This window comes from Streptomyces sp. NPDC058457 (assembly GCF_042720695.1).
GTDB lineage: Bacteria > Actinomycetota > Actinomycetes > Streptomycetales > Streptomycetaceae > Streptomyces.
In genome coordinates this window covers 44,965-101,277 of record NZ_JBHXLU010000031.1, presented here as the reverse complement: position 1 = coordinate 101,277, position 56,313 = coordinate 44,965, and the positions used below count along the sequence as shown (strand labels likewise).

Genomic DNA, 56,313 nt, shown 5'->3' with positions numbered 1-56,313 from the left:
TCTCCCGGGCCGCCGACGCCGTCGAGTCCGTGCAGTTGGAGATGGCCGCCGGGCTCCTCGACCACTCGGCCGCCCTGCTCGAAGAGCGGCAGGCCACGAAGGCCGAACTCCGGTTCCTGGTGGCCCGGATGCGGGAGGCGCTGACCGACGTGCTGCGGATCGCCGAGAGCCGACGGCTGTAGCCCGGCGGCGGTGTGTGTCAGGGTGGCGCCCATGGACTGGCAGTTCGAGAGCCCGGAGCTCTGGGCGTTCCTGGAGTCGCTGCACCCCGGTGAGCTCCTGTCCGGAACCGTCGCGGCGATCGAGCGGTTCGGGGTCTTCGTGGCCCTGGACGACGGGCCCGCCCATCCCGTGTTTCCCGGCGTCGGGTTCATCACGATCCCCGAACTGTCCTGGCGGCACATCGAGGCCGCCACCGATGTCGTCGAGGTCGGACAACGCGTCTCGTGCGAGTTCCTTCAGTTCGACACCCACAACGCCGAGGCCCGACTGTCCTTGTGCGCACTGCAGCCCGATCCCTTCCAGGTCTTCGCCGACCGCACGGAAGTCGGCCGGATCCTGCACGGAACCGTCGAAAAGGTGCTCCCTTTCGGCGCCTTCGTCACCGTCGGGGACGGGATCGTCGGGCTGGTGCCCTTCAGAGAGGTCCACGGCAGACCCGCGGCCGGTTCGCCGGAGGCGTTCCGGACCGGTGAGGAGGTGTCCGTCGTCGTTGCGGAGATCGATCGGTCGCGGCGCAGGGTGCTCCTCTCCGCGCCGGAGGTGCGGTGCGGGCGTGCGGGCGGGGAGATCTGAGCGTCGGCCGATCATTCGAGACCGAAGGTCAGGACGTCCTGGGGCAGGGCCGGAGTCGGCCGGCCAGGCTCGGTGTGCCAGTCCCGCCAGGTCGCGTCGGCTGCGAACGGTCCGTGACGTTCCTCGATCATGGCCACCGCCTGCTCGCGAGCTCCCTCGACTGCCCGCCAGGACTTCCGCACCGGGCCGGCATCCCACGACGAGCGCCTCGGGCCCGTCCTCGACGACGTGGAACGCCTGAGCACTCCACACCTTGTGGCGGAACACGTCCCGCCGAACAGCGGTCTCACCCGGTCGGAACCGTCGCATCGAGTACCTCCCGGCATCACGATGCGCGATCGGCTCGGACCCCGCACGCCCGGCTGCACAATGCGGCCCTCACTGAATGGACCCCATCAACTGCGCGACGCGTCCTGGCGTCCGACCGTGATCGCCCACCGGACGCCCGCCGACGCGGTCACCCGTACCGTGCCCGGTGTGTGGGGGCGCTTCAAGTCGAACCCGTTCGCGATGCCGTCGACCTGACCGGCGGTGCAGGCGAACGGGAAGCTCACGCCGAGCGGTTCGACGGCGACTGTCAGCTCGCCCTTGCCCTCGCAGTTCACCAGGACGTCAAGGGGGCTGTTCCCGACGCCACCCTTGATGTCCATCTCCCGGCTCCCGGTGGCGTTCGCCGCCTGGGCGACGACCTCCCCGTCGGGGTACGCCGGAGCCTTGGTGACGGAGGCCGACGTCCCGGCGACGGAGGCCGGCCGCGTCGTCGCGGAAGCGGGCGGCGACGAGGCCCCGCGGGCGGGTGCGGCATGGCCGGGGCCTCCGCTGCTGCACCCGACGGCGAGCAGCACAACCGTGCCCGCGGACACCGCCGCTGTCAGCACTCTCAGCTTTCCCATGAGCGCCATCATCACCCGGCGTCGATGGTCGGCGCAGGTGACGTTTCCTTAAAGCCCTGACCGTTCGTACAACCATTCGCGCGAATCCGTGTGTCAACGGGGGTATGACTCACAGACGAAGGAGCGGGCTGGTCGCGACCGCGCTCGGCACCGGGTTTCTCATAGCCGGCGTGACCGTCGCCGCGCCCGCCTCGGCCGCCACGCCCACCGTCAGCTGCACGTCGGCCAAGGCGGCCCTCGCCACGAAGCTGAAGACGGATATCACGGCGGCCATCGCGAACCGCAAGGGGACGATCGCCGTCGGGCTGTACGACCGTTCGACGAAGACGACCTGCACCCTTCGCTCCACCACCCACTACGACTCGGCCAGCACGGTCAAGGTGACCGTCCTCGCCACGCTGCTGTGGGACGCGAAGAAGCACAACCGGTATCTGACGGCCACCGAGCAGTCGCTCGCCAAGGCCATGATCACGCAGTCGGACAACGACGCGACCACCAAGCTGTGGAAGCAGCTCGGCCTGACGAAGATCAAGGGCTTCCTGAGCGCCGCCGGGATGACGCAGACCACCCCGGGCGCCAACGGCTACTGGGGCCTGACCCAGATCGACGTGCACGACGAGCAGCGGCTGCTCGCGCTGGTCACCGCGAAGAACACCGTGCTGAGTGACAGTTCGCGGGCCTACATCCTGAAGCTGATGGGGCAGGTCATCTCGTCCCAGCGGTGGGGCACTCCGTACGGCGCCCCGTCCGGCGTCTCCGTGCACGTCAAGAACGGCTGGCTGCAGCGCGCCACGCACGGCTGGCGGGTGCACAGCCTCGGCACGTTCACCGGCGGCGGCCACGACTACCAGATGACCGTGCTGACGCAGGACAACAGCACCATGAGCTACGGCATCAACACCATCCAGGCCGTCGCGAAGGTCGTCCACAAGGACCTCGCGGCCTCCTGAGGCGGAGGGCGGAGGGGACGGCGGCTCTCGTTCTCCGGACCTGTCGCAGCGCCCGCGGCGGCCGGAAACCGATCCTTTCCTTCACGGGGCGGTCTCCACCCCGTCACCGATCCCCCCTACGGTGACCGCCATGCGCCTGAGAACCGTACTCGCCACCGTCACCGCCGGCCTGGCGGCGGCCACCTGTCTGTCCGCCGCCGGGTCCGCCAACGCCGTCGCACCCGACACCGGCGCGGCCGACACCGCCGCCGCCCACGCGTGTTCGTCCTCGGTCTCCCTCGACGGCTTCTCCGACGCCCTCGACAAGACGACCTTCGGCGGATACTTCGTCGGCAACCTCTCCGCGCTCGCCGTGGACAAGGACGGATCCCTGGCCGCCCTCGCCGACCGGTCCTACCTCTTCGACCTGGACGCGAAGACACTCGCGCCGAAGTCGGTCGTCGGGCTCGCCGACGAGAACGGCGCCGCGCTCGACTCCGAGGGCCTGGTCGTGGACCGGGACGGCACCCGCCTGATCACCTCCGAGACCGAGCCGTCCATCCGCCGCTACTCGGTGGACGGCAAGATCCTGGACCGCCTCCCCGTGCCGTCGTCGCTGCTCGTGTCCCCGGCCGGGCGGGCCACCTCCAACCAGACCTTCGAGGGCCTGACCCTCCTGAACGACGGCCGCACCCTGCTGGCGTCGATGGAGTACGCCATCTCCGGGGACACCGCCGGGATCGTGCGCTTCCAGACCTGGACGCGGACGAAGGACAACCACTTCGAGCTGTCGGCCCAGTACGCCTACCGCACCGACGGCCCGACCCTCGGCGTCCCCGAGGTGCAGGCGCTGCCCGACGGCCGTCTCCTCGTCCTGGAGCGCGGCTTCACCTCCGGCGTCGGCAACACCGTCCGCCTCTACCTGGCCGACCCGCACCACGCCACGGACACCAGCGGCATCGAGAACCTCACCGGGCAGGCCGGCGTACGGCTGGTCAGGAAGACCCTGCTCACGGACATAGCGAGCTGCCCGTCGCTCGGTGCCACGGCCAAGCAGCCGCAGCCCAACCCGCTCCTCGACAACATCGAGGGCATGGTCGTCACCGGCCACGCGAAGGGCGCGTACAAGGTCCTCCTGGTCAGCGACGACAACCAGAACGCCGTACAGACGACGCGGTTCTACCGGCTGTCGGTCCGGGTGCACTGACCCCTCGTGGAGGGCGGCCGCACCGGCCGCCCTCTTACCGACATCTCATCCACCCACAGCCTGCACCCAGGATCGGCACAGTCCGCGCCCATCAGCCGTCTGCATGGTGGGATGGTGACATCTGCCACCGATCCCGTCCCCCACACGCCCGTGTCCCCCGACTGGGGCCCGCCCACGGCGTCCCCCACGCCCGCCCCCGCGGCTCCCCTGCCGGACAAGGCACCGCGCTGGTCGCTCCCCGCGCTGATCGCGATCCTGGTCCTGGCGGCGGTGCTCTACTCCTGGAACCTCTCCGGTTCCGACATGAACACCTTCTACAGCGGCGCGATCTGGGCCGGCACGAAGAGCTGGAAGGCCTGGTTCTTCGGTTCGCTGGACCCCGGCAACTTCCTGACCGTGGACAAACCGCCGTTCGCGCTCATGATCATGGGCCTGTCCTGCCGCGTCTTCGGCTTCGGCACCTGGCAGATGATGGCGCCCGAGGTCGTGGTCGCGCTCGCCACGATCTGGATCCTGCACTCCACCGTGAAGCGGGTGTGGGGGCACGGGGCGGCGACCGTCGCCGCGCTGGTGCTGGCGCTGACCCCGATCACCGTCGCCATCAACCGCGACAACAACCCCGACACGATCCTGGTGTTCCTGATGGTGTCGGGCGCGGCGCTGGCGTTCCGCGCCACCCGTGACGAGAAGCTGCTGCCGCTGCTCGGCTCGGCGGCCTGCTTCGGTCTCGCCTTCAACACCAAGCTGCTCGCGGGCTGGATCGCGCTCCCCGCCGTCTTCGCGCTCTACCTCTACGCGTCGAAGGCCACCTGGGCGAAGCGCGCCGTCAACCTGGCCCTTGCAGCGGTCGTCCTGGCCGTCTCCAGCTTCTGGTGGGCGATCGCCGTCTCCCTGGTCCCGGCCTCCGACCGGCCGTACATCGGCGGTTCCACGGACGGCTCCGCCTGGGACCTGATCATGGGCTACGACGGTCTCGGCCGCGTCTTCGGCGGCGAGGGCAACGGTGGGGGCGGCGGAGGCGGCGGCGGCTTCTCCGGCTCCGCGGGTCTCGGCCGGATGTTCAACGACATCCTCGGCGGCCAGATCTCCTGGCTGCTCCCCTTCTCCGCGATCGCCCTGGTCGGCGGCCTGGTGCTGTGCGGCCGCGCCCCGCGCACCGACCTCAAGCGGATGGCCCTGGTCCTCTGGGGCGGCTGGACCCTGCTGCACTACGTGATCTTCGCGACCGCGCAGGGCACGATGCACCCGTACTACACGACCGCGCTCGCCCCGGGCATCGCGGTGCTGTGCGGCGGCGGTGGCGCGATGCTGCTGGAGGCGTTCCGCACCGACAAGCGGTGGATCTGGGTCCTCCCGGCCGCCTTCGGCATCACCGGCATCTGGGCGATCGTGCTGCTGCGCCGTGCCTCCGGCTGGAACACCTGGCTGTGGCCGGCGATCGGCGTGCTGACCGTGGCCGGCATCGTGGGCATGATCCTCTTCCGTTCGGGCAACAAGGCCCGGCTGCTGGCGGCTTCCCTGGCGGCGGCCGTGGTCGCGGCGCTCGCCGGTCCGACGGCGTACGCGGCGACCCTGCCGTTCGGCAGCAGCAGCGGAGGCGGCATGCGCGGCGGCACCAACCCGACCGCCGGCCCCTCCACCGGCAGCGGCTTCGGCGGCGGACCCGGCGGTGGCGGCGCCAGCCGGGGCGGCTTCCCGGGCGGCGGCGAACTGCCGGGCGCCGGCCAGCAGGGCGGCGGCCAGCAGGGCGGCGGCCAGAACAGCCAGGCCGGCGGCGAGACGGGCGGCGGCTTCCCGGGCGGCATGAACGGCGAGGCCCCGACCGGCGGCGCGAACGGCCAGGCTCCCGGCGGCGGCAACGGTCAGGTGACGCCCGGCGGCGGCACCGGTGAACTGCCGAGCGGCGGCGCGGCTCCCGGCGGAACTGGCAGCGGAACCGGAACCGGCAGCGGTACCGGCCGTGCGGGCGGCGGCGGCGGCTTCGGCGGTGGCGGCATGGGCGGCAGCGTGAGCAGCGACCTGATCACCTACCTCAAGAAGCACATGGACGGCGCCACCTGGCTGCTGGCCGTCTCCAACTCGCAGTCCGCGTCGCAGATCGAGCTGAGCTCGAACGAGCCCGTCATCTCCATGTGGGGCTTCACCGGGTCCGACAACGCGATGACCGTCGCCAAGCTGAAGGAACTGGTGAAGGCGGGCAAGCTGCACTACATCCAGGTCGGCAGCGGCGGCATGGGCATGGGCGGCAACAACACCCTCAGCTCCCAGGTGACCGCCTGGGTGGAGAAGAACGGCACGGCGGTGAAGGAGAGCGCGTACAGCAAGAGCACGACGAGCAGCTCCAGCTCCTCGTCCTCTTCCTCGTCGTCCTCCTCCTCGCAGAGCACCACCTCCACGCTCTACCGGCTGGACCCGTCGGACGTCAGCTGACGCACCGGCAGCACCGAGGCCCCCGACCACACGGTCGGGGGCCTCTTTTTACGCCCCGTTTACCTGCGCGTCCTCATGTTCATGTCACCCTCCTTCTTGCCGCCTCGTCAACCCGCGTAGATGGGAAACTCTTTATGCTGGCGACTCACATCCGGCGCTGGAAGTCGGTGGCCCTGACGACCGCCGCCGTCCTGGTGGGCCTCACCGCCCCCGCGCTGACGGCGACTCCGGCCGCCGCCACCACGACCGCGTACGACTCGACGTACTACAAGAACGCGATCGGCAAGACAGGCACGAGCCTCAAGTCGTCCCTGCACACGATCATCAGCGCGAACGTCACCAAGCTGTCGTACTCGGCCCTCTGGGACGCCCTGAAGAAGACCGACCAGGACCCGAACAACAGCAGCAACGTGATCCTGCTGTACTCGGGCATCTCCCGCAGCAAGACCCTCAACGGCGGTGACAGCGGCGACTGGAACCGTGAGCACGTGTGGGCGATCTCGCACGGCGACCTCACCACGTCCACAGGGCCGGGCACGGACCTGCACCACATCCGTCCCGAGGACGTGGCGGTCAACGGCAAGCGCGGCAACCTCGACTTCGACGAGGGCGGCTCCACCTTCACCAACAGCGGCGGCAGCAAGGTCGACTCGGACTCCTTCGAGCCCCGCGACGCGGTCAAGGGCGACGTGGCCCGCATGATCCTCTACATGGCCGTCCGCTACGAGGGCGACGACGGGTTCGCGAACCTGGAGCCCGACGACAAGGTCGGCAACGGCTCCAACCCGTACATCGGCAAGCTGTCCGTCCTCAAGCAGTGGAACGACGAGGACCCGCCGGACTCCTTCGAGGAGAACCGCAACCAGGTCATCTACGACACCTACCAGCACAACCGGAACCCGTTCATCGACCACCCGGAGTGGGTGGACGCGATCTGGTAGGGAAGCCGGTCGTACTACTTACCTCACACAGGTGAAGTCGATCTTGGGCTCGGGCGTGTCCGCGTGACCGCCCAGCAGCATGGGGGCGCCCCGGCAGTTCCGCCGGGGCGTCCCCAACTCCCTTTTCCGGAGAGTTCCGTGAAGCTTCGTTCCTGGTCCCTCGCCGCCGCCCTCGCCCTGACCGCCCTGGTGGCACCCGCGCAGAACGCCTCCGCACACGCGGCCGCGCCCGCCTGTCCCGACGGCTCGGTGTGCTTCTGGAGCGGGGAGGGCTTCGGCGGCGACTACTGGGAGTGGACGTCCCGCAGCGGCTACCGCGACATGCCGCCGAACCTCCACGACAACGTCGGTTCCTTCGTCGCCTCCACCCGCGCCTGCTTCGTCAACTGGTCGCCGACCGAGAAGCGCGACGTCTTCAACGGTGACTGGCGCTCCCAGTACCGCGGTGACTTCGGCGGCCGCATCGACGGGGTGGGGGCGGGGGCCTGCTGACCTCGGCCGGGCCGGGGCGCCTCCCGGGGACGTCCGCCCCACGAAGCGCCCGCGCCGGGCCGGTCCCGGGACGGCGCCCTGCCCGTCACCCGAGGACGTCTCGCGCGACTCCGTCCTGGCGTTGCATCAGGGACCGCCAGGTCGCGAGGGTCCCGGGGTGCGCGTCGAGCCAGGCGCGCTGGACGACGGCCAGTCTGGTGTAGGCCGTACGCAGGTAGTCGGTGTCGGACTTGCAGCGGACGTCGGCCTTGGCGACCGGGTTGGTCGCGAAGTCGGTGTCGCGGGGGAGGCTGTTGAGCAGGCGGACCGGGTCGTCCGTCTCGACTCCGGCGGCCAGCATGCAGCGCGCCCAGCGGGCGTCGGCCGCGCGGAAGGCCGGGTCCTTGTCCAGGTTCTTGCGGGCCTGCTGTTCGCCCTCCCCGAGGTCGATGGTCACCTGGAGCCACCGCCGGCGCTGGGAGCCCAGCAGTCGCTTCTTGGCCTCGGCCTGGCAGCCCGTGGCCGGCACGGACACCTTGATGAGCTTGCCCCGGGCGGAGATACGCCGGTCGGCGGGACCGTAGAGCGCGACGAGGAACGCCTTGCTCTCCGGCTGTTCCGACGCACCCGGTTCGGGGGCGGCGGTGGCGGTGGCGAGCGACTCCAGGCCGAACGGCAGCGGGTGGTCGACGGTGGCCGCGGTCGGCCGGGGGACGGCGGCCGGCGTGTACCGGTAGCCGCGGGCAGCCATGCAGGTGATGGTCAGTCTCCGGACCGCCTGGTCGATCCGCCATCGCCGATCGCTGGGCGCGTGCCGGAGCGGGTAGAAGGGCAGGCGGGCACTCAGGCGGCCGATGTCCGGCCCCGGCTGCGGGGTGCCGGTCGCGGACGGACCCGGCCGGTCGACGTACACCCAGGCGGCACAGGCGACGACGACCACGGCGGTCGCGAGTGCGGCGAACTTGCGCGTTACCAAGGTCTTCCTCCTCCCAGCAGGGTGGATCCGGCGGCACCCCGCCGGATCCACCACAGGGCGCGGGTCAGTCGTCCCAGCAGCCGCCCGGGTTCGAGGTCGTCAGCGAGAGAGAGCTGGCCGACCCCCCGACGATGGCATCCGCGTCGCCGCCGGGCGCGACGCAGAAGACCATGCCGCCGCCGTAGTTGATGTCCAGGTAGTACCTGGAGTAGTAGCTGCCGGTGGAGGAGTTGCTGGCGTACCCGACGTTGTCGTTGACGGTCGAACCGGAGCCGGCGGTGCCGTACGTCGTGCTGTTGAAGGTGTCGTTCGTGAAGTTGCTGTCGCTGTTGAAGTACGAGTGCCTGGCGCTGCTGAAGGAGGACCAGAACACGCAGTGGTACCCGGAGGAACAGTGGGTGCCGGCCGATGCCGGGGAGGCCGTGACGACTCCGCCGACGGTGAGCGCGGCGGCCAGGCCGGCGGTCGCCGCCAACACCCTGCGCGACCGGGCCGTCCTGGACCATATTGTCATAGACATGACATTCCTTCCTGTCGGTCTAGGGCTGACCCGCACCACCCTGGCAGCGGCCCGCCCGGTTTCCCATGCTTTGCGGCCACAGCCGAAAAGCCCAGGTCAACAGCGAAAATGCGGCATATCCGGTGATCCGCAGACGCATCAGTTCATGTCTGAATAACACCTGTGACAGGTGTTGTCAGCCGTGTCCGGCGGCGGCCATGATGACTCGTCCGGCCACAACTGGCCGGAAAACGGGGGGCGGCCGCCGTGCTGCGGCCGGACGGGGGGACCGTCATGCTGCGCATCCATTTCACCGAGGCCGATCTGGCCCGCACCCGGCTGGCGTCCGAGCCGGATCCGCTCTGGGAGATCGCCCTGAGCCTGCACCGGTTGCAGACCCAGCAGGGGCGCAGCGCACACGCGGAGTGGTACCGGACCACCCGCGGCCGGCTGGCGGACGAGGGTCTGGAGGCGGTCTTACGCCACCTCCTGCTGCCGCTCTTCCCCAGATCCGCGTACTTCCCGGACTTCCTGACCCCGCCGGAAGGCACCCAGGGCCTCACGGCCGGACTCGCGGCGATGGTGGACACCCCCGCCGACCGGGTGCGCCGGGAGGTGGCGCGCTTCATGTCGGTGGGGGCACCGCAGTGGGCACCGCGCCTCACGGAGCGCGGGACGCGCCAGGACCTGGCGGGCGCCCTGCGGCGGTACCACGAGGTCGCCGTGGCGCCCTACCGGGAGCGGGCGCTGGCCCGGGTGGAGGCGGACCGCTCGGTCCGGGGGCGGTCGCTGCTGGCCGACGGCGTGGACGGGCTGCTGGGCGGGCTGGGGCCGCAGATGCGCTGGGAGGCCCCGGTGCTCCATGTGCACTATCCGGCGGAGGAGCGGGACCTCAGGCTCGCCGGACGCGGGCTCCTGCTCGTGCCGTCGTACTTCTGCTGGGGCCCGCCGATCGCGCTGGCCGACTCGGCGCTGCCGCCCGTGCTGGTCTACTCCCTGTTGCGCGAGACCCGGCCGGCCGTCGTGGGCCGGCCGCTCGGCGCGCTGCTGGGCCGGACCCGGGCCCGGGTGCTGCGCGGCATCGTGCCGGGCGCGACCACCGGCGAACTGGCCCGGCTGGCCGGGGTGTCGGCGCCCACGGTGAGCGAGCACATCACGGCCCTGCGGGACGCGGGGCTCATCAGCAGCCTCCGGTACGGCACGAGCGTCCTGCACACGCTCACCCCGCTCGGGGCGGCCCTGCTGCAGGGCGCGGAGCGGTCGGCGGCCCCGGTTCCCTGAGCCGCGGTCAGCCCAGGTGCGTCGGCGCGAACATCCGCAGCAGGGCCGGGAGTACGACCACCGAGGGACCCGGCGCGGCGAGGGCCTTCGCCAGGTCGGTCTCCAGGGTCTCGGGGGACGTACGAACGCCCGGCACGCCGAAGGACTCGGCCAGGGCCACGTAGTCGGGGCGGGACAGTTCCGTCGCCGTGGCCTCGCCGAAGGCACCGGTCATGTACTCGCGCAGGATGCCGTAGCCGCCGTCGTCGACGATCAGCCAGGTGACGGGGAGGTCGTGCTGACGTGCCGTCGCCAGTTCGGCGACGGAGTACAGCGCGCCGCCGTCGCCCGACACCGCGAGCACCGGGCGGGTGGGGTCGGCGGCGGCCGCGCCCAGCGCCGCCGGGAAGCCGTAGCCGAGGCCGCCCGCGCCCTGGGCGGAGTGCATGAGGTTCGGCGCCTGGGCGTCGAACGCCGACCAGGCCCAGTACGCCAGGATCGTCATGTCCCAGAAGGACGGGGAGCCGGCCGGGAGGGCGCGCCGGACCGACGCCAGCACCTCCTGTTCCAGGGTGAGTTCCTGGGCGGCGATGCGGGCGGCGACCTGGTCGAGCACGGTCCGTACCCGCTCCGGGGCCGACGGGTCCTCGCGCGGGGCCACCGTCTCAAGGAGCGCCTGGAGCGCGAGGCGGGCGTCCGCGTGGATGCCGAGGGCCGGGTGGTTGGACTCCAGTTTGCCGAGGTCCGCCTCGATCTGGACGACCCGGCCGCGCGGCTTGAACGTGTGGTAGTTCGAGGAGAGTTCGCCGAGGCCCGAGCCGACCACCAGCAGGACGTCCGCGTCCTCCAGGAAGTCCGTGGTGTGGCGGTCCTCCAGCCAGGACTGGAGGGAGAGGGGGTGGTGCCAGGGGAACGCGCCCTTGCCGCCGAAGGTGGTCACCACGGGCGCGTTCAGCGTCTCGGCCAGCTGTCGCAGCTTGCCGGAGGCGTCCGCCCGTACCACCCCGCCGCCCGCGATGACCGCCGGGCGGACGGCGCGCGACAGCAGGTCGGCCGCGACCGCGGTCAGTTCGGGGCGCGGCGGGAGTTCGTCGGGGGTCGCGTCCACCGCCGTCACCACGGGCAGCGCGGTCTCGGCGAGGAGCACGTCCTGCGGGATCTCCACCCACACCGGGCCGTGCGGGGCGGTCAGCGCCGACTTCCAGGCCGCCGCGAGCGCGGACGGGATCTGCGACTGGGTGCGGACGGTGTGCACCGACTTCACCACGCCCCGGAACGAGGCCGCCTGGTCCGGAAGTTCGTGCAGGTAGCCGTGGCGGCCGCCGCCCAGGCCCGCCGTGGGGATCTGGCTGCTGATCGCCAGGACGGGCGCGGAGGCGGCGGCCGCCTCGTGCAGCGCGGCCAGCGAGGTCAGCGCACCGGGGCCGGTCGAAAGCAGCAGCGGGGCCGCCTCGCCGGTGATCCTGCCGTAGGCGTCCGCCGCGAAGCCCGCGTTGTTCTCCACCCGCAGGCCGACATAGCGCAGCGAGGAGCGGCGCAGGGCGTCGAACATGCCGAGGGCGTGCTGGCCGGGCAGCCCGAAGACGGTGGTCGCGCCGAGCCCGGCCAGGGTCTCCACGACCAGGTCCCCGCCGTTGCGGCCGGCGGGCGGGTTCAGGGCTGCGGCCGTCTGCGCCTCCGTCGGGCGGAGCACCAGGTCGTGGTCGTGGGTCACTTCGAGCGCGCCTCGGCAATCTGTCGGGTCATGATCGTGGTCAGTTCGTACGCCGTGTGCGAGGCCGCCACCGAGGTGATCTCGGCGTGGTCGTACGCGGGGGCCACCTCGACGACGTCCGCCGAGACGAGGTGGCATGCGGAGAGACCGCGCAGGATCTCCAGCAGTTCCCTGGACGTCATACCACCGGCCTCGGGCGTGCCGGTGCCCGGGGCGTGCGCGGGGTCCAGGCAGTCGATGTCGATCGAGATGTAGAGGGGCCGGTCGCCGATGCGCTGACGCAGCTGGTCGGCCACCTCGTCGGCGCCCCGGCGGTAGATGTCCGCCGAGGTCACGATGCCGAAGCCCATCTTCTCGTCGTCGGTGAGGTCCTGCTTGCCGTACAGCGGCCCGCGGGTGCCGACGTGCGAGAGGGCGGAGGTGTCCAGGATCCCCTCCTCCACCGCCCGCCGGAACGGGGTGCCGTGCGTGTACTCGGCGCCGAAGTAGGTGTCCCAGGTGTCGAGGTGGGCGTCGAAGTGGAGGAGCGCGACCGGGCCGTGCTTCTTGGCCACGCTCCGCAGCAGCGGCAGGGCGATGGTGTGGTCGCCGCCGAGGGTCATCAGCCGGGCACCGGTGCCGAGGAGCTCGTCCGCGGCCGCCTCGATCGTCTCGACGGCCTCGTTGATGTCGAAGGGGTTGACGGCGATGTCACCGCCGTCCGCCACCTGCGCCAGCGCGAAGGGGGACGCGTCCTGCGCCGGGTTGTAGGGGCGCAGCAGCCGGGACGCCTCGCGGATGGCGTTGCCGCCGAAGCGGGCGCCCGGCCGGTACGAGACGCCCGAGTCGAACGGCACGCCCACCACCGCGACGTCGGCGCGGCCGACCTCGTCGAGGCGGGGCAGCCGGGCGAAGGTCGCGGGACCGGCGTACCGCGGGACGCGGGAGGAGTCGACGGGGCCGCGGGGCGTCTCGTTGCCGCTCATGAGGTGCTGCCTTCTTTCCTACGCTTCATCGCGTACGTACCGCTATGCACTGCTTGTGCTATGACTCTACTGGTGGGCCGGGACCGGTTCGGACGCGAGTTCGGGGGTGCCCCGGCCCGCGAGCCGCTCGCGCCAGTTCGCCAGCACGGCCGCGTCGGTCGGCCGCGTCGCCAGGGAGACGGCGACATAGGCGACGAGGGAGGAGAGGAGGCCGTAGTAGACCGGCTCGTTGGCGAGGATGCCGTAGCCCGCCATCAGGCCGATCACCGCGAGGCCGCCGACGGTCACGGCGGCGAGGGCGCCCTGGACCGTGCCGCGCCTCCACAGCAGCCCGCCGAGGATCGGCACGAGGAGGCCGCCGACGAGCAGGTTGTACGCCACGGTCAGCGCCTCGACGACATTGTTGAGGGCGATGGCCGTGCCGATCACCCCGATCCCCATGACCAGGATGAAGACCCGGTTGCCCCGCACCTCGTCGTGTTCCCGTGCACCGGACCCGGCCCTCTCCCGCAGCCGCGACCAGATGTCGTTGTTGGCGACGGTCGCGCAGGCGATCAGTGCACCGGAGGAGGTCGACATCACCGCGGCCAGGGCGGCCGCCAGCACCAACCCGCGCACACCGACCGGGAGTTCGTCCTTGACGATGGTCGCGAAGGCGTCGTCCGGGCTGCCCAGCTTCGGGTACAGCACCTTGGCCGCCGTCCCGATCACCGCCCCCGCAAGGGCATAGACCAGGCAGTACGTGCCGGCCACCGTGCCGCCCCACTTCGCCGTCCGGTCGCCGCGCGACGTGAAGACCCGCTTATGGGGAGGTATGGCTGGTCCTGCCCGATGAGCATGCCGAAGGTGTGGATCAGCACGTAGGTGAAGATCGTCTCGCCGCCGATGCCCAGCGGGTCGAAGTAGGTCGTCGGCAGCTTCGCCTTCATCGCGCCGAAGCCGCCCGCCTTCACGACGGCGATGGGGAGCAGGAGCAGCAGCACGCCGATGGTCTTCACCACGAACTGGACCATGTCCGTCAGCGTGATCGACCACATGCCGCCGAGCGTCGAGTACGCGACGACGATCGAGCCGCCGAGGATGATCGCGACGGTCCGGTTCATGTCGAAGAGGACGTCGAAGATCGTGGCGTACGCGATGGTCGAGGTGACGGCGAGCATCAGGGTGTACGCCCACATCACGACACCCGAGATCACGCCCGCCCGGCCGCCGTACCGGAGATCCAGCATCTCGGAGACGGTGTACACCTTGAGGCGGGCGATCCGGGCCGAGAAGAAGACGGAGAGGGCGAGCAGCCCGAGGCCGATGGTGAAGACCATCCAGGCCCCGGACAGCCCGTACTGATAGCCCAGTCCCACACCACCGATGGTGGACGCGCCGCCGAGGACGATCGCGGCCATGGTGCCGGAGTACATGACGGGCCCGAGCTGGCGCCCGGCCACCAGGAAGTCGCTCTTCGACCTGGCGCGGCGCATGCCCCACCAGCCCATGGCCAGCATGCCTGCCAGATAGATCACGATCACTGCGTAGTCGACGGCCACAGGGCCCTCCTTCGCTGGGGGTCTCGCCGGCGGGTGACGGTCACCGACACTAGGGGGCCGGGAAGCGGCTGCGAAGTGTACGTTTCATCCATTCGAGCCGTACCGGATGAGGGAAACGCACACCATGCCGGACCCCGCGGTTCCCCCCACGCCACCGGTGCCCCTCGCGGCCCTGCTGGCCCGGGAGGACCTCGCCCTGCGCCTGATCGCCGGCCCGTCCGACCCCGCCCTGGTGATCCACTGGGTGCACACCTCGGAGATGGCCGACCCGTACCCGTACCTGCTGGGCGGGGAGCTGCTGCTGAGCGCCGGGGTGCACATCCCGGACGCGGCGGGCTCGGGCACCTACTTCGACGACTACGTCGGGCGGATCGTGGCGGCGGGCGGCGCGGCCCTCGGCTTCGGGGTGGCCCCCGTGCACGACACGGTCCCGCGCGCCCTGGTCGAGGCCTGCGACACCTACGGCCTCCCGCTCGTCGAGGTCCCGCCGCAGACCACGTTCACCGCGGTCGCCCGCGCGGTCTGGCAGCTGATGGCCCAGGCCCGCCTCGCCGAGCTGCGCCGCGTAACCGAGGCCCAGCAGAGCCTCGCGGCCGCCGCGGGCCGCCCCGACCCGGTGCCGTCGGTCCTGCGGCAGCTGGCCCGGCGGGTGGGCGGCTGGACGGCCCTGTACGGCCCGGAGGGCGCGGAGATCGCGTCGGCGGGCCGGGAGCCGGAGGCACCGGTACGCGACTCACTGGCCGAGCTGACGGAGGTCGTACGACCGTCGGGCCCTGGCACCCCCGCCTCCGCGACCCACGCCACGGCGGGCACCCACCTCGCGGCCTACGCCCTCAGCACCGGCTTCACCCTCGGAGTGGCCACCCCGGCCCGCGAACCGGGCGACCACACCATCGCCTCGGTGGCCACGGTCCTGCTCACCCTCCTCACCGGCGAACAACAGAGCGGCTCGGGCGCGTCCCGCACCTCGGCACTCGTACGACTGCTGCTGGGCGGCAGCCCGGAGGAGGTGGCGCCCCTACTGGGCAAGGGAACCAACTGGTTCGTCGTACATGCCTGCCCGAACGACCAACGTGACCGTCCCCACCTTCTTCCAGGGGCGCGGGACCCTATCGATATGCGGCTCCGCCGCGGGGCGCGACCAGCCCCCACACACCCGCAGCCGCCGGACCTCCTGGCCGCCACCGCACTGGGCGCCGCACTCGGCTCCACCCTCATCGACCCCGTAGGGGACATCGTCCAAGTCCTGGTCCCCGCCGACCGAACCCCTCACCCACAACCCGGCTGGACCCTCGGCGTCAGCGACGCAGTCCCCCCGCAGCAGCTGTCGGCCGCAGCCGCGCAAGCGGCCCGCGCACTGGCCCGAGCCCGAGCGACCCGCACCTCGCTGCTGAGGCACGGCAGCCGCCCCGGCCTGGCCGAACTCGTCCCGAGGGAAGAAGCGCAGGCCCACGCCCGCGCCCTCCTCGGTCCCCTCGCGGAGCGCCCCGCCCTCGTCGAGACGCTGCGCACCTGGCTCTCCCTGCACGGCAGCTGGGACCGTACGGCGGTCGCCCTGTCCGTCCACCGCAACACCGTGCGGCAGCGCATCGCCCGCTGCGCGGAGCTCCTCCGCGTCGAACTCGACGACCCGGACGTCCGGATGGAGCTGTGGTTCGCCCTGCGGCAGGAGTGAGTGACGCACGTCCCAGCGGGCGATACGCAGGGAAATCGCGCAGTGCGCTGCCCCACAATGAAGCCATGCCGATACCCGGGACGCCCAGCCGCGCCGAGCTCGTAGAGCACCTTGTGAAGACCCGTATCGCGGGCGATGTCGCCACGCCCCGCGAGAACAACCTGCTCCACTACCGCAAGCTGGCCAACGGCGAGCGCAACTGGTGGCTGGGACTGGAACTCGGCGACCGCTGGACCGACGAGCAGGACGTGCTGGCCGTGATGGCCGAGCGGGTCGGGGTGAACGACGACCCCGAGTACCGGTACGGCCAGGACACCATCGACCCCGAGCTGACCGTGGACGGCCTGAACCGGCTGGCGGCCCGGCTGCGCAAGGCGGCCGAGGGGCGGCAGCGGGTGCTGTTCGCGACCGGCCACCCGGGCGGTCTGCTGGATGTACACCGGGCGACGGCGGCCGCACTGCGCACCGCCGGCTGCGAGATCGTGGTCATCCCGGACGGCCTGCAGACGGACGAGGGATACGTCATGCAGTTCGCCGACGTGGCGGTCCTCGAGCACGGCGCGACGCTGTGGCACACGCACTCCGGGGAGCCGATGAAGGCCATCCTGGGCGGCCTGGAGCGCGCGGGCAGGCCGCAGCCCGACCTGGTCGTCGCCGACCACGGCTGGGCGGGCTACGCGGCACAGGTGGGCCTGGACTCGGTCGGATACGCGGACTGCAACGACCCGGCGCTGTTCCTGGCCGAGTCGGAGGGCACCCTCCAGGTGGCCGTACCGCTGGACGACCATGTGCTCAGCCCGCGGTACTACGACCCGATGACCGCGTACCTGCTGGCCGAGGCGGGACTGGCCTGACATCTGACAGAGCGATGTGCGGCCCCCTCAAGCGGGAGCCGCACATCGTGGCCTGGCCTAGACCCTCGGTTCCTGGGCCGGTTGCGCCCGGTCGGTTCAGCCGAAACCGAAACCGTTGAAGCCGCCGAAACCGTTGAAGCCACCGAAGCCGCCGAACCCGACGGTGGGGACGACCACGACGGGGATGACCGGGACGACCGGGACGAACCCGAAGTTGCTGAAACGGCAGCCGTTGTTGAACCCGCCGCCGAACCGGGAGTTGTTGCAGCCGAAGCCGCCGGTGACCACGCTCTGATGAGTGGAGGCGGGGGCCGCCGAGGCGGTGCCCGCGGCGCCGATCGCGGCTCCACCGGCCAGCATCAGGCCGGCGGCGGACATCGCGGCGATGCGCCTCGCGCGCTGTACTCGCATGGGAAATACCTTTCTGCCGGACTTACGTCCGCTACGCGGCACGTCCGCTATGCGGCACATGCACTGTGCGGCATTTCACTCATAGAGCTTAATTCCGGACAAGACAGACGGCACGTCGGGTGATCACCGACCGTGATCCTCCGAGCTCACCGGCCCCGGATTCGGTCCGGAGCCGACTCGGCGGTCGGCCCCGGTGTGGGGTCCAGGTACACCCGGCCGATCGCCGGGAACGCGGCCCGCAGCCGCTGCTCGGCCCGCTCGCAGGCCCACTCGATCTCGGCCGCCGTCGACACGTCCCGGAAGTCCACCTTGGCGGCGACCAGCGCCTCCTCCGGGCCCTGCACCAGCGTGGTCAGCTCCAGTACGGCCACGATGTGCTCGGACTCCAGCAGCACGGCGCGGATCCGCTCCCGCACGGGCCTCGGCAGCGGCCGCCCGATGAGCAGCTCGGCGTTGGACCGGCCCAGCACCCAGGCGACGTACAGCAGGAGCAGGCCGATGAGGAGGGAGGCGAGGCCGTCCCAGACGCCGGAGCCGGTCAGCTGGCCGCCGAGCAGCCCGCCGGCCGCGAGCACCAGCCCGACGAGCGCCGCCGAGTCCTCCATCACCACGGCCTTCACGGCGGTGTCCGGGGTGTGCCGGAGGTACAGCTTGAACGGCGCCTCGAAACGGGCCGCCTCCCCGCGCGCCTGCCTGAGCCCCGTGCGCAGCGAGAGGCCCTCCAGCACGAAGGCGACGGCGAGCACGACGTACGACACCAGCGGGTCGCCCGGTTTCTCCCCCACGGCCAGGGTGTGGATGCCGTCGTAGAGGGAGAACACGGCGCCGCCGACGAAGGTGGCGACGGCGGCGAGCATGGCCCAGATGTACCGCTCGGGGCCGTAGCCCAGCGGATGCTCCTCGTCGGCCGGTTTCTCGCTGCGCTTGAGGGCGGTGAGCAGCAGCAGCTCGGTGACGGTGTCGGCGACCGAGTGCGCCGCCTCGGAGAGCATCGCGCTGGAGCCGCTGATGACTCCGGCGACCGCCTTGGCGAGCGCGATCCCGAGGTTGGCGACGGCGGCGACGATCACCGTGACGGTGCTCTCGCCGCCGCCCTGTCCGGCTTGTTCGAGGTGTTCGGCTTGGGCCATGCCCCAGTTCTACCTGGGGACGCGGACCACACCCTCCTGGATCACGGAAATGGCCAGTGAACCGTCCTGGGTGTAGATCCGGGCCTGGCCGAGCCCGCGGCCGCCGTGCGCGGACGGCGACTCCTGGTCGTACAGCAGCCACTCGTCGGCGCGGAACGGACGGTGGAACCACATGGCGTGGTCCAGCGACGCGCCCACCACGTCCCCGACCGCCCAGCCGCCGCGGCCGTGCGCGAGCAGGACGGAGTCGAGGAGGGTCATGTCCGAGACGTAGGTCGCGAGGACGACGTGGAGCAGCGGGTCGTCGTCGAGTTTGCCGTTCGTCCGGAACCAGACCTGGCTGTGCGGCTCGCGCGGCTCGCCGTACCTGCCGAACGGCGGCTCCTCGACGTACCGCAGGTCGATCGCCTCGCGGGCCTCAAGAAACTTCTCCACGACAGCGGGGTCGAGGTGGCCGTAGTCGCGGAAGCGCTCCGCCGAGGTGGGCAGGGTCGCCGGGTCGGGCGCGGCGGGCATCGGGGCCTGGTGGTCGAGGCCCTCCTCGTCCAGCTGGAAGGAGGCCGACAGGGCGAAGATCGGCCGGCCGTGCTGGACGGCGACCGCGCGCCGGGTGGTGAAGGAGCGGCCGTCGCGGATGCGCTCGACGGTGTAGACGATGGGTGCGCCCGGGTCGCCGGGGCGCAGGAAGTACGCGTGCAGCGAGTGGGCGTGCCGGTCCGCCGGGACGGTGCGCCCGGCGGCGACCAGCGCCTGGGCCGCGACCTGCCCGCCGAACACGCGCGGGACGACGGCGGACCGGGACTGGCCGCGGAAGATGTTCTCCTCGATCTGCTCCAGGTCGAGCAGGTCGAGGAGATCACTTAGTGCCTCGTTCATGGCACCTTTTCTACTGGCCGGTAATTGCGGGGACCTTACAGGCCCATGTCCTTCGCGATGATCGTCTTCATGATCTCGCTGGTGCCGCCGTAGATACGGTTGACACGGTTGTCCGCGTACAGGCGGGCGATCGGGTACTCGTTCATGAAACCGTAGCCGCCGTGCAGCTGGAGGCAGCGGTCGATCACGCGGTGCGCGACCTCGGTGGTGAACAGCTTGGCGCTGGCGGCCTCGGCCGGGGTCAGCTCGCCGGCGTCGAGAGCCTCCGTGGCCCGGTCGACGACAGCCTCGGCCGCGTCCACCTCGGCCTGGCAGGCGGCCAGCTCGAACTTGGTGTTCTGGAAGGCGGCGACGGGCTGGCCGAAGACGACGCGCTCCTGCACGTACTGCTTGGCGAACCGGACGGCGGCCTTGGCCTGCGCGTAGGCGCCGAAGGCGATGCCCCAGCGCTCGGAGGCGAGGTTGTGGCCGAGGTAGTAGAAGCCCTTGTTCTCCTCGCCGAGGAGGTCCTCGACCGGGACCTTGACGTCGACGAACGCGAGCTCGGCGGTGTCGGAGGTCTTGAGACCGAGCTTGTCGAGCTTCCGGCCGACCGAGTAACCCTCCGCCTTCGTGTCCACCACGAAGAGGGAGATGCCGTGCCGGCGGTCCTCCTTGGTGGGCGCGGCGGTCCGGGCGCAGACGATCATCCGGTCGGCGTGCACGCCACCCGTGATGAAGGTCTTGGCACCGTTGAGGACGTAGTGCGTGCCGTCCTCGCTGAGCTTGGCGGTGGTCTTCATGCCCGCGAGGTCGGAGCCGGTGCCCGGCTCGGTCATCGCGATGGCCCACATCTCCTCGCCGGAGACGAACTTCGGCAGGTACTTCTTCTTCTGCTCGTCCGTCGCCAGCAGCTTTATGTACGGCAGGCCGAGCAGCACGTGCACACCGGAGCCGCCGAAGGCGACGCCCGCACGGGCGGTCTCCTCGTACAGGACGGCCTCGAACTTGTAGGAGTCGATGCCGGCGCCGCCGTACTCCTCGTCGACGCGGATGCCGAAGACGCCCAGCTCGGCGAGCTTGTAGTAGAACTCGCGGGGGGCCTGGCCAGCGGCGAACCACTCGTCGTACACCGGTACGACCTCGGCCTCGATGAAGGCGCGGATGGTCTCCCGGAACGCCTCGTGATCCTCGTCGAACAACGTACGGCGCACGGCCGCCACCTCCACGGACTTCGGCATGTCTAAGCGCTTGCTCAGACTCCAAGGTACCGGTGGGTAGTCGACGGGTCCAGGGTGAGAAGGGGAGCGACGGGGGTAACGCTCGTCACGCCGCCGCCCGCCCTTCACTCCCCCGCCGCCGCCTCGAAGGCCCCCCTCGCCATCCGGTGCAGGAGGACCGCCGTCGCCCCGCGGCCCGGCAGGGAACCCGGTCGGCCCAAATGCGGGGTCGAGTTCAGGAGGCCGAAGACCGAGTGGACCGCCGAGCGGGCCGCGGGTTCCGGAAGTGCCGGGTAGACGCCGCGGAGGACCTCCACCCAGAGTTCGACGTACTGGCGCTGCAGCTGCCGCACCAGTTTCCGGTCGCTGTCGCGCAAGCGGTCCAGCTCCCGGTCGTGCAGGGTGATCAGTGGACGGTCGTCGAGGGCGAAGTCGATGTGGCCCTCGATGAAGGAGTCCAGGACCGCAGCGGGCGCGGTGTCCCCGTCGGCCTCCGCCAGGCGGCGCTTGGCCCCCGTCAGCAGCTGCCCGCTGATCCCCACCAGCAGCTCCGCGAGCATCGCGTCCTTGCCCGCGAAGTGCCGGTAGAGACCGGGCCCGCTGATGCCGACCGCGGCACCTATCTCGTCCACGCCGACGCCGTGGAAGCCGCGCTCGGCGAACAGCCGGGCGGCCTCCTTGAGGATCTGCTCGCGACGGGTCGGGGCGTCGGTTCTCGTGACCATGAAGGCAATTCTAGACAGGGAGGTTAGCGGTCGTTAACCTGAAGGAAATGCGTTAACGCTCATTAACAAGGTGAGGGGATCGCGGCATGGACCAGGCACCGGAGCTGACGAGCGCGGCAGACCCCGCGTCGGAGGCCTTTCGGGCCAACGAGGAGGCGCACCGCGTCCTCGTGGACGAGCTGCGCGCCAAGCTCGGCGCGGCCGCGCTGGGCGGCGGTGAGAAGGCACGGGCACGGCACACCGCGCGCGGCAAGCTGCTGCCGAGGGACCGGGTGGACACCCTGCTCGATCCGGGGTCCCCGTTCCTGGAGCTGGCCCCCCTGGCCGCCGACGGGATGTACGACGGGGCGGCTCCGGCCGCAGGCGTGATCGCGGGGATCGGGCGGGTGAGCGGGCGCGAGTGCGTGATCGTCGCCAATGACGCCACCGTCAAGGGCGGCACGTACTACCCGATGACCGTGAAGAAGCATCTGAGGGCCCAGGAAGTGGCCCTCGACAACCGGCTGCCGTGCGTGTACCTGGTCGACTCCGGCGGCGCCTTCCTCCCCATGCAGGACGAGGTCTTCCCGGACCGTGACCACTTCGGGCGGATCTTCTACAACCAGGCCCGGATGTCGGGGGCCGGGATCCCGCAGATCGCCGCCGTCCTCGGCTCGTGCACGGCCGGTGGCGCGTACGTCCCGGCCATGAGCGACGAGGCGGTGATCGTCCGCAACCAGGGGACGATCTTCCTCGGCGGGCCCCCGCTGGTGAAGGCCGCCACGGGTGAGGTGGTGACGGCCGAGGAGCTGGGCGGCGGCGAGGTGCACTCCCGTGTCTCCGGTGTCACCGACCACCTCGCCGAGAACGACGCACACGCCCTGCGCATCGTCCGGAACATCGTCTCGACCCTCCCGGCCCGGCGCGCGCTTCCCTGGGAGGTCGCGCCCGTTGCAGAGCCCAAGGCCGACCCCTACGGCCTGTACGGCGCCGTCCCCGTCGACCCCCGCACCCCCTACGACGTCCGCGAGATCATCGCCCGGGTGGTCGACGGCTCCCGGTTCGCCGAGTTCAAGGCCGAGTTCGGGCAGACCCTCGTCACCGGCTTCGCCCGCGTCCACGGCCACCCGGTCGGCATCGTCGCCAACAACGGCATCCTGTTCTCCGAGTCCGCCCAGAAGGGCGCCCACTTCATCGAGCTGTGCGACCAGCGAGGCATCCCGCTGGTGTTCCTGCAGAACATCTCCGGCTTCATGGTCGGCAAGGACTACGAGGCCGGCGGCATCGCCAAGCACGGCGCGAAGATGGTCACGGCGGTGGCCTGCACGAGGGTCCCGAAGCTGACCGTCGTCGTGGGCGGTTCGTACGGCGCGGGCAACTACTCCATGTGCGGCAGGGCCTACTCCCCCCGTTTCCTGTGGATGTGGCCCAACGCCAAGATCTCCGTCATGGGCGGCGAGCAGGCCGCCAGCGTGCTGGCCACGGTCAAGCGGGACCAGCTGGCGGCCCGCGGCGAGCCGTGGGCCGCCGAACAGGAAGAGGCCTTCAAGGCGCCCGTCCGTGCGCAGTACGAGCGCCAGGGCAACGCCTACTACGCGACGGCCCGGCTCTGGGACGACGGGGTCATCGACCCGCTCGACACCCGGCAGGTGCTGGGACTGGCCCTGACGGCCTGTGGCAACGCGCCGCTGGGTGAGCCCCAGTTCGGCGTCTTCCGGATGTGAGGAGGGGACTCGTGTTCGACACCGTACTCGTGGCCAACCGGGGCGAGATCGCCGTCCGGGTCATCCGTACGCTGCGCTCGCTGGGCGTCCGCTCGGTGGCCGTGTACTCCGACGCCGACGCGGACGCCCGGCACGTCCGGGAGGCCGACACGGCGGTCCGGATCGGCCCGGCGCCGGCGGGCGAGAGCTATCTGTCGGTGGAGCGGCTGCTGGCGGCGGCCGCGGTGAGCGGCGCCCAGGCGGTCCACCCCGGATACGGCTTCCTCGCCGAGAACGCCGCCTTCGCGCGGGCGTGCGAGGAGGCCGGACTGGCCTTCATCGGCCCGCCTGCGGGTGCGATCGCGCTGATGGGCGACAAGATCCGCGCGAAGGAGACGGTGCAGGCGGCCGGGGTGCCGGTGGTACCCGGCGGCCGCGACCCCGAACTGGCCGATGCGGCACGCGCATTGGGCGCCCCTGTACTCCTCAAGCCCTCCGCCGGTGGCGGTGGCAAGGGTATGCGGCTGGTACGGGACCTGACCCTCCTGGACGAGGAGATCGCGGCCGCCCGCCGCGAGGCCCGCGCCTCCTTCGGCGACGACACCCTCCTCGTCGAGCGGTGGATCGACCGGCCCCGGCACATCGAGATCCAGGTACTCGCCGACGGCCACGGCAACGTCGTCCACCTCGGCGAGCGGGAGTGCTCGCTGCAGCGCCGGCACCAGAAGGTGATCGAGGAGGCGCCGTCGGTCCTGCTGGACGAGGCGACGCGGGCGGCGATGGGCGGGGCGGCGGTGCAGGCGGCGCGCTCGTGCGGGTACGTCGGCGCGGGCACGGTGGAGTTCATCGTGCCGGGCGGCGACCCCTCTTCGTACTACTTCATGGAGATGAACACCCGCCTGCAGGTGGAGCACCCGGTGACCGAGCTGGTCACCGGCCTGGACCTGGTGGAGTGGCAGCTGCGGGTCGCGGCCGGCGAGCAACTGCCCTTCGCCCAGACCGACATCACGCTCACCGGGCACGCCGTCGAGGCGCGGATCTGCGCCGAGACCGTGTCGGTCAAAGAGGGCGCGCGCGGCTTCCTGCCCACCGGCGGCACGGTCCTCCTCCTGAACGAGCCCTCGGGGGACGGCGTCCGCACCGACTCCGGGCTCCGCGAGGGCACCGAGGTCGGCAGCCTGTACGACCCGATGCTGTCCAAGGTGATCGCGTACGGCCCGGATCGCGCGACCGCGCTCAGGAAGCTCCGCCGGGCCCTCGCGGAGACGGTCACGCTGGGCGTGCAGACCAACGCCGGGTTCCTGCGCCGGCTCCTCGCCCATCCGGCGGTGGCGGCGGGCGAGCTGGACACGGGCCTGGTCGAGCGGGTGATGGACGACCTGGTCTCCACGGACGTACCGGACGAGGTGTACGAGGCGGCGGCGGCCGTACGGCTGGAGGCGCTGCGGCCGGCTGCGGGCGGGGGCTGGACGGACCCGTTCTCGGTACCGAGCGGCTGGCGGCTCGGCGGTACGCCCAAGCCGGTCGGCTTCCACCTCCGGGTGCAGGACCCGGTGGAGTACGTCCCGCGCGGCAGCCACACGGTCACCGCCGACCGCGTGTCCGTCACCCTGGACGGCGTCCGGCACACCTTCCACCGCGCGGCCGACTGGATCGGCCGCGACGGAGACGCCTGGCAGGTCCGTGACCACGACCCGGTCGCGGCCTCGCTGAGCCGCAGCGTCCACGCCGGCGCCGACTCCCTCACCGCGCCGATGCCCGGCACGGTGACCGTCGTGAAGGTCGCCGTGGGAGACGAGGTCGCCGCCGGGCAGAGCCTGCTGGTGGTGGAGGCGATGAAGATGGAGCACGTCATCTCCGCCCCGCACGCCGGCACGGTCGCCGAACTCGACGTGAAGCCCGGCGCCACGGTCGCGATGGACCAGGTGCTGGCCGTGATCGCCCCGCACGAGGACGAGGAGAAGACGGCATGACCGCCCAGGAGTCCGGCCTCCCCATGGTCCTACCGGCCACCGATCTGCCCGCCCGGGTCCGGATCCACGAGGTCGGCGCCCGCGACGGCCTGCAGAACGAGAAGACGGCCGTACCGACGTCGGTGAAGGCCGAGTTCGTGCACCGGCTGGCCGACGCGGGCCTGACGACGATCGAGGCGACCAGCTTCGTACACCCGAAGTGGGTGCCCCAACTGGCGGACGCGGAGGACCTGTTCCCCCAGCTCGCGGACCTGCGGGGTGTCGAGCTCCCCGTCCTGGTCCCCAACCAGCGCGGCCTGGACCGCGCCCTCGGCCTCGGCGCCCGCCGGGTCGCCGTCTTCGCCAGCGCCACCGAGTCCTTCGCCAAGGCCAACCTGAACCGCTCGCTGGACGAGTCCCTGGCCGTCTTCGACCCGGTCGTCCGGCAGGCGAAGGACGCGGACGTGCACGTCCGCGGCTATGTCTCGATGTGCTTCGGCGACCCCTGGGAGGGCGCGGTACCGCTCCACCAGGTGGTCCGGGTCTGCAAGGCGCTGCGCGACATGGGCTGCGACGAGCTGAGCCTCGGCGACACGATCGGGGTCGCCACCCCGGGCCATGTCCTGGAGTTGTTGTCTCTGCTCAACGAGGAGGGCGTGCCGACGAACGTCGTCGGCGTGCACTTCCACGACACCTACGGCCAGGCGCTCGCCAACACCTACGCGGCCCTGGAACACGGCGTGACGACGGTCGACGCGTCCGCCGGCGGGCTCGGCGGCTGCCCGTACGCCAAGTCCGCCACCGGCAACCTCGCCACCGAGGACCTGGTCTGGATGCTCCAGGGCCTCGGCATCGAGACCGGAGTCGACCTCGGCAAACTCACCGCCACCAGCGTGTGGATGGCCGAACAACTGGGCCGACCCAGCCCGTCCCGCACCGTCCGCGCCCTCTCCCACCAGGAGTGACGACCATGGACCACCGCCTCTCCCCCGAACTGGAAGAACTCCGCCGCACGGTGGAGGAGTTCGCGCACGACGTCGTGGCACCGAAGATCGGCGACTTCTACGAGCGGCACGAGTTCCCGTACGAGATCGTCCGCGAGATGGGCCGCATGGGCCTGTTCGGGCTGCCGTTCCCCGAGGAGTACGGCGGCATGGGCGGCGACTACCTGGCGCTCGGCATCGCCCTGGAGGAGCTGGCCCGGGTGGATTCCTCGGTCGCCATCACCCTCGAAGCCGGAGTCTCGCTGGGCGCGATGCCGATCCACCTCTTCGGCACGGACGACCAGAAGCGCGCATGGCTCCCCCGCCTCTGCTCCGGCGAGCTCCTGGGCGCCTTCGGCCTCACGGAACCGGACGGCGGCAGCGACGCGGGCGCCACCCGCACCACCGCCCGCCTGGACCCCGCCACCGACGAGTGGGTGATCAACGGCAGCAAGTGCTTCATCACCAACTCGGGGACGGACATCACGGGTCTGGTCACCGTCACCGCGGTAACCGGCCGCAAGCCGGACGGCAAGCCGCTGATCTCCTCGATCATCGTCCCCTCCGGCACCCCCGGCTTCACCGTCGCCGCCCCCTACTCCAAGGTCGGCTGGAACGCCTCCGACACCCGCGAGCTGTCCTTCGCCGACGTCCGGGTCCCGGCCGCCAACCTGCTCGGCGAGGAGGGCCGCGGCTACGCCCAGTTCCTCCGCATCCTCGACGAGGGCCGCATCGCCATCGCGGCCCTGGCCACCGGCCTGGCCCAGGGCTGTGTGGACGAGTCGGTCAAGTACGCGAAGGAACGGCACGCCTTCGGCCGCCCGATCGGCGCCAACCAGGCCATCCAGTTCAAGATCGCGGACATGGAGATGAAGGCCCACACGGCCCGCCTGGCCTGGCGCGACGCGGCCTCCCGCCTGGTGGTAGGCGAACCCTTCAAGAAGGAGGCGGCCCTCGCCAAGCTGTATTCCTCCACCGTCGCCGTCGACAACGCCCGCGACGCCACCCAGGTCCACGGCGGCTACGGCTTCATGAACGAGTACCCGGTGGCCCGGATGTGGCGCGACTCCAAGATCCTGGAGATCGGGGAGGGCACGAGCGAGGTCCAGCGGATGCTGATCGCGCGGGAGTTGGGGCTGGTGAGCTGAGGCCGACCGGACAGGTCTGCTGCCGAGGAGCTCCCTGGCCGGCCTCGGTGTCTGAGCACGCCCGCAGGCGAGTCCGGGCTGCGCGTCAGTTCGCGGTGGCGGTGGTGTGGTGCGGCCGGTTGCGTACCAGCAGGGCCGAGACCAGGGCCGCGCACAGGAACACGGCGGCGACGACGGACATGCCGGCGTGGACGCCGGAGGTGAAGGCGTCGCCGACCGCGGCGGTCACGTTCGGCGGGGTCGCCCCGTGACCGCCGGTGCCCGTGGAGACCGCGTGCTCGACGGCTGGCCAGGCCGCTCGGGGAACATGGTGAGCGTCGAGCCGGTCGGGCAGCCGGGACTGGAGCCGGCCGGCGAGCAGGGCGCCGAGGAGGGCGGAGCCGGTGACGGACCCGATCTGGCGGAAGGCGTTGACGGCTCCGGAGGCCATGCCCGCGTGTTCGTGGGAGACGCTGACCAGGGCGGCGGCGGTGCTGGGCGCGGCCACCATCCCGGATGCGGCGCCGAAGAGCACGTACAGCCACCACACCCGGGCATAGGGGGTGGTCGGCTCCAGCGTGGTGAATCCGGCCGTGGCGGCGGCTCCGACGAGGAAGCCCAGGGTCAGCGGCAGCTTGAAGCCGGTACGGCGGATCACGCGTCCGGTCGCGTAGGCGACGACGACGTAGACGCCGAAGAAGGCCAGCAGCCGCCAGCCCACGTCCAGGGCGGAGAGCTGCTGGACACGCTCGTAGAAGAGCACCGAGAGGATGGCCACCCCGGTGAAGCCGAACAGGGAGACGGCCGCGACGAACATGACGGCGCTGAACGACGGCGACCGGAACAGGCTCATGTCCAGCATGGGGGTGCGGGCGGCCCGCTCGACGAGGACGAAACCGCTCAGGGCCGCGGCCGCGACGAACCAGGCGATGAGGATCCGGGGGCTGGTGTAGCCGTCGTGTCCGCCTTCGATGAGGGCGTAGACGAGGGCGGCGATGCCCAGGGCGGCCAGGATCTGGCCGGGGATGTCGAGCTTGCCGGCGGGGCCGCGTGACTCGGCGACGAAGACGGCGGCGGCCATGGTGACGACCGCGAGGGCGGCGGTCGACAGGAAGACCGTGTTCCAGTGGAAGTGGTCCAGCAGGGTGCCCGCGATCAGCGGGCCGGCGGCGAGTCCGATGCCGGAGGCGGCCGCCCAGGCGGTGACGACCTCGGTGCGCCGGTGGGGGTCCGGGAAGGCGGCCCCCAGGATGGCCAGGCTGTTGGGCAGGATGAGGGCGCCGCCGAGGCCGGAGACGAGCTGGCCGGCGATGACGCCTCCCGTCGAACCCGCGGTGTAGACGGTGAGCGACCCGATGATCATGACCACGGCGCCGGCGAGGAAGGCGCGCCTGCGGCCGTAGAGGTTGCCGATGGTGCCCGCGGACATCACCAGACTGGCCACGAGCAGGGTGTACGCGGAGGGGATCCAGACGAGGCCGGTCGGGGAGACGTGCAGGTCGTCCTGGATGGCCGACAGCGCCGACACCGATGCGGTGATCAGCAGAAAGGTCGTCATGGCGCCCAGGCACATCGCGACGAGGGTGACGGCCGCCGCGCGCCGGGAGGGCTGCTGGGAGTCCTGGTGGGAGTTCTGGTGGGAGGGAAGCCGGTCGCCGGGTTGCCGGTCGGTCGGCTCGAGCCGGCCCGAAGCGGGGGTGGGGGTGGAAGCCATCGTGTCCTCGTCTCGGCCGAGCTGCGGGCAGCAGGCGGCAGCGCCCTCGGCGACCCGAGCTGACTTACGATTGCAGAAGTCAGCGGTGACGCTATAGGCTGGCTTCGCACGAGGCAAGTCAGGTGGAGGGTGGAGGGCGGAGTGATGACGGACCTGCTGCGGGAACGGGACGCCTGGTCCATGGCCAACTGCTCCGTCGCCCGCACTCTGGAGATCGCCGGCACCAGGACGGCGCTGCTGATCATGCGCGAGGCGTTCTTGGGCACCCGCCGGTTCGACGACTTCGCCAAGCGCGTGGGCATCGGCGAACCCGCCGCCGCGGCGCGCCTGAAGGAACTGACCGCCGCCGGACTCCTGGAGCGCGTGCCGTACCAGGAGCCCGGCCAGCGGACCCGGTACGCCTACCGACTGACCGAGAAAGGCCGGGACTTCCTGCCCGTCCTCACGGCGCTGCGGCAGTGGGGCGACACCTGGGCCGCGGACGAACAGGGACCCCCGCTGGTCGTACGCCACCGGGACTGCGGCGCCGCGGTGCACGCGGTGCTGCGCTGCGACGACGGCCACGACGTGCGACGCGGCGAATCGTTCGTCGACGCCGGCCCGGGCCTCATCCGCGTCGGCCCGGACGGCCCCGAACCCGACGGCGACGGCGACTGATACGCCCGGCACCACCCACAGGAAGCACTACGAGGAGTTGTCTTGACGCTCGACTTCCACCCCGGACAGGGGTCCCGGTCACGCACGTTCAGCTGGGGAGACCCCGCCGTGTCCGCCGGCGCCGTCCCGGACCACAGCGGTCTCGGCTTCCTCCGCGAGATCCTGGCCGGGCGCCTGCCCGCACCGCCGATCACCGCCGCCCTGGGCATCACCCTGGAGGAGGCCGAGTACGGCCGGGCGGTCTTCGCGCTGGTGCCGGGCGAGGAGCACTACAACCCGATAGGCAGCGTCCACGGCGGCGTCTACGCCACGCTGCTCGACTCGGCGGCCGGCTGCGCGGTGCAGTCCGTGCTGCCCCAGGGCACCGGGTACACCTCGATCGACCTGAGCCTGAAGTTCCTGCGCCCGATCACCGTCGACACCGGCAAGATCCGCGCCATCGGCACCGTCCTCAACAGCGGCCGCCGCACCGCCCTCGCCCAGGCGGAGCTCCGCGACTCCGAGGACCGCCTGCTGGCCCACGCCACCAGCAGCTGCATGCTCTTTCCGGTCGGGGGCGGCCAGGGCACGTGAGCCTGGGGGGACGGTGCTGACCTGCGGGCACCACCGACTGAAGTTCTCGCGGGCCGACGCACATCCCACCGCGCCCCTGCACGGCGGCCTCTCCGTCTTCGTCCCGAACCTGTCTGGACCGTTCATCAGCCCGGCAGGCAGGAGCGGAATCGGTGGAGCAGTTCCAGTGCCGCAGGGCTCTCTGCGTCGAAGGTCTGGCGTTGTTGTTCGGCAGGAAGACCCGGCCCCCAGATACGGGCACCGTGGCAGCGGAAGCAGAAGGCGATCTCGAAGAGCTGATCGGTGGAGCTGTGGGCCCGGATTCCCCAGCCTGGGAGGAAGCAGCGGTACGGCTCGCTTCCCGGCAGGCCGGCGATCAGGGACAGGGCCTGCCGGGCTTGGTCTCCCTCCCAGATCGCGGCAGTGCCGCCGGCCAGGTCCTCCGAACCGAGGTGCCTGACGGGGTCGGTGATGCGGACGACCTCGATGAGTTCGGTCTTCCCGTGCGTTGGCGGCAGCAGCATGCCCCCAGCCTCTCAACGACGGCGCCTGGAGGTCAGCGGAACAGCTCGGGCATCGGGCATGCCTCCAACGGCCCCTCCGACCGGTCGGCCCAGCGCCACCAGGCATGCCGACCGCCCGCAGACGGCCCGGCCTTCGAAGAACGGGACAGCCGGGTGGCCCGGAGCGTCACCGACTTCGGCTGGCACGTCATGGGGGTGGGCGCCGGCGGCGACACCCCCGCGGACTGGGCGTACTCCATCGGGCTGTGGCACACGCTGCGCAGTCCCGAGGTCTGTGTCTTCGGCCTGCGGACGGACGTCGCCATGCCCGTCGTGAACGCGGCTGGAGCCGGCATCCGCGATGGTCTTCCGCTGGAGCCGGACCAGCGCAGGGACGACGTCCTCAACGGCTACGACGTCGCTGTCCGGCCTGTGCATTCCAGCTGGTACCACGACTTCTTCGGCGCCGGCATCAACTTCTACCAGGCCCCTCGGCTGCCCGTCACGCAGTTGTTCTGGCCTGACAAGTCCGGACGCTTCCCCTGGGAGGACGGAGTGACCGACTACTGCCGGACGAGTCAACCACTGCTCTGGATCCCGAAGTCCGACACCGAGGGACCGTGGTCCCACGTCGCGTGAAGGCCACCCGTGCTGCCTCCGGCACACACAGCACCGAGAGCAGCGCCTTCTGATCCGTAGCCCTGTAGAGATCGGTCATGAAGGTCATACAGGCTGCTGTACCGCATCACAGATCCACTCGGGTCTCCGTCTCCGTGCTCCCCTGCCGCAGCACGACGTGGGCCGGCCTGAACGGCAGACCGCGAAGGGTCGGCTCCATCACCTCGAACAGCGCCTCCGCATCAGCCCCGTAGGCGTACAGGACGGCTTCACCACCGCCGAACTCGTTCCCGTCCACCTCACCGACCCCCGCCTCTTCGACGGCGGCCGTCATGGTGCGCTCAGCGTCAAAGACCGCCTCCCGCTCGGCACGCGAACCGTACTGGTCGTCGCTCAGCCGGTAGTGAGCAATGACGGCCTCTTCCGCTGTCTCCGGTTCGGGAAGATCAAAGAGCGTGTCCATGCAGGCACGATGCCACCAGCCTCTGACAACGCGCCCGCACTGTGCCGGCCGCCCATGGTCCTAGAGCTGACTTCGCCACCATGGCACGTCCAGGCTGTCAGCCGAAATCACCTTGGCTCTGGCCAGGATCTTCCGGTCAAGGGCCCGTACAAGGGCGCGTAGCTCACGCGCGCTCTTCCTCGGCAGGGCGTGGAGCACGGTTTCGAGGTGGCCGCGGAAGTCGATGCTGTAGCAACCGCACTCAAGGATGCCGCAGTCAGGACCTACGAGTGGCGTCGCAAGTTGTCTGAGAGGGCCGTGGGCCAGGGCCTTCCAATGCCAGAACGCTTCTTCCGTGGCTTCGGGCCAGAAGCGGGTCCGCTCAAGCCGACGCAGGTCAGCTGTGCAAGATCCTGAGAGGCGGTCGATGAACGGATACCGTCGCCGCCTGGGCGGGCGGGCAGGCAGGTCGCCCCGCAGGGCTGACGGGCGCCTACGCGGCATCGCCCCTTCGGTTGTCGGTCATGAGGGCAAGGTACAGAACGACGTGTTCGGTGGCCACCGCGTATCCGGTGGCCGAAGCCCTCAGCTCGGGAAGCTCGTGGGCCCCATCCGCGTCGTGATGGGAGTCCTCGCTTCCTGACTTCCGGTCCGCTCGACGGCTACGTCGACGAGCTCCTCGACATCAACCCTGTCGACGTGCCTCGACTCCCGGTCAAGGCCCCCCCACACCGGCCACGCCCGGCTAAGGAGTCAGCCCTGCCTTCTCGCAAGCGGCCCGTAGCCGCGGTGTGCAGATCTGGTCGACGGTGTACACGCCGTCCTTGACGAGGGTCTGTCTGATGTTGGCGGTTGTCACGGCTACCGGGGTGAGGAGCACGGACGGGATGTGGCGGGTGGTGGGGCTGTCGGTCGTCGTCGTGGCGATGGTGTCCAGCTTCTCGCCGCGGCCCAGGGCCACGGCCATGGCGGCGGCTGCTTCGGCTTCCGCGCGGAAGGACTTGTACACCGTCATGGACTGTTCGCCGTCGACGATGCGCCGTACCGCGTCGAGGTCGGCATCCTGACCGGTGACCGGTGGAAGCCGCCCGACGTGGGCGCTCTTGAGCGCGGAGATCACGCCTGCGGCCATGGCGTCGTTGGCGGCCAGGACGCCGTCGATCCGGCCCGGGCCCAGGGCCGAGATGGCGGCGGACATGTTGGCGTTCGCGTTGTCCGTGCTCCAGCCCGGGGTGTCGTAGGAACGGCCGATGTTCACCTTGCCCCGCAGGACGGACAGTGCGCCCCTCTTGAACCACGCGGCGTTGGGGCTGGTCGGGTCGCCGTTCATCATGACGATGGTCCCGTCCTCGGCCGGGGCGTGCATGGCCTTGAGGAGAGCCTGGCCCTGCAACGTTCCGACCTGTACGCCGTCGAAGCTGACGAAGCCCGAGACCGGCCCCTCGGCGAGCCTGTCGTAGGCGACGACGGGGACGCCCGCGTCGTGCGCCTCCTGGACCGTGGAACGCAGCGCCCTGTTGTCGGTGGTGCCGAGGATGATGACCCGGACCCCCTTGGTGATCATCGCGATCATCTGCTGCCGCTGGGCCGTCGCGTCGTCGTCGGCGTTGGCATAGGTGACCTTGCAGTGCGGGCAGAGCTGTTTCACCTGTTGCACGATCAGCGGCTTGTCGGAGTTCTCCCAGCGTGGCACCACCCGGCTCGGCAGCAGCAGGCCGACGGTGAAGCTGTCCGTGGCGGTTGTTCCGTCTCCCGTACAGGCGGCCGAGGGCACGGCCAGCAGGCCCGCGACCAGCGCGCCGACGACACAGCGCGTACGAGACGTCACCCATGGGCTACGACACGTCATGATCGGCCCCCGTCCCTGTCCCCGGCGCCCGGTTCCGTACCCGCAGCAGCCGGTTCACGACGCGATACCGCTCTCTCGCCGCACACCTGCCTGCCGTCGGCCACGGGTTCGGTGCCGAAGGACTCCGACACCGCCCCGAGCACCGCTGGTGACTCCTTTACTAGAATCGCATAGCGGGACGAACTGGACAGATTATCGTCCTGCCGGCCGTACGGCACCGGGTTCGCGGTCCACCATGGCCGGTGCCGGCGCGTCCCGGCGCCCCGGGCAGGAGGGAGGTCTCGCGCATGAAGGCCCGCGTTCGGAACACCGCCCTCGCCCTCGCCGCGGTCTCGACGGCCGTGTCCCCCACCGCCTGCGGAGCGGACGCCGGGAGCACCTCCGGCGAAGGGAGCGCGCGGAAGATCAGCGTGCTGCTGCCGGACTCCACCACAGCCCGCTGGGAGACGCGGGACAGGCCCCTGCTGGAGCGGAGGATCGGGCAGCTGTGCGGCGACTGCGCGATCGAGCACGCCAACGCCGAAGGTGACGTGGCCATCCAGCAGAAACAGATGGACTCGTCGATCGCCGACGGGGTCGATGCCATCGTGCTGACGGCCGTCGACGCCAGAGCCATGGCCGCCTCGGTCGGAAGAGCGGCTGCCGCGCACATCCCGGTCATCGCCTACGACCGCCTCGCCGAGGGCCCGATCTCGGGCTACGTCTCCTTCGACGGCCAGGAGATCGGCAGGCTCCAGGGCAGGGCGCTGCTGACGGCCATGGGCACCAAGGCGCGCGGCGGCCGGATCGTGATGATGAACGGCGACCCCGGCGACCCCAACGCGCTGTCGTTCAAGCAGGGCGCACTCTCCGAACTCCGGGGGAGGACCACGATCGCCAAGGAGTACGACACGCCCGAGTGGAGCACGGAGACGGCGAACCGGAACATGTCCGGAGCCCTCTCCGCCCTGGGCGCCGGCAGCATCGACGGCGTCTACGCCGCCAACGACGGCCTCGCCGCCGGCTGTATCGCCGCCCTCAAGGCCGACAAGGTCACCCCGCTGCCTCCGGTCACCGGGCAGGACGCCGAGCTCGCGGCCGTACGGCGCATTGTCGCCGGCGATCAGTACATGACCGTCTACAAGCCGTTCGGACCCGAGGCCGCCGCCGGCGGCGCCATGGCCGTGGCGGCCGCCCGTGGCCGGAGCCTGGACGCGGTGGCCACCAGGCGGGTGAAAACCCGCGGCGGTGCGGAGGTTCCGGCCGTGCTGCTCACTCCGGTGCCCGTGGTCCTTGCCACCATCAAGAACACCTTGGTGAAGGACGGCGTGTACACGCTCGAACAAATCTGCCCCCTGTCACTCGCGGGCGACTGCCACAAGGCCGGGCTGACCTGACGGGCGGGACCGGCCGACCCCAGGCCCGGGAAGGAGCTGATTCTCTTGCCGCCCCCCTTGCTCGCCCTGCACGGCGTGTGGAAGCGCTTCGGCGTCGTCGAGGTTCTCCGGGACATCGAGCTGGAGATCCACGCAGGCCAGGTCCTCGCCCTGCTCGGCGACAACGGAGCCGGCAAGTCCACCCTGGTCAAGGTGATCTCCGGGGTCGCTCCCGCGGACCAGGGGAGCATCGAGTGGGAGGGCCGGCCCGTGCACATCCGGCGTCCCCAGGAAGCCCGGGACCTCGGCATCGCCACCGTCTACCAGGACCTGGCGCTGTGCGGAGGCCTCGACGTCGTCGGCAACCTCTTCCTCGGACGGGAGATCCGCAGGTTCGGCTTCCTCGACGAGGTGGAGATGGAGCGCCGCAGCGCACAGCTGCTGGAACGCCTGACCCGGAGCGTTCCCGACCTGCGCGGTCCCCTGGTGTCACTGTCCAGCGGCCAGCGGCAGACCGTCGCCGTCGCCCGTTCGCTCCTCGGCGACCCGCGCGTCCTTCTGCTGGACGAACCGACCGCGGCGCTGGGGTTCGAGCAGACCAACGAGGTCCTCGACCTCGTCGACCGGCTCCGCGACCAAGGCCTGGCGATCCTGCTCATCAGCCACAACATGGGCGATGTGAAGGCCCTCGCGGACCGGGCCGCCGTGCTGCGGCTCGGCCGCAACAACGGCTTCTTCGACGTGAGCACCGCTTCCCAGGAGCAGATCATCTCCGCCGTCACGGGCGCCACCGAGAACGTGCCCCGTCGGCCGGCCCCTCGCGAGGCCGAGTGGTGAAGCCGAGTGGTGAAGCTGAGTGGTGAAGCCGAGTGGTGAAAGGGATGCGTGACATGCCGGACGAGACGCCGGCCGATCCTGCCGCAGCCACCGCGAAAGCCCGTCGGGGCCTCGGCGGGCGGACCGTCGGCCGTGCCGTGGCCGGCTGGATCACCCTCCGGCGGCGCAGGCTGAGCGCCGGTGAGCTCGGCTACCTTCCCGTCACCCTCGTCCTCGCCGCGGTCTGGATCATCTTCCAGAGTCTGAACTCCACCTTCCTCTCGCCCCGCAACCTGTCCAACCTCAGCGTGGACATCGTGGGTACGGGCTTCATCGCGGTCGGCATCGTCTTCGTGCTGCTGCTCGGTGAACTCGACCTGTCGGTCGGCTCGATCAGCGGGTTCGCCGCCGCGGTCTTCGCGGTGCTCAACGTCAACAACGGCGTGCCGGAATGGCTCGCCCTGATCGCCGCCGTGCTGACGGGCACCGCGGCGGGAACCGTCCAGGGGTACTCCATCGCCAGAACCCGGGTGCCGGCCTTCGTGGTCACCCTCGCCGGGCTGCTGACGTGGAACGGCCTCATGCTCGTCATCCTCGGCACCAGCGGCACCGTCAACCTCGACGAGAACGGGCTCATCGCCCACCTCACCGGCTACTACTTCACCAACGCCGGCGTCGCCTACGCGGTGGCGGCACTCGCCACAGCTCTGGTCTTCCTCTCCGCCTACCTGAACAGGCGCCGCCGTGTGGCCCTCGGCATGCCACACCGCCCGCTGCGCGCCATCGGGGTGCGCACCGGAGCCGTGGCGGTGATCGGGTTCGGCTCCGCCTATCTGCTGAACCAGTTCCAGGGCCTGCCGCTGGCGCTGCTGATCTTCCTCGTCACGGTGGCGGGCCTCGACATCGTGCTCCGGCGCACGCACTACGGACGGCAGGTCTACGCACTGGGGAGCAGCGTCGAGGCGGCCCGTCGCGCCAGCCTCGACGTGACCGCCGTACAGACGGCCGTACTCGCGGTCTCCGGCACCCTGGCGGCGACCGGCGGCCTGTTCCTGGCCTCGCGTATCACGTCGGTGAGCCAGAACTCCGGCTCCGGCGTCCTGCTGCTCAACGCCATCGCCGCCGCCGTCATCGGCGGCACCAGCCTGTTCGGAGGACGCGGTACGACCTGGTCCGCCGTGCTCGGCATCCTGGTCATCCAGTCGATCGCCTCGGGCATGGCCCTCACCGACACCCCCACCGCCGTCCAGTTGGTGATCACGGGCGGGGTGCTCTTCGCCGCCGTGGTCATCGACTCACTGTCCCGGCACACGCAACAGGCGCACGGGCGCGCCTGAGCCTTCCCCGGGCCCGGGGCGCTGGGCCGGGGCTGGACAGGAAGGGAATTCTGCCCACGCATGTGCCCCGGTATATTGGCTGATGAGACAGTTTGGTGTCGGCCGGGTGGCATGTCTCTGTCGGTCAGGTGAGCCCGGGGGAGACGGCAGGCGCTCCGGGACCCAGCGCGAGGAAGTACCGATGAGGTCCAGACCCGTCCTCTGCTCCACCGCTTGCGCCCTCTCCGTACTCGTCCTGCTCGGCGCCTGCGGCGGCGGCTCCGACAGCACGGCCACGTCGAGCGGCGGCAAGCCGCTGGTCGGCGTCGACTACCCGCGCTCCGACACCGACTTCTGGAACGCGTACATCAGGTACACCCCCGAGTACGCCGAGCAACTCGGCCTCTCGCTCAGGACCACCAACTCGCAGGACGACGTCGCCAAGCTCGCCGCCAACGCGCAGACACTGATCCTCCTGGGCGCCAAGGGCATCGCGATGGCCCCGCAGAGCACCTTCGCCATCGCGCCGATCCTGGCGCAGTTGCAGGCGGCGAAGATCCCGGTCGTCACCATCGACACCCGCCCCGACACCGGCAGGGTCTACATGGTGGTCCGCGCCGACAACCGCGCCTACGGCGAGAAGGCATGCGAGTACCTGGGCACCAAGCTGGGCGGCAAGGGCAAGGTCGTGATGCTCGAGGGCGACCTCTCGTCGATCAACGGCCGTGACCGCACCGAGGGGTTCGACGCGTGCATGAAGGCGAACTACCCGGACATCAAGGTGTTCGGGGAGACCACCAACTGGGACGAGGACGTCGCCGCGCAGAAGCTCCAGGCCGACCTGACCGCGCACCCGGACATCAAGGGCATCTACCTGCAGGCCAGCTTCGCCCTCTCCGGCACGCTCCACGTGCTCAGGCAGCAGGGGCTGCTGGTCGGCCCGAGGGACCCGAAGCACGTGTTCGTCGTCTCCAACGACGGCATCCCCAGAGAGCTCAGGAGCATCTCCGACGGCACCATCGACGCCACCGTGTCCCAGCCGGTCGACCTCTACGCCAAGTACGCGCTGTACTACCTGAAGGCCGCGATCGACGGGAAGACCTTCAAGCCTGGCAGGACCGACCACGACAGCACCATCGTGCGGATCCGCGACGGACTCCTGGAGGACCAGCTCTCCGCCCCGCTCGTCACCGCCGACGGCGGCACCTACGGCGGCGTCCCCAGCCTCAAGAGCACCGACCCGTCCCTGTGGGGCAACAGCCTCGACCGACAGTGAGAACCGGGAGTGGCAAGGGCCGATGAGCGCCGCGCACGCGGGAGTTGACTTCGGCGGGCTGCCCCCGGGCGTAAGCCGCAGGACCCGGACCTGGACAAGATCTTAGGTTAGGCTAACCTAATCTCCATCCTGTCCAGCGGTGTTCCCGCACGTCCGAAAGCAGCCACACCTATGTCCAACGTCAGAGCAGCCCACCTCACCCGCCGTGGCATCCTCGCCGTCGGTGGCGCCCTCGGTCTCGGCGCCGCGCTCGCGGCCTGCGGTGACGACGACGCGAAAAGCGGCTCCTCCGACAAGGAGACGACGGCCGCCAAGTCCGGTCCCTGGACGTTCAAGGACGACCGCGGGACCACGGTGAAGCTGGACAAGGTCCCGGCGAACATCGTCGCGTTCGTCGGGGTCGCCGCCGCGCTGTACGACTACGGCATCAGCGTGAAGGGAGTCTTCGGGCCGACCAGGACCAAGGCCGGCAAGGCCGACGTCCAGGCCGGCGACATGGACATCAGCAAGCTGACAGTCCTCGGCAACGAGTGGGGCCAGTTCAACGTCGAGAAGTACGCGGCGCTCGCCCCCGACGTGCTCATCACCACGCTGTTCGACGCCGCCGGCACCCTCTGGTACGTCCCGGACGAGTCCAAGGACAAGATCGCCAAGCTCGCCCCGAGCGTCGGCATCTCGGCCTACGACCGTCAGCTCACCGTCCCGCTCCAGCGGGTCTGGGCCCTTGCGGAGTCGCTCGGCGCGGACATGACGGCGAGCAAGGTGACCGACGCGAAGAAGCGGTTCGAGGACGCGTCCTCCCGGCTGCGCGCCGCCGCCAAGGCGCACCCCGACATCACGGTGATGGCCGGTTCCGCCGCCCAGGACCTGTTCTACGTCTCCGGCTCCAACCTCTCCGTGGACCTGGAGTACTTCAAGGCCCTCGGCGTGAACTTCGTCGAGCCCTCGGCGTCCGTACTGAAGGCGAGCGGCGGCTGGTACGAGAGCCTGAGCTGGGAGAACGTCGACAAGTACAAGGCCGACATCATCATGATGGACGACCGTACGGCGACCATCCAGCCCGCCGACATCACCCAGGCCACCTGGAAGAAGCTCCCCGCGGTCAAGGCCGGGCAGGTCATCTCCCGCTCCCCCGAGCCGATCTTCTCCTACGACAAGTGCGTCGCGATGGTCGAGAACCTCGCCAAGGCCCTGGAGACGGCCAAGAAGGTCAGCTGACCCCACCCGGGCAACCCGTACAACTTCCTGAACCCCAGGAGCACATATGACGACGGCCGTAGCCGCCCCGTTCCGTTTCTTCTCCCTCCAGGTCGTACGGACGAGGCGGCTCGGTCCGTCTCTGGTCCGGGTCACCTTCGCCGGCGCCGACCTGGCGCACTTCCACTCCGACGGACGCGACCAGTCCCTCTCCCTGTTCATCCCGGCCGAGGGGCACACCGAGCCCGCCGTGCCCGTCGAGCTGGGCGACGGCTGGTGGCAGGGCTGGCGCGAACTCCCCGACGACGTAAGGGCCGTGATGCGGTCGTACACGCTGCGGGAACTGCGGCGGGACCCCGACGAGATCGACATCGACTTCGTGCTGCACGGGGCCGGGCCGGATGCGGCCACCCCCGCCGGGCCCGCCTCCCGGTGGGCCTCCCGGGCCGCCGCCGGTGACCGGGTGGTCCTGCTCGGACCGGCGATCGCCGACAACCGGGCGATCCGTTTCCGGCCGCCCGAGGACACCGATCTGGTGCTGGTGTGGGGTGACGAGACCGCCGTACCCGCCGCGACCGCCATCCTCGAATCGCTCCCCGCCGGCACGCGCGTCCGCGCCTGGCTGGAGGTGCCGTGCGCCGGGGACGTGCAGGACGTGGCCACCGAGGCGGACGCGGAGATCACCTGGCTGGTGGGCGGCCGCGATGCCAGGGAGGAGATCCGCGCCGCACAACTCCCCTCCCACACACACCCGTACGCCTGGATCGCCGGCGAGTCCGGGCGGGTGAAGGAGCTGCGCCGGCACCTCGTCGGCGAGCGCGGGATCGACCGGCGCCGGGTCACCTTCGTCGGGTACTGGCGGCAGGGTCTGACGGAGGAACAACTCCGGGCGGCCGGCGAGTAGTCCGAGGCCGGCGGGTGGTTACGACCGCCGACGTGTCGGCTGTCACGGGAGGGGCAGCGTTTCGCCCGCGCTACTTAGGTTAGGCTAACCTAAGTGGAGCCGATCGCTCCCCTCCCCCGCACGGATCGTCCCGGAGGACCCCCTCATGCGCTCGCACCTGCTCAATGACCTCACCGCGGAGCACTACCGCCGCTCCGTGACCGAAGGAGTAGAGCGGGTGGCGGCCAAACTCGCCACCACCGACCGTCCGTTCACGGGTGTCACCGTCGACGCCCTCTCCCCCCTCATCGACGGCATCGACCTCGACCGGCCGCTGCACGACACCACCGCGGCCCTGGACGAGCTGGAGGACGTCTACCTCCGGGACGCCGTCTACTTCCACCACCCCCGCTACCTCGCCCATCTCAACTGCCCGGTGGTCATCCCGGCGGTGCTCGGCGAGGCGGTGCTCTCCGCCGTCAACTCCTCCCTGGACACCTGGGACCAGTCGGCCGGCGGCACCCTCATCGAGCGGAGACTGATCGACTGGACGGCCGAGCGGATCGGCCTCGGCCCGGCCGCCGACGGCGTGTTCACCTCCGGCGGCACCCAGTCCAACCTCCAGGCGCTGCTGCTGGCCAGGGAGGAGGCCAAGCCAGGGCCGGGAGGGTGGGAAGGGGCGGCCGACCTCGCCGAACTGCGGATCTTCACCTCCGAGGTCAGCCACTTCAGCGTGCAGAAGTCGGCGAAACTGCTCGGCCTCGGCCAGGACGCGGTGGTCTCCGTCCCCGTCGGCGCCGACAAGCGGATGCAGACCGTCGCCCTCGCCCGTGAGCTGGAGCGCTGCAAGAAGGACGGTCTCGTGCCCATGGCGGTCGTCGCCACCGCCGGGACCACCGACTTCGGCTCCATCGACCCGCTCCCCGAGATCGCCGAGCTGTGCGAGCAGTACGGCGTGTGGATGCACGTCGACGCGGCCTACGGCTGCGGACTGCTGGCCTCCCTGAAGCACCGGGACCGCATCGCCGGCATCGAGCGCGCCGACTCGGTCACCGTCGACTACCACAAGTCCTTCTTCCAGCCGGTGAGTTCCTCCGCCGTGCTGGTCCGGGACGCCTCGACCCTGTGCCATGTCACATATCACGCGGACTACCTCAACCCCCGCCGCATGGTCACCGAACGCATCCCCAACCAGGTCGACAAGTCCCTCCAGACCACCCGCCGCTTCGACGCCCTCAAGCTGTGGCTCACCCTGCGCACCATGGGTGCCGACGGCATCGGCGAACTCTTCGACGAGGTCTGCGAGTTGGCGGAGGAGGGCTGGCGGCTCCTGGCGGCCGACCCGCGCTACGACGTCGTCGTCGAGCCGTCCCTGTCCACCCTCGTCTTCCGTTACATCCCGGCGGCCGTCACCGACCCGGCCGAGATCGACCGCGCCAACCTGTACGCCCGCAAGGCCCTGTTCCACTCCGGCGACGCCGTGGTCGCGGGCACCAAGGTCGGCTGCCGCCACTACCTCAAGTTCACCCTGCTCAACCCCGAGACCACGGCGGCCGACATCGCCGTCGTCCTCGATCTGATCGCCGGCCACGCCGAGCAGTACCTGGGAGAGTCCCTTGACCGCGCGTCCTGAACACCCGACCAAGACCTATGACTTCGTGGGGATCGGGCTCGGGCCCTTCAACCTCGGCCTCGCCTGCCTGACCGAGCCGATCGCCGAACTGGACGGTGTCTTCCTCGACTCGAAGCCCGACTTCGAGTGGCACGCCGGGATGTTCCTGGACGGCGCCCACCTCCAGACCCCGTTCATGTCGGACCTGGTCACCCTCGCCGACCCCACCTCGCCGTACTCCTTCCTCAACTACCTGAAGGAGAAGGGCCGGCTGTACTCGTTCTACATCCGCGAGAACTTCTACCCGCTGCGGGTCGAGTACGACGACTACTGCCGCTGGGCCGCGCACCGGCTGACCAACGTCCGCTTCGGCACGACGGTGACGGAGGTCCGGTACGACGACACGGACGAGGTCTACGTCGTCGCGACGGCCGCCGGCGGGACGCGCGAGACGTACCGCGCCCGTCGCCTGGTCCTCGGCACCGGCACCCCGCCCCACATCCCCGAGGCCTGCCAGGGCCTGGGCGGCGACTTCATCCACAACTCGCGCTACCTGCGGCACAAGCAGGAACTCCAGTCCAAGGAGTCGATCACGCTGGTCGGCAGCGGCCAGTCCGCCGCCGAGATCTACCACGACCTGCTCAGCGAGATCGACGTGCACGGCTACCGGCTGAACTGGGTGACCCGCTCCCCCCGCTTCTTCCCCCTCGAATACACCAAGCTCACGCTGGAGATGACCAGCCCCGAGTACATCGACTACTACCACGCCCTGCCCGAGGCGACCCGCTACCGGCTCACCGCCGAACAGAAGGGCCTCTTCAAGGGCATCGACGGCGAACTGATCAACGAGATCTTCGACCTGCTCTACCAGAAGAACCTCGGCGGCCCGGTCCCGACCAGACTGCTGACCAACTCCTCCCTGAACGCGGCCGCCCACGACAACGGCACCTACACCCTCTCCCTCCGCCAGGAGGAGCAGGGCAAGGACTACGAGATCGAGACCCAGGGCCTGGTCCTGGCCACCGGCTACAGGTACGCCGAACCCGAGTTCCTGGCGCCCGTCCGGGACCGGCTGCGCTACGACACGCACGGCAACTTCGACGTGGCCCGCAACTACGCGATCGACGTCACCGGCCGGGGCGTCTTCCTGCAGAACGCCGGCGTCCACACCCACAGCATCACCAGCCCCGACCTGGGCATGGGCCCGTACCGGAACACGTACATCATCCGCGAGCTGCTCGGCTCGGAGTACTACCCGGTGGAGAAGACGATCGCCTTCCAGGAGTTCGCGGCATGACCACGATGACGACGGCCTTCGTCTTCCGCGCCCTCGACCCCCTCAGGGACGCCGAGCTGCTGCACCGCTGGGTCACCCACCCCAAGGCGGCCTACTGGATGATGCAGGACGCCCGGCCGGCGGACGTCGAGCGGGCGTACATGGAGATCGCGGCCGACGAGCACCACCACGCGCTGCTCGGCCTCGGCGAGGACGGCCGGCCCGCCTTCCTCATGGAGTACTACGACCCGGCCCACCGCGAGCTGGTCGGGCTGTACGAGCCCGAGCCCGGTGACGTGGGGATGCACTTCCTCACCCCCGCCACGGACACCCCCGTGCACGGCTTCACGAGGGCCGTCATCACGGCCGTGGTGGCCCGGCTCTTCGAGGACCCGGCGACCCGCCGGATCGTCGTCGAGCCGGACGTCGGCAACACGGCCGTGCACGCACTGAACGAGGCCGTCGGGTTCGTGCCCGTACGGGAGATCCAGAAGCCGGAGAAGACGGCGTTGCTGAGCTACTGCACCCGGGAGCGGTTCGAGAAGGCGGTGGCCGCCGTATGACCCTCGCCGACTCCGTGGCCCACCTCTCCCCCGAGCGCTGGGAGAAGGCCAACCGGCTCCTGATACGCAAGGCCCTTGCGGAGTTCGCCCACGAGCGCCTGATCACCCCGGAGGAGGAGGGGGCCGGTTACGTCGTCCGCAGCGACGACGGACTCACCCGCTACCGCTTCACCGCCGTCCGCCGCGCCCTCGACCACTGGCAGGTGGACGCCGACTCGATCGCCCGTACCCGGGACGGCGCCGAACTCCCGCTCGCCGCCCTGGACTTCTTCATCGAGCTGAAGGACGCCCTGGGGCTCGCCGACGAGGTCCTGCCGGTCTACCTGGAGGAGATCTCCTCCACCCTCTCCGGCACCTGCTACAAGCTCGCCAAGCCGCAGATCCCGGTCGCCGAGCTCGTCCGCGCCGGCTTCCAGGCGATCGAGACCGGGATGACCGAGGGTCACCCCTGCTTCGTCGCCAACAACGGGCGGCTGGGCTTCGGCGTCCACGAGTACCTGTCGTACGCCCCGGAGACCGCGAGCCCGGTCCGGCTGGTGTGGCTGGCGGCGCACCGGTCGCGGGCCGCGTTCACGGCAGGGGTCGGGATCGAGTACGAGACCTTCGTACGGGACGAGCTGGGCACGGCGACCGTCGAGCGCTTCGACGGCGTCCTGCGCGACCGGGGCCTGGACCCCGCCGACTACCTCCTCATCCCGGTCCACCCCTGGCAGTGGTGGAACAAGCTCACCGTCACCTTCGCCGCCGAGGTCGCCCGCGGCCTCCTGGTGTGCCTGGGCGAGGGCGACGACGAGTACCTGGCCCAGCAGTCCATCCGGACCTTCTTCAACAGCTCCAGCCCCGGGAAGCACTACGTCAAGACCGCTCTCTCGGTCCTCAACATGGGCTTCATGCGCGGGCTTTCCGCCGCCTACATGGAGGCCACCCCGGCCATCAACGACTGGCTGGCCCAGCTCGTCGACAACGACCCGGTACTCAAGTCCACCGGCTTGTCCATCATCCGGGAGCGGGCGGCCGTCGGCTACCGGCACCTGGAGTACGAGAAGGCGACCGACCGCTACTCGCCGTACCGGAAGATGCTGGCCGCACTGTGGCGGGAGAGCCCGGTCCCGTCCCTCCGGGAGGGCGAGTCCCTGGCGACCATGGCCTCCCTCCTCCACGTGGACCACGAGGGCGCCTCCTTCGCGGCCGCGCTGGTGGAGCGGAGCGGGCTGCCGGCGAAGGAGTGGCTGCGGGCCTACCTCCGGGCCTACTTCACGCCCCTCCTGCACAGCTTCTACGCCTACGACCTGGTGTTCATGCCGCACGGCGAGAACGTCATCCTGGTCCTTGAGGACGGGGTCGTACGGCGGGCGGTCTACAAGGACATCGCCGAGGAGATCGCGGTCATGGACCCGGACGCGGTGCTGCCGCCGACGGTGGAACGGCTGCGCGTCGACGTCCCGGAGGACATGAAACTCCTCTCCGTCTTCACGGACGTCTTCGACTGCTTCTTCCGCTTCCTCGCCGCGAACCTCGCGACCGAGGGGGTGCTGACGGAGGACGACTTCTGGCGGACGGTCGCCGAGGTCACCCGTGAGTACCAGGCGTCGGCGCCCGAACTCGCCGACAAGTTCGCGCAGTACGACATGTTCGCGCCCGAGTTCGCACTGTCCTGCCTCAACCGGCTCCAGCTGCGCGACAACCGGCAGATGGTGGACCTGGCGGACCCGTCGGGCGCCCTCCAGCTGGTCGGAACCCTGAAAAATCCCGTCGCGGGGTTCTGATCCAGGCGGACGGGCTCCCCCGAGTACGGTCCTCGGGGGAGCCCGTCGGTCGTTTCGTCTCACCCTAGTGCGCGGGCCAGGGCACCTGCGGTGAGCGGTAGTAGGCCATGCCGAGGGCGTCCCAGCGCGGGGCCTGGGCGGCGAGCCGCACCTTGTAGGCGTCCCAGGAGTGGGTGGCGGCCGGGGACCAGCCGAGCTCGGCCACGCCCGGCAGCCGTGGGAAGGCCATGTAGTCGAGGTCGGCGTCCGTCACGATCGTCTCGGTCCACAGCGGTGCCTCGACGCCCCTGATCGCCGAACCCGGCACGCCGGCCAGGTAGTCGCCCGGGTCCCAGTCGTACGACCGCTTCACCTCCACCAGGCCCGCCCAGTCCTGGCCCAGCGGGGTGTCCTCGGTGTACTTCATGTCCAGGTAGACCCGGTCGGCGGGCGAGAGGATCAGCCCGGTGCCGTTCCGGGCGGCCTCGGCCACCCGGGCCTTCTCGTCCGCGCTCGTGTCGTCCAGGCCCCAGTACTGGGCGATGGCCCCCTCGGCCGGGTGGGCGCCGGTCAGCTGGTGCCAGCCGATCACCGTCTTGCCGTACTTCGCGACGATCGGCTGCACCCGGTCCATGAACGTGACGTAGTCCTCATGGCTGGTGGAGTGCGCCTCGTCGCCGCCGATGTGGAGGTAGCGGCCGGGGGTGAGGGCGGCCAGTTCGCGGATGACGTCGTCGGCGAAGTCGTACGTCACCTGCTTGCCCGCGCACAGCGAGCTGAAGCCGACCTCCGTGCCCGTGTACAGCGGCGGTGCGGTGCCGTCGCAGTTGAGGTCGGCGTAGGAGGCGAGGGCGGCGTTGGTGTGCCCTGGCATGTCGATCTCGGGGACGACTTCCAGGTAGCGGGAGGCGGCGTACCGGACGATCTCCTCGTACTGGGCCCTGGTGTAGTGGCCGCCCCGGCCGCCGCCGACCTGGGTCGAGCCGCCGTAGGTCGCCAGGCGCGGCCAGGAGTCGATCGCGATGCGCCAGCCCTGGTCGTCGCTGAGGTGCAGATGCAGCTCGTTGATCTTGTAGAGGGCCAGCTGGTCGATGTAGCGCTCGACCTGGGCCACGGTGAAGAAGTGCCGGGAGACGTCGAGCATCGCGCCGCGGTAGGCGTAGCGGGGGCGGTCGGTGATGGTGCCGCCGGCGACCAGCCAGGGGCCGGGCTGGACGGTGTCCTTCTCGACGGCCGCGGGGAGCAGCTGGCGCAGGGTCTGGACGCCGTGGAAGAGGCCGGCGGGTTCGGCGGCGGTGATGGTGACGCCGTCGCGGCCGCTGTCGAGACGGTAGCCCTCGGCGCCGAACGGGCCGTGGGCCAGGCGCAGCCGGATGCCGGCGGTGCCGTGGGTGGTCAGGGGCAGCCGGTAGCCGGTCGACGGGCGCAGCAGGTCCGCGAGGTACTCGGCGATCCGGCGGGCCTGATCGGAGCCGTCGACGCGGATGGCGGTGTCCCGGGTGATGCGGTACGGCGCTCCGGCGGGCGTGACCGAGGCGGGCGCCGGGACGACCCGGCCGAGCGGGACCGGCGCGGGCGTGAGCGCGGGTGCCGTCGGGGTGGCTCCGACCGTGACGGCACCGGCCGCCGCGACGAGCAGCAGGGCCCCGAGGACGCGGGCCATACGGGGAGTTCGGGAAGTTCGGGGAGTTCGGACAGTTCGGGGAGTCGTTCTGTGGTGCGTTCGCACATGCGCTCCCTTCAGCGGGGGGTGGAGACCGAACCAGGATTGGTCGAGACCACTCTCCCGCACTTCCGGTGGAACAATCCCCGCATGGCGGAAATCATCCAGAAGGACGGCATCTGGGTCTTCGACGGAGACGCCCTGCGGCTGACTCCCGGGCGGGACCGGAACGTCGGTGTGCTGCGCCGGGCGCTGGGTGAACTGGTCGTGCCGCTGGGCGCGTTGGCGGGGATCTCGTTCGAGCAGGGCCGCAAGCAGGGGCGGCTGAGGCTGCGGCTGCGGGACGGCGCCGATCCGCTGCTGCACGCCACCGGGGGCCGCCTGACCGAACCCCAGGACCCCTATCGGCTGACCGTCGAGTCGGAGCGGTACGGGGTCGCCGAGTACTTCACGGACGAGGTGCGCGACGCGCTGCTCCTGGAGCGGGTGCCGGGCACGCCGGTGAGCGAGTACCTGCTGCCGGGGCCGCCGCTGCTGCTGTCGGTCTCCGCCGGGGACGGCACGGCGTCGTTCGACGGGGAGCGGGTGCGCCTGGAGTGGAACTGGAAGACGGAGGACGTCAAGGCCGCCGCGGGTCCGCGCACGCTGGCCCTGGCGGACATCCTCGGCGTGGAGTGGCAGCCGTCCGCCGGTCTTGAGAACGGCCATCTGCGGTTCCGGGTGGCCGGTGCGCCGGTCCGGGAGCGGGCCAAGTACGACCCGAACGCGGTGGAGTTGTGGGGGTTCAAGCGGGATCCGCTGATGGCGCTGGTCGCGGCGGCGGTCCAGGCGCGGCTGCCGCATCCGTCGGCGGACGGGGTAGCGGAGATGTCCGGGGCGCCGGAGGCGACCGAGGCCGATCACGACGCGTTGCTGCGCAGGCTGCGCGAGCTGGGCGAGCTGCACCGCGAGGGGGTGCTCACGGACGAGGAGTTCACGATGGCCAAACAGGCGGTCCTCAAACGCATGTGAGGACCGCCTGCGGGTGCCTTGCGCCCTGCCTTCGGGGCGTACGGACCTACGTGGGCCTGCCGGGCCCTACTTGGCCTTGCGCGCCACCGTGAAGTGGTCGATGCGGTTACCGGTCTCGGCCACGCCCGACACCTTCAGCTTGGCGTACTGACCACGCGCGGCGGGCTCGACGTCCACGCGCAGGAACGAGTAGTTGAGGTAGCGCACCCGGGACCAGGCGACGGTCTCGTTGACCTTGCCGTCCTTGGTGTTGATGAAGGAGGCGACGGAGTCGACCTCGTTCACGTGCCCCTCGTAGGAGTCCGGCGCGCTGAACGCGTACAGGCTGCGGCCGGCCGCGCCCGCCGTCACGTAGACGACACCCTCGGTCTCGGAGTACGCGGTCTCGCCGATCGGGAGCTTCTTGACGACCTTGTCGCCCTTGATGACGTCGGTGCGCTCGTACTGGTGGTTGTGGCCGTTGATGACCAGGTCCACGGTGTACTTCTCGAACAGCGGCACCCACTCCTGTCGCACGCCCCCCTCCGAGGCGTGCGCGGTGGAGGTGCAGTAGGCGCAGTGGTGGAAGAAGATCACGATGAAGTCGACGTCCTTGGACGCGCGGAACTTCTTCAGCTGGCCTTCCAGCCACTTGGTCTGCGTGCCGCCCGAGATGCCGAGGTTGGCCGGGATCTCGAAGGATATGTCGTTGGCGTCGAGCGAGATGATCGCCGTGTTGCCGTAGACGAAGCTGTAGACGCTCGGCAGGTTCTTGGCGTCCGGGCCGTTGTCGGGCAGGCTCCAGCGAGCCTCCTCGCCGCCGTAGCCGTTGGGCGAGTACCAGGCCTCCATGTCGTGGTTGCCGTAGGCCGGCATCCACGGCACGGACTTGGCGACCGTCTCGGTCTGGGCGAGGAACTGGTCCCACACCCGCGAGTCGAAGCCGGTGTCGGCGGTCTTGCCCGCGCCCGCCGGGTCGGCGTAGCAGATGTCGCCGGCGTGCAGGTGGAAGGACGGGTTCTGGCCGAGCAGAAGGCTGTTGTTGGCCAGGCCGTGGTAGCCGACACCCTCGTCGCCGAAGGCGGTGAAGGTGAACGCCTCCTTGTGGGCGGGGGCGGTGGTGAAGGTGCCGATGGTGCCGGCGAACTGCGGCGCGGCCGGGTCGAAGCCCTCGTGGCCGACACCGTAGAAGTACGTGCGGCCCGGCTTGAGGTTGGCCAGCTTGGCGTGCACGTAGTACTGGGTGTGGTCGCCGCTCGCGCCGACCCCGGCCGGGGTGTAGAGGGAGCGGACCTCGGCCGGGATCTTGACCGAGAGGTGCGAGGCGTGGGTGCCGATCCGGATGAAGGGCTTCTTCACCGGGACAGCGACCTGCCAGGAGACCGTCATCTCCGTGCTGGGGTCGTTGCCGAAGGCCAGGTGGCGGCCGAAGGGGGCGACGAAGGCGCCGTCGACCCACTCTGTGGCCGGGGCCGTCGACTGGGTGGGAACGGCGGCCTGGGCGGTGCCGCCCAGCACGAAGGAGCCGCCCGTGACGGCGCCGACAGTCACGGCGCCGCCTCTGATCATCGAGCGCCGGGAGAATTTGGCGCGGAGGTACTCGTGCTGCTCGGCCATGCTCATGCGCTCGGCGAGCTCTTCGGGTACGCCCATACGAGGAATGTCCATGGCGTCTGAAACTCGTCTGCACAAGCAACGTGGCGCAAGACACAGGATGGACAGGCTGCGAACAGAGCCCCATAAGAGATTCAACAGGCTGCTGCCCGGAATCGGGCAGGATTCTTGCGAAACCCCTGCCCCGTACTCCAGGATCTACGGGTGCACGACGAACTTGTTGATCACCTGACGCGGTCCACGCCCCTCAGCCGGGGCGAGGCGCTTCGGGTGATCCAGGACGTGCTCGCCTACTTCGACGAGACGGCCGGGGACTACGTCCGGCGCCGCCACCGCGAACTCCAGGCGGAAGGCCTGGTGAACGCGGAGATCTTCGAACGGATCGCGGCGGATCTGAAGTACAGGGCGGTCGCCCCGCCGGAGCTCACACTCCGGCAGCTGCGCCGCTTGGTCTACGGATGACTACGGCTTAGGGATACGGAACACCTATATATGTGCGGAATTGTCGGATACATCGGTAGGCGCGACGTCGCCCCCCTCCTCCTCGAAGGTCTGCAGCGGCTGGAATACCGCGGTTACGACTCGGCGGGCATCGTCGTCTCCGCCCCGAAGACGGCCGGCCTGAAGATGGTTAAGGCCAAGGGCCGGGTCCGGGACCTGGAGGCCAAGGTACCGGCGCGCTTCAAGGGCACCACCGGCATCGCCCACACCCGCTGGGCCACCCACGGCGCCCCCTCCGACGTGAACGCCCACCCGCACATGTCGGCCGACCAGAAGGTCGCCGTCGTCCACAACGGCATCATCGACAACGCCTCCGAGCTGCGCCGCAAGCTGGAGGCGGACGGTGTCGTCTTCCTCTCCGAGACCGACACCGAGGTCCTCACCCACCTGATCGCCCGCTCCCAGGCGGAGACCCTGGAGGAGAAGGTCCGTCAGGCGCTGCGCCTGATCGAGGGCACCTACGGCATCGCGGTCATGCACGCCGACTTCCCCGAGCGGATCGTCGTCGCGCGCAACGGCTCCCCGGTCGTCCTCGGCATCGGCGACAAGGAGATGTTCGTCGCCTCGGACATCGCGGCCCTGGTCACCCACACCCGCCAGATAGTGACCCTCGACGACGGCGAGATGGCCACTCTCAAGGCCGACGACTTCCGCACCTACACCACCGAGGGCACCCGCACGACGGCCGAGCCGACCACCGTGGAGTGGGAGGCCGAGTCGTACGACATGGGCGGCCACGACACCTACATGCACAAGGAGATCTTCGAGCAGCCCGACGCGGTCGACCGCGTGCTGCGCGGCCGCATCGACGACCGCTTCTCCACCGTGCACCTCGGCGGCCTCAACCTGGACGCCCGCGACGCGCGTGCCGTGCGCCGGGTGAAGATCCTCGGCTGCGGCACCTCGTACCACGCGGGCATGATCGGCGCCCAGATGATCGAGGAGCTGGCCCGCATCCCGGCCGACGCCGAGCCCGCGTCGGAGTTCCGCTACCGCAACCCGGTGGTCGACCCGGACACCCTCTACATCGCCGTCTCCCAGTCCGGTGAGACGTACGACGTCCTCGCCGCCGTCCAGGAGCTGAAGCGCAAGGGCGCGCGGGTGCTGGGCGTGGTGAACGTGGTGGGCTCGGCGATCGCGCGGGAGGCGGACGGCGGCACGTACGTGCACGCGGGCCCGGAGGTCTGCGTGGTCTCGACGAAGTGCTTCACGAACACGACGGTCGCGTTCGCGCTCCTCGCCCTCCACCTCGGCCGCATCCGCGACCTCTCGGTCCGCGACGGCAAGCGGATCATCGACGGTCTGCGCAAGCTGCCGGCCCAGATCTCCGAGATCCTCGCCCAGGAGGCGGAGATCGAGAAGATGGCCGCGGAGTACGCCGAGGCCCGCTCGATGCTCTTCATCGGCCGCGTGCGGGGCTACCCGGTGGCCCGCGAGGCCTCCCTGAAGCTCAAGGAGGTCTCCTACATCCACGCGGAGGCCTACCCGGCGTCCGAACTGAAGCACGGCCCGCTGGCGTTGATCGAGCCGGCCCTCCCCACGGTGGCGATCGTCCCCGACGACGACCTCCTGGAGAAGAACCGCGCGGCCCTGGAGGAGATCAAGGCCCGCAGCGGCAAGATCCTGGCGGTGGCCCACCAGCACCAGGAGAAGGCGGACCGCACGATCGTCGTCCCGAAGAACGAGGACGAACTGGACCCCATCCTGATGGGCATCCCCCTCCAACTCCTCGCCTACCACACGGCGAAGGCACTGGGCCGCGACATCGACAAGCCGAGGAACCTCGCCAAGTCGGTGACGGTGGAGTAGGACGGTTCGGTTGTGGGGCCGGTGCGGGTCGGTGGGGGCTTGTCGCGCAGTTCCCCGCGCCCCTAAAAGAAAGGGGCGCCGCAGTGCGCCCCGTAAGGGGCGCGGGGAACTGCGCGAGCAACCCCCACGCACCCGCACGGGCCGACGAAACCGAACGGACCCCCACGTGTGCCACAAAGCCACGAGGGGGTCCGCTCATTGGATCGCCGGGGACGCCCAACTCCCCGGCGTCGGCTGCCATATCAGCCGTGGGCCGTCACCCCCCGACCGGCAGCCCGCCCCGGAAGCACCGTCGGCCAGTGCGCCAGCGCCGCCGTCGCGGCGTACCAGGCCACCGCCCCCGCCGCCACCGCAACCCAGCCGCCGACCTTGGTCAGTGACGAGCTGTCGGCGAACTGCGCGACGGCGAGCACGAGCATCGCCAGGAACAGCAGCCCGTGCATGGCCTGTCCGAGCTGGTCGCCGCCCGCGAGGGTCAGCGACAGGGCCACGAGGGCGAAGAGGAGCAGGAAGAGCCCGGCCCCGTTGGCCGAGGAGTGGCCGCCGGAGGAGACGGCCCAGGTGAACCAGAGGGCACCGAGGGCCACATAGCCCGTGCCGTTCGCGGTGTCACGGTCACGGAAGGCCAGCAGGCCGACCAGGAAGAGGGCGACTCCGCCCACGTAGTGGGCGATTGACACGGCGTCGGACGTGGTCACGTCGTCGATGACACCGGTGGTGCCGAGGCCGAACGCCAACAGGGTGATCCCCAGGGCGAGTCGGCCGGCCACGGTAGTGGTTCCGCTTCCCGCAGAGACGTCATTGTCCACGGCGGGCTCCCTTCATGCCTTGTGCAGTTGTGCGCGGTGACCGATATATGCCCTTCACAAGGGCACAAACACCTCTGCACGCCAGGAAATTCAGGCACTGCACAAAGAGAGCCGGACCGTTCCCATGGCACATCTCACCTGGGAGAACGTGGAGTTACGGAATGACAACGACAGGGCGCTTGGCCCGCTTGGCGAGCCGCCCGGCGACGGAGCCGAAGAGCCGCCCGACGATCCCGTGGGTCGACCCCACGACGATCGCGTCGGCCTCGTACTCCCGCCCCACCTCTTCGAGTTCGTGGCAGATGTCACCGCCGCGCTCGACGAGGATCCAGGGCACCTCGGCCAGATACTCGGCACAGGCGAGCTCGAGCCCGAGCACCTCCGTCCGGTGATCCGGCACGTCGACGAAGACGGGTGGCTCGCAGCCGGCCCACACGGTGGTCGGCAGTCGGTTGGCGACGTGGACGATGATCAGCCCTGCGCGGGAGCGGTGTGCCATCCCGATCGCATAGGCGAGGGCGCGTTCACTGGAGGTGGAGCCGTCGAAGCCGACGACCACCCCGTGTTTGAAGGCGGGATCGCAGGAAGGGCGTGCCTCTTCCGCCGCCAGCGCATCGGCCGCCGTCGGGTCGGCGACCGGCCGCTTGCGGTCCGCTGGATCGAAGAATTCGTGACCGGCCATGGCTGTCTCGGCGTTGTGATCCTTTGTGGGAGCGACGACAGTGTGCGGCGGAGCTGTGTCCGGGAAACATCTTCCCAACCCCATACCCCCAAGGGTACGGCGGCACGCCTCCTCAGCCCAGATCCCGCACACTCTCCGTAGGGGACCTTCCCCGGAGTCGGTTAGGGGTTCCAGGGAGCATGCACGAGCCGCGCCCGTAACGCAATGGTTGCTGCCCCGTACAGGCGGTTTGCACAGGATTCGGACAGGACCGGAGCTCCACGCACGGTGACCGACCGCCCGAACACGCGTTGATCCCGGTACGAGTGCGTCGCAAGGGAGCACAAGGGAGTACGACGAGGGAGTACGACCATGTCCGGACCGCGCCCCACCACCCCCGATCCGCACCCCGTACCGCACCCGGGCCCGCACCCGGGCTCGCGCCCGCGCCCGGCCCGGCGCCCGGCCCCGACTCCGCGTCCCGCCCCGGACACCGCCGGCGACGTGGTCCGCTGGGCCGCGTTCTCCTGCGTCCTCGTCCCCGTGGTGCTCCTCTGGTACGGCACCTCGCCGGCCGGCGCGGCCGGCACCGCCCTCGGCCTCGCCGCCGTCACCGCCGCCTGCCGCTTCCTGCTGCGCCGATCGGAGCGCGGGACGACGGCCCGGGGAGGCGGACGTCACACCAGGGGCACTACACCGGTCGACTGACCGGTTTCCGCGCACGCGAACGCTTCTTTTCAGCCAACTTGGCGGACCTGCGCAAGAGGGGCACCAACTACCCCCCAACCCCCGTTCCACCTGCACGGAAAGGGTCTGCAGGACCCTTCGCACCCTACGCGGTTTGGCCACTGCCACGAGGCGCACTTCCCTGCACGGCCCGTGAGTGCAACCCTTCGTGATCGAATGCTTCACGCCAAGTTGTCATGTCGACAATCGGCGGCGTGTCGAACTGGTCAACGCGACACTGCGGAAACCAGTAGATTCGATCTTGACGTCTTACGGCGGGGGACTCGTGCAGGACCGAGGGGAAACGTGCAGGAGCGACACAACCGAGGAGCCGCGACCACCGAGGGGGGCTTAGCAGGATGAGCCACGACTCCACTGCCGCGCCGGAAGCCGCGGCCCGGAAACTCTCCGGGCGACGCCGCAAGGAGATTGTCGCGGTGCTGCTGTTCAGCGGCGGCCCCATCTTCGAGAGTTCCATACCGCTGTCGGTGTTCGGGATAGACCGCCAGGACGCCGGCGTACCGCGCTACCGACTGCTGGTGTGCGGAGGCGAGGAAGGCCCGCTGCGGACCACAGGGGGCCTGGAACTCACCACGCCGCATGGCCTGGAAGCGATCTCACGCGCCGGCACGGTCGTCGTACCGGCCTGGCGCTCGATCACCGCGCCGCCACCGGAGGAGGCGCTGGACGCGCTGCGCCGCGCCCACGAAGAAGGGGCCCGCATAGTCGGGCTGTGCACGGGCGCGTTCGTGCTGGCCGCCGCAGGCCTGCTGGACGGCCGCCCGGCCACCACACACTGGATGTACGCACCGACGCTGGCCAAGCGCTACCCGTCGGTACACGTCGACCCACGAGAGCTCTTCGTGGACGACGGCGACGTCCTCACGTCGGCCGGTACGGCGGCCGGAATCGATCTCTGTCTCCACATCGTGCGGACGGACCACGGCAACGAGGCGGCCGGTGCGCTCGCCCGCCGCCTGGTGGTCCCGCCGCGCCGCTCGGGCGGTCAGGAGCGCTACCTCGATCGATCTTTACCAGAGGAGATCGGCGCCGACCCGCTCGCCGAGGTCGTCGCCTGGGCGCTGGAGCACCTCCACGAGCAGTTCGACGTGGAGACGCTGGCAGCTCGCGCGTACATGAGCCGTCGCACCTTCGACCGCCGCTTCCGCTCGCTGACGGGGTCGGCCCCGCTCCAGTGGCTGATCACGCAACGGGTCCTGCAGGCGCAGCGTCTCCTCGAAACATCGGACTACTCGGTGGACGAGGTGGCGGGCCGCTGCGGCTTCCGCTCCCCCGTCGCCCTGCGCGGCCACTTCCGTCGTCAGCTGGGTTCGTCCCCGGCGGCGTACCGGGCCGCGTACCGGGCGCGCCGTCCGCAGTCCGACCGCCCCGACACCCCGGAACCGGCACCGCTGCCGCCGACGGGCCCGCTCGCGGTGCCGTACCCCGAGGGCGTACTCCCGATGCAGACCCGCAGGACAGCATCGGTAGGCCTCTCGGCCAGCCTGCCGGGCCCCCGCACAGGCAGCTGACCCACCTCGGCCCACCCGACACCCTCGGGTGGGCCGAAGCCACCCCCTCGCCCACCCACCACCCGACTCGGCGGGACAAAAGGACGAGGCCGAAAGCATGCCGCGAGGCCGGCCACAGCGTGGCGCCCCCTATGAAGACGACGGCACGCAGCCCTCTCTCCGCCCGTCCGGCGCTTGAGGGCAACGCCGTAGCGGCAGCGGCAGCCCCCGAAGACGACGACGCCGAGCCACCCTCTCAGCCCGTCCGGCAACCGAAGACAACGGCACTCAGCCACCATCCGCCGGCCATCCGGCGACCGAAGACAACGGCGCCAGGCCGCCCACTCAGCCCGTCCCGCAACCGAAAACGACGGCGCTGAACCACCACCCTCCAAGCCGTCCCGCAACCGAAAACAACGG

The 56,313-nt window shown here is 70.5% G+C and carries 50 protein-coding genes and 1 pseudogene (1 of these 51 only partly in view); 32 read left to right on the top strand and 19 right to left on the bottom strand.

Annotated features, from left to right (window positions below; all coding sequences use genetic code 11):
- Together ACFWPS_RS24535 and ACFWPS_RS24530 are read left to right on the top strand one after the other, a co-directional pair.
- Positions 1–182, top strand: partial view of a hypothetical protein gene (locus ACFWPS_RS24535; protein WP_383708295.1) — the 3' portion only. The gene continues 79 nt to the left of window position 1, outside the view; only the last 182 of its 261 coding nucleotides appear in the window; its start codon lies off the left edge, out of view; its stop codon occupies positions 180–182.
- A 31-nt stretch (positions 183–213) separates the two neighbouring features.
- On the top strand, positions 214–795 hold the full coding sequence (locus tag ACFWPS_RS24530) for a S1 RNA-binding domain-containing protein (protein ID WP_383708294.1): 582 nt from the start codon (positions 214–216) through the stop codon (positions 793–795).
- Positions 796–1,190: 395 nt separating this feature from the next.
- On the opposite strand, the gene ACFWPS_RS24525 is transcribed toward ACFWPS_RS24530, so the two are convergent.
- Positions 1,191–1,688 (bottom strand): hypothetical protein, encoded by a 498-nt coding sequence (locus tag ACFWPS_RS24525; protein WP_383708293.1) that lies wholly within the window; start codon positions 1,686–1,688, stop codon positions 1,191–1,193.
- A gap of 104 nt (positions 1,689–1,792) precedes the next feature.
- Here ACFWPS_RS24525 and ACFWPS_RS24520 point away from each other — a divergent pair, with 104 nt between their 5' ends.
- From ACFWPS_RS24520 to ACFWPS_RS24500, 5 genes are all read left to right on the top strand, one after another.
- Positions 1,793–2,638: a serine hydrolase gene (locus ACFWPS_RS24520; RefSeq protein ID WP_383708292.1), complete on the top strand. Its 846-nt coding sequence runs from the start codon at positions 1,793–1,795 to the stop codon at positions 2,636–2,638.
- A 130-nt stretch (positions 2,639–2,768) separates the two neighbouring features.
- Complete coding sequence (locus ACFWPS_RS24515) at positions 2,769–3,824, top strand: esterase-like activity of phytase family protein (RefSeq protein ID WP_383708291.1); 1,056 nt, start codon at positions 2,769–2,771, stop codon at positions 3,822–3,824.
- A 114-nt stretch (positions 3,825–3,938) separates the two neighbouring features.
- A complete protein-coding gene (locus ACFWPS_RS24510) occupies positions 3,939–6,254 on the top strand; it encodes an ArnT family glycosyltransferase (RefSeq protein ID WP_383708290.1) in 2,316 nt (771 codons plus the stop codon).
- A 134-nt stretch (positions 6,255–6,388) separates the two neighbouring features.
- Positions 6,389–7,195 (top strand): endonuclease I family protein, encoded by an 807-nt coding sequence (locus ACFWPS_RS24505; RefSeq protein ID WP_383708289.1) that lies wholly within the window; start codon positions 6,389–6,391, stop codon positions 7,193–7,195.
- Positions 7,196–7,333: 138 nt separating this feature from the next.
- Positions 7,334–7,687 carry a peptidase inhibitor family I36 protein gene (locus ACFWPS_RS24500; RefSeq protein WP_383708288.1) on the top strand — a complete coding sequence of 118 codons (354 nt, stop codon included), beginning with the start codon at positions 7,334–7,336 and terminating at the stop codon, positions 7,685–7,687.
- 85 nt (positions 7,688–7,772) lie between these two features.
- Here ACFWPS_RS24500 and ACFWPS_RS24495 read toward each other — a convergent pair whose 3' ends face one another.
- Both ACFWPS_RS24495 and ACFWPS_RS24490 read right to left on the bottom strand, forming a co-directional pair.
- Positions 7,773–8,642 carry a hypothetical protein gene (locus tag ACFWPS_RS24495; RefSeq protein ID WP_383708287.1) on the bottom strand — a complete coding sequence of 290 codons (870 nt, stop codon included), beginning with the start codon at positions 8,640–8,642 and terminating at the stop codon, positions 7,773–7,775.
- A gap of 64 nt (positions 8,643–8,706) precedes the next feature.
- Positions 8,707–9,162, bottom strand: a complete 456-nt coding sequence (locus tag ACFWPS_RS24490; RefSeq protein ID WP_383708286.1) for a hypothetical protein — start codon at positions 9,160–9,162, stop codon at positions 8,707–8,709.
- Positions 9,163–9,435: 273 nt separating this feature from the next.
- Between ACFWPS_RS24490 and ACFWPS_RS24485 the strand changes: the two genes are divergently transcribed.
- Complete coding sequence (locus tag ACFWPS_RS24485) at positions 9,436–10,422, top strand: ArsR/SmtB family transcription factor (RefSeq protein WP_383708285.1); 987 nt, start codon at positions 9,436–9,438, stop codon at positions 10,420–10,422.
- Between the two features lie 7 nt (positions 10,423–10,429).
- Here ACFWPS_RS24485 and ACFWPS_RS24480 read toward each other — a convergent pair whose 3' ends face one another.
- From ACFWPS_RS24480 to ACFWPS_RS24470, 3 genes and pseudogenes are all read right to left on the bottom strand, one after another.
- Complete coding sequence (locus ACFWPS_RS24480; protein WP_383708284.1) at positions 10,430–12,115, bottom strand: thiamine pyrophosphate-binding protein; 1,686 nt, start codon at positions 12,113–12,115, stop codon at positions 10,430–10,432.
- Positions 12,112–13,080 carry an agmatinase gene (gene speB, locus ACFWPS_RS24475; RefSeq protein ID WP_383708283.1) on the bottom strand — a complete coding sequence of 323 codons (969 nt, stop codon included), beginning with the start codon at positions 13,078–13,080 and terminating at the stop codon, positions 12,112–12,114. The genes ACFWPS_RS24480 and speB overlap by 4 nt, the downstream gene beginning before the upstream one ends.
- 66 nt (positions 13,081–13,146) lie before the next feature.
- A pseudogene (locus ACFWPS_RS24470) lies at positions 13,147–14,621 on the bottom strand (sodium:solute symporter).
- Between the two features lie 124 nt (positions 14,622–14,745).
- Between ACFWPS_RS24470 and ACFWPS_RS24465 the strand changes: the two are divergent.
- On the top strand, positions 14,746–16,296 hold the full coding sequence (locus tag ACFWPS_RS24465) for a PucR family transcriptional regulator ligand-binding domain-containing protein (protein WP_383708282.1): 1,551 nt from the start codon (positions 14,746–14,748) through the stop codon (positions 16,294–16,296).
- A gap of 65 nt (positions 16,297–16,361) precedes the next feature.
- Complete coding sequence (locus tag ACFWPS_RS24460) at positions 16,362–17,150, top strand: phosphatase (RefSeq protein ID WP_383708281.1); 789 nt, start codon at positions 16,362–16,364, stop codon at positions 17,148–17,150.
- Between the two features lie 96 nt (positions 17,151–17,246).
- Here the strand turns inward: ACFWPS_RS24460 and ACFWPS_RS24455 are convergent, their stop codons facing one another.
- The 5 genes from ACFWPS_RS24455 to ACFWPS_RS24435 all read right to left on the bottom strand — a co-directional run bounded on the left by ACFWPS_RS24455 (position 17,247) and on the right by ACFWPS_RS24435 (position 21,491).
- The gene (locus tag ACFWPS_RS24455) at positions 17,247–17,561 is read right to left on the bottom strand and encodes a hypothetical protein (RefSeq protein ID WP_383708280.1); all 315 of its coding nucleotides are present in this window, start codon (positions 17,559–17,561) and stop codon (positions 17,247–17,249) included.
- 146 nt (positions 17,562–17,707) lie between these two features.
- On the bottom strand, positions 17,708–18,691 hold the full coding sequence (locus tag ACFWPS_RS24450; RefSeq protein WP_383708279.1) for a cation diffusion facilitator family transporter: 984 nt from the start codon (positions 18,689–18,691) through the stop codon (positions 17,708–17,710).
- A 9-nt stretch (positions 18,692–18,700) separates the two neighbouring features.
- Positions 18,701–19,567, bottom strand: a complete 867-nt coding sequence (locus ACFWPS_RS24445; RefSeq protein WP_383708278.1) for an acyl-CoA thioesterase — start codon at positions 19,565–19,567, stop codon at positions 18,701–18,703.
- A 35-nt stretch (positions 19,568–19,602) separates the two neighbouring features.
- Positions 19,603–20,760, bottom strand: coding sequence for an acyl-CoA dehydrogenase family protein (locus ACFWPS_RS24440; RefSeq protein ID WP_383708305.1), 1,158 nt, complete (start codon positions 20,758–20,760; stop codon positions 19,603–19,605).
- Between the two features lie 131 nt (positions 20,761–20,891).
- On the bottom strand, positions 20,892–21,491 hold the full coding sequence (locus ACFWPS_RS24435) for a TetR/AcrR family transcriptional regulator (protein ID WP_383708277.1): 600 nt from the start codon (positions 21,489–21,491) through the stop codon (positions 20,892–20,894).
- Between the two features lie 86 nt (positions 21,492–21,577).
- Between ACFWPS_RS24435 and ACFWPS_RS24430 the strand changes: the two genes are divergently transcribed.
- The 4 genes from ACFWPS_RS24430 to ACFWPS_RS24415 are packed head-to-tail and all read left to right on the top strand — an operon-like array spanning position 21,578 to position 27,256.
- Positions 21,578–23,194 carry a carboxyl transferase domain-containing protein gene (locus ACFWPS_RS24430; RefSeq protein WP_383708276.1) on the top strand — a complete coding sequence of 539 codons (1,617 nt, stop codon included), beginning with the start codon at positions 21,578–21,580 and terminating at the stop codon, positions 23,192–23,194.
- An 11-nt stretch (positions 23,195–23,205) separates the two neighbouring features.
- Positions 23,206–25,146, top strand: a complete 1,941-nt coding sequence (locus ACFWPS_RS24425) for an acetyl/propionyl/methylcrotonyl-CoA carboxylase subunit alpha (protein ID WP_383708275.1) — start codon at positions 23,206–23,208, stop codon at positions 25,144–25,146.
- Positions 25,143–26,090, top strand: coding sequence for a hydroxymethylglutaryl-CoA lyase (locus ACFWPS_RS24420; RefSeq protein ID WP_383708274.1), 948 nt, complete (start codon positions 25,143–25,145; stop codon positions 26,088–26,090). Before ACFWPS_RS24425 ends, ACFWPS_RS24420 begins: the two co-directional genes overlap by 4 nt.
- A 5-nt stretch (positions 26,091–26,095) precedes the next feature.
- A complete protein-coding gene (locus tag ACFWPS_RS24415) occupies positions 26,096–27,256 on the top strand; it encodes an acyl-CoA dehydrogenase family protein (protein WP_383708273.1) in 1,161 nt (386 codons plus the stop codon).
- Positions 27,257–27,341: 85 nt separating this feature from the next.
- Here the strand turns inward: ACFWPS_RS24415 and ACFWPS_RS24410 are convergent, their stop codons facing one another.
- Positions 27,342–28,949: an MFS transporter gene (locus tag ACFWPS_RS24410; RefSeq protein WP_383708272.1), complete on the bottom strand. Its 1,608-nt coding sequence runs from the start codon at positions 28,947–28,949 to the stop codon at positions 27,342–27,344.
- A gap of 144 nt (positions 28,950–29,093) precedes the next feature.
- On the opposite strand from ACFWPS_RS24410, the gene ACFWPS_RS24405 reads away from it, so the two are divergent.
- Both ACFWPS_RS24405 and ACFWPS_RS24400 read left to right on the top strand, forming a co-directional pair.
- A complete protein-coding gene (locus tag ACFWPS_RS24405; protein WP_383708271.1) occupies positions 29,094–29,606 on the top strand; it encodes a winged helix-turn-helix transcriptional regulator in 513 nt (170 codons plus the stop codon).
- Between the two features lie 42 nt (positions 29,607–29,648).
- Complete coding sequence (locus ACFWPS_RS24400; protein WP_383708270.1) at positions 29,649–30,179, top strand: PaaI family thioesterase; 531 nt, start codon at positions 29,649–29,651, stop codon at positions 30,177–30,179.
- Between the two features lie 125 nt (positions 30,180–30,304).
- On the opposite strand, the gene ACFWPS_RS24395 is transcribed toward ACFWPS_RS24400, so the two are convergent.
- On the bottom strand, positions 30,305–30,682 hold the full coding sequence (locus ACFWPS_RS24395) for a hypothetical protein (protein WP_383708269.1): 378 nt from the start codon (positions 30,680–30,682) through the stop codon (positions 30,305–30,307).
- A gap of 153 nt (positions 30,683–30,835) precedes the next feature.
- Between ACFWPS_RS24395 and ACFWPS_RS24390 the strand changes: the two genes are divergently transcribed.
- Entirely contained in the window at positions 30,836–31,300 is a 465-nt protein-coding gene (locus tag ACFWPS_RS24390; protein WP_383708268.1) for a DUF4262 domain-containing protein, read from the top strand.
- Positions 31,301–31,406: 106 nt separating this feature from the next.
- On the opposite strand, the gene ACFWPS_RS24385 is transcribed toward ACFWPS_RS24390, so the two are convergent.
- The gene (locus ACFWPS_RS24385) at positions 31,407–31,742 is read right to left on the bottom strand and encodes a hypothetical protein (protein WP_383708267.1); all 336 of its coding nucleotides are present in this window, start codon (positions 31,740–31,742) and stop codon (positions 31,407–31,409) included.
- Between the two features lie 724 nt (positions 31,743–32,466).
- Positions 32,467–33,570: a sugar ABC transporter substrate-binding protein gene (locus ACFWPS_RS24380; RefSeq protein ID WP_383708266.1), complete on the bottom strand. Its 1,104-nt coding sequence runs from the start codon at positions 33,568–33,570 to the stop codon at positions 32,467–32,469.
- Between the two features lie 287 nt (positions 33,571–33,857).
- On the opposite strand from ACFWPS_RS24380, the gene ACFWPS_RS24375 reads away from it, so the two are divergent.
- The 10 genes from ACFWPS_RS24375 to ACFWPS_RS24330 all read left to right on the top strand — a co-directional run bounded on the left by ACFWPS_RS24375 (position 33,858) and on the right by ACFWPS_RS24330 (position 45,630).
- Positions 33,858–34,946 carry a substrate-binding domain-containing protein gene (locus ACFWPS_RS24375; RefSeq protein WP_383708265.1) on the top strand — a complete coding sequence of 363 codons (1,089 nt, stop codon included), beginning with the start codon at positions 33,858–33,860 and terminating at the stop codon, positions 34,944–34,946.
- Positions 34,947–34,982: 36 nt separating this feature from the next.
- Entirely contained in the window at positions 34,983–35,762 is a 780-nt protein-coding gene (locus ACFWPS_RS24370) for an ATP-binding cassette domain-containing protein (protein ID WP_383708304.1), read from the top strand.
- A 53-nt stretch (positions 35,763–35,815) separates the two neighbouring features.
- A complete protein-coding gene (locus ACFWPS_RS24365) occupies positions 35,816–37,078 on the top strand; it encodes a sugar ABC transporter permease (RefSeq protein WP_383708264.1) in 1,263 nt (420 codons plus the stop codon).
- A gap of 181 nt (positions 37,079–37,259) precedes the next feature.
- Complete coding sequence (locus tag ACFWPS_RS24360) at positions 37,260–38,333, top strand: sugar ABC transporter substrate-binding protein (protein ID WP_383708263.1); 1,074 nt, start codon at positions 37,260–37,262, stop codon at positions 38,331–38,333.
- 171 nt (positions 38,334–38,504) lie between these two features.
- The gene (locus ACFWPS_RS24355; RefSeq protein WP_383708262.1) at positions 38,505–39,551 is read left to right on the top strand and encodes an ABC transporter substrate-binding protein; all 1,047 of its coding nucleotides are present in this window, start codon (positions 38,505–38,507) and stop codon (positions 39,549–39,551) included.
- A 46-nt stretch (positions 39,552–39,597) separates the two neighbouring features.
- A complete protein-coding gene (locus ACFWPS_RS24350) occupies positions 39,598–40,434 on the top strand; it encodes a siderophore-interacting protein (protein WP_383708261.1) in 837 nt (278 codons plus the stop codon).
- Positions 40,435–40,579: 145 nt separating this feature from the next.
- Entirely contained in the window at positions 40,580–42,046 is a 1,467-nt protein-coding gene (gene desA, locus ACFWPS_RS24345; protein WP_383708260.1) for a lysine decarboxylase DesA, read from the top strand.
- Positions 42,030–43,322 carry a lysine N(6)-hydroxylase/L-ornithine N(5)-oxygenase family protein gene (locus tag ACFWPS_RS24340; RefSeq protein ID WP_383708259.1) on the top strand — a complete coding sequence of 431 codons (1,293 nt, stop codon included), beginning with the start codon at positions 42,030–42,032 and terminating at the stop codon, positions 43,320–43,322. Before desA ends, ACFWPS_RS24340 begins: the two co-directional genes overlap by 17 nt.
- Positions 43,319–43,864: a GNAT family N-acetyltransferase gene (locus ACFWPS_RS24335; RefSeq protein ID WP_383708258.1), complete on the top strand. Its 546-nt coding sequence runs from the start codon at positions 43,319–43,321 to the stop codon at positions 43,862–43,864. The genes ACFWPS_RS24340 and ACFWPS_RS24335 overlap by 4 nt, the downstream gene beginning before the upstream one ends.
- Entirely contained in the window at positions 43,861–45,630 is a 1,770-nt protein-coding gene (locus tag ACFWPS_RS24330) for an IucA/IucC family protein (RefSeq protein ID WP_383708257.1), read from the top strand. Before ACFWPS_RS24335 ends, ACFWPS_RS24330 begins: the two co-directional genes overlap by 4 nt.
- Positions 45,631–45,694: 64 nt before the next feature.
- Here ACFWPS_RS24330 and ACFWPS_RS24325 read toward each other — a convergent pair whose 3' ends face one another.
- A complete protein-coding gene (locus ACFWPS_RS24325; RefSeq protein WP_383708256.1) occupies positions 45,695–47,272 on the bottom strand; it encodes a beta-N-acetylhexosaminidase in 1,578 nt (525 codons plus the stop codon).
- Between the two features lie 150 nt (positions 47,273–47,422).
- Here ACFWPS_RS24325 and ACFWPS_RS24320 point away from each other — a divergent pair, with 150 nt between their 5' ends.
- Positions 47,423–48,283, top strand: a complete 861-nt coding sequence (locus ACFWPS_RS24320; protein ID WP_383708255.1) for a DUF4429 domain-containing protein — start codon at positions 47,423–47,425, stop codon at positions 48,281–48,283.
- A gap of 66 nt (positions 48,284–48,349) precedes the next feature.
- On the opposite strand, the gene ACFWPS_RS24315 is transcribed toward ACFWPS_RS24320, so the two are convergent.
- A complete protein-coding gene (locus ACFWPS_RS24315; RefSeq protein ID WP_383708254.1) occupies positions 48,350–49,915 on the bottom strand; it encodes a purple acid phosphatase family protein in 1,566 nt (521 codons plus the stop codon).
- Between the two features lie 165 nt (positions 49,916–50,080).
- Between ACFWPS_RS24315 and ACFWPS_RS24310 the strand changes: the two genes are divergently transcribed.
- Entirely contained in the window at positions 50,081–50,338 is a 258-nt protein-coding gene (locus tag ACFWPS_RS24310) for a hypothetical protein (protein WP_383708253.1), read from the top strand.
- 30 nt (positions 50,339–50,368) lie between these two features.
- Positions 50,369–52,186, top strand: a complete 1,818-nt coding sequence (gene glmS, locus ACFWPS_RS24305) for a glutamine--fructose-6-phosphate transaminase (isomerizing) (protein WP_383708252.1) — start codon at positions 50,369–50,371, stop codon at positions 52,184–52,186.
- 242 nt (positions 52,187–52,428) lie between these two features.
- Here glmS and ACFWPS_RS24300 read toward each other — a convergent pair whose 3' ends face one another.
- Together ACFWPS_RS24300 and ACFWPS_RS24295 are read right to left on the bottom strand one after the other, a co-directional pair.
- Complete coding sequence (locus ACFWPS_RS24300; protein ID WP_217545624.1) at positions 52,429–52,995, bottom strand: GPR1/FUN34/YaaH family transporter; 567 nt, start codon at positions 52,993–52,995, stop codon at positions 52,429–52,431.
- Positions 52,996–53,149: 154 nt separating this feature from the next.
- Entirely contained in the window at positions 53,150–53,677 is a 528-nt protein-coding gene (locus ACFWPS_RS24295; RefSeq protein WP_383708251.1) for a universal stress protein, read from the bottom strand.
- A gap of 351 nt (positions 53,678–54,028) precedes the next feature.
- On the opposite strand from ACFWPS_RS24295, the gene ACFWPS_RS24290 reads away from it, so the two are divergent.
- Both ACFWPS_RS24290 and ACFWPS_RS24285 read left to right on the top strand, forming a co-directional pair.
- Positions 54,029–54,364 carry a hypothetical protein gene (locus ACFWPS_RS24290; RefSeq protein WP_383708250.1) on the top strand — a complete coding sequence of 112 codons (336 nt, stop codon included), beginning with the start codon at positions 54,029–54,031 and terminating at the stop codon, positions 54,362–54,364.
- 377 nt (positions 54,365–54,741) lie between these two features.
- Positions 54,742–55,914: a GlxA family transcriptional regulator gene (locus ACFWPS_RS24285; RefSeq protein ID WP_383708249.1), complete on the top strand. Its 1,173-nt coding sequence runs from the start codon at positions 54,742–54,744 to the stop codon at positions 55,912–55,914.
- The last annotated feature ends 399 nt before the right edge of the window (positions 55,915–56,313 follow it).

Coding starts and splice junctions, on each gene's coding strand:
- ACFWPS_RS24405 (WP_383708271.1), top strand. CDS start 29,094: ATGACGGACCTGCTGCGGGAACGGGACGCCTGGTCCATGGCCAACTGC.
- ACFWPS_RS24335 (WP_383708258.1), top strand. CDS start 43,319: ATGACCACGATGACGACGGCCTTCGTCTTCCGCGCCCTCGACCCCCTC.
- glmS (WP_383708252.1), top strand. CDS start 50,369: ATGTGCGGAATTGTCGGATACATCGGTAGGCGCGACGTCGCCCCCCTC.
- ACFWPS_RS24490 (WP_383708286.1), bottom strand. CDS start 9,162: ATGTCTATGACAATATGGTCCAGGACGGCCCGGTCGCGCAGGGTGTTG.
- ACFWPS_RS24505 (WP_383708289.1), top strand. CDS start 6,389: ATGCTGGCGACTCACATCCGGCGCTGGAAGTCGGTGGCCCTGACGACC.
- ACFWPS_RS24320 (WP_383708255.1), top strand. CDS start 47,423: ATGGCGGAAATCATCCAGAAGGACGGCATCTGGGTCTTCGACGGAGAC.
- ACFWPS_RS24485 (WP_383708285.1), top strand. CDS start 9,436: ATGCTGCGCATCCATTTCACCGAGGCCGATCTGGCCCGCACCCGGCTG.
- ACFWPS_RS24285 (WP_383708249.1), top strand. CDS start 54,742: ATGAGCCACGACTCCACTGCCGCGCCGGAAGCCGCGGCCCGGAAACTC.
- ACFWPS_RS24315 (WP_383708254.1), bottom strand. CDS start 49,915: ATGGGCGTACCCGAAGAGCTCGCCGAGCGCATGAGCATGGCCGAGCAG.
- ACFWPS_RS24515 (WP_383708291.1), top strand. CDS start 2,769: ATGCGCCTGAGAACCGTACTCGCCACCGTCACCGCCGGCCTGGCGGCG.
- ACFWPS_RS24465 (WP_383708282.1), top strand. CDS start 14,746: ATGCCGGACCCCGCGGTTCCCCCCACGCCACCGGTGCCCCTCGCGGCC.
- ACFWPS_RS24380 (WP_383708266.1), bottom strand. CDS start 33,570: ATGACGTGTCGTAGCCCATGGGTGACGTCTCGTACGCGCTGTGTCGTC.
- ACFWPS_RS24350 (WP_383708261.1), top strand. CDS start 39,598: ATGACGACGGCCGTAGCCGCCCCGTTCCGTTTCTTCTCCCTCCAGGTC.
- speB (WP_383708283.1), bottom strand. CDS start 13,080: ATGAGCGGCAACGAGACGCCCCGCGGCCCCGTCGACTCCTCCCGCGTC.
- ACFWPS_RS24410 (WP_383708272.1), bottom strand. CDS start 28,949: ATGGCTTCCACCCCCACCCCCGCTTCGGGCCGGCTCGAGCCGACCGAC.
- ACFWPS_RS24415 (WP_383708273.1), top strand. CDS start 26,096: ATGGACCACCGCCTCTCCCCCGAACTGGAAGAACTCCGCCGCACGGTG.
- ACFWPS_RS24325 (WP_383708256.1), bottom strand. CDS start 47,272: ATGGCCCGCGTCCTCGGGGCCCTGCTGCTCGTCGCGGCGGCCGGTGCC.
- ACFWPS_RS24395 (WP_383708269.1), bottom strand. CDS start 30,682: ATGCTGCTGCCGCCAACGCACGGGAAGACCGAACTCATCGAGGTCGTC.
- ACFWPS_RS24420 (WP_383708274.1), top strand. CDS start 25,143: ATGACCGCCCAGGAGTCCGGCCTCCCCATGGTCCTACCGGCCACCGAT.
- ACFWPS_RS24530 (WP_383708294.1), top strand. CDS start 214: ATGGACTGGCAGTTCGAGAGCCCGGAGCTCTGGGCGTTCCTGGAGTCG.
- ACFWPS_RS24330 (WP_383708257.1), top strand. CDS start 43,861: ATGACCCTCGCCGACTCCGTGGCCCACCTCTCCCCCGAGCGCTGGGAG.
- desA (WP_383708260.1), top strand. CDS start 40,580: ATGCGCTCGCACCTGCTCAATGACCTCACCGCGGAGCACTACCGCCGC.
- ACFWPS_RS24435 (WP_383708277.1), bottom strand. CDS start 21,491: ATGGTCACGAGAACCGACGCCCCGACCCGTCGCGAGCAGATCCTCAAG.
- ACFWPS_RS24295 (WP_383708251.1), bottom strand. CDS start 53,677: ATGGCCGGTCACGAATTCTTCGATCCAGCGGACCGCAAGCGGCCGGTC.
- ACFWPS_RS24525 (WP_383708293.1), bottom strand. CDS start 1,688: ATGGGAAAGCTGAGAGTGCTGACAGCGGCGGTGTCCGCGGGCACGGTT.
- ACFWPS_RS24290 (WP_383708250.1), top strand. CDS start 54,029: ATGTCCGGACCGCGCCCCACCACCCCCGATCCGCACCCCGTACCGCAC.
- ACFWPS_RS24520 (WP_383708292.1), top strand. CDS start 1,793: ATGACTCACAGACGAAGGAGCGGGCTGGTCGCGACCGCGCTCGGCACC.
- ACFWPS_RS24430 (WP_383708276.1), top strand. CDS start 21,578: ATGGACCAGGCACCGGAGCTGACGAGCGCGGCAGACCCCGCGTCGGAG.
- ACFWPS_RS24460 (WP_383708281.1), top strand. CDS start 16,362: ATGCCGATACCCGGGACGCCCAGCCGCGCCGAGCTCGTAGAGCACCTT.
- ACFWPS_RS24450 (WP_383708279.1), bottom strand. CDS start 18,691: ATGGCCCAAGCCGAACACCTCGAACAAGCCGGACAGGGCGGCGGCGAG.
- ACFWPS_RS24355 (WP_383708262.1), top strand. CDS start 38,505: ATGTCCAACGTCAGAGCAGCCCACCTCACCCGCCGTGGCATCCTCGCC.
- ACFWPS_RS24365 (WP_383708264.1), top strand. CDS start 35,816: ATGCCGGACGAGACGCCGGCCGATCCTGCCGCAGCCACCGCGAAAGCC.
- ACFWPS_RS24360 (WP_383708263.1), top strand. CDS start 37,260: ATGAGGTCCAGACCCGTCCTCTGCTCCACCGCTTGCGCCCTCTCCGTA.
- ACFWPS_RS24455 (WP_383708280.1), bottom strand. CDS start 17,561: ATGCGAGTACAGCGCGCGAGGCGCATCGCCGCGATGTCCGCCGCCGGC.
- ACFWPS_RS24445 (WP_383708278.1), bottom strand. CDS start 19,567: ATGAACGAGGCACTAAGTGATCTCCTCGACCTGCTCGACCTGGAGCAG.
- ACFWPS_RS24385 (WP_383708267.1), bottom strand. CDS start 31,742: ATGGACACGCTCTTTGATCTTCCCGAACCGGAGACAGCGGAAGAGGCC.
- ACFWPS_RS24375 (WP_383708265.1), top strand. CDS start 33,858: ATGAAGGCCCGCGTTCGGAACACCGCCCTCGCCCTCGCCGCGGTCTCG.